General features: G+C 57.1%; 46 protein-coding genes and 3 pseudogenes (1 of these 49 running past the window's edge). 20 read left to right on the top strand and 29 right to left on the bottom strand.

Features of this window, described 5'->3' with window-relative positions:
• The 4 genes from panE to FBZ97_RS32915 all read left to right on the top strand — a co-directional run.
• Positions 1 to 739, top strand: partial view of a 2-dehydropantoate 2-reductase gene (panE, locus tag FBZ97_RS32930; RefSeq protein WP_145324254.1) — the 3' portion only. 188 nt of this gene lie to the left of the window's left edge; only the last 739 of its 927 coding nucleotides appear in the window; its start codon lies beyond the left edge, outside the window; its stop codon occupies positions 737 to 739.
• 14 nt (positions 740 to 753) lie between these two features.
• Positions 754 to 1,605 carry an AraC family transcriptional regulator gene (locus FBZ97_RS32925; RefSeq protein WP_145324256.1) on the top strand — a complete coding sequence of 284 codons (852 nt, stop codon included), beginning with the start codon at positions 754 to 756 and terminating at the stop codon, positions 1,603 to 1,605.
• Positions 1,606 to 1,695: 90 nt separating this feature from the next.
• Positions 1,696 to 2,757: a GntG family PLP-dependent aldolase gene (locus FBZ97_RS32920; protein WP_145324258.1), complete on the top strand. Its 1,062-nt coding sequence runs from the start codon at positions 1,696 to 1,698 to the stop codon at positions 2,755 to 2,757.
• Positions 2,758 to 3,516: 759 nt separating this feature from the next.
• Complete coding sequence (locus FBZ97_RS32915) at positions 3,517 to 3,726, top strand: hypothetical protein (RefSeq protein ID WP_145324260.1); 210 nt, start codon at positions 3,517 to 3,519, stop codon at positions 3,724 to 3,726.
• A gap of 188 nt (positions 3,727 to 3,914) precedes the next feature.
• Here FBZ97_RS32915 and FBZ97_RS32910 read toward each other — a convergent pair whose 3' ends face one another.
• Complete coding sequence (locus FBZ97_RS32910; protein ID WP_246661932.1) at positions 3,915 to 5,363, bottom strand: transposase; 1,449 nt, start codon at positions 5,361 to 5,363, stop codon at positions 3,915 to 3,917.
• 383 nt (positions 5,364 to 5,746) lie between these two features.
• A complete protein-coding gene (locus FBZ97_RS32905; RefSeq protein WP_145324262.1) occupies positions 5,747 to 6,052 on the bottom strand; it encodes a BA14K family protein in 306 nt (101 codons plus the stop codon).
• Positions 6,053 to 6,179: 127 nt separating this feature from the next.
• Between FBZ97_RS32905 and FBZ97_RS32900 the strand changes: the two are divergent.
• Positions 6,180 to 6,927, top strand: a pseudogene (locus FBZ97_RS32900) (RHE_PE00001 family protein); the annotation flags it as partial.
• 57 nt (positions 6,928 to 6,984) lie between these two features.
• Here FBZ97_RS32900 and FBZ97_RS32895 read toward each other — a convergent pair.
• From FBZ97_RS32895 to FBZ97_RS32880, 4 genes and pseudogenes are all read right to left on the bottom strand, one after another.
• A complete protein-coding gene (locus FBZ97_RS32895; RefSeq protein ID WP_145324264.1) occupies positions 6,985 to 7,710 on the bottom strand; it encodes a protein phosphatase 2C domain-containing protein in 726 nt (241 codons plus the stop codon).
• Positions 7,700 to 9,166 (bottom strand): hypothetical protein, encoded by a 1,467-nt coding sequence (locus FBZ97_RS32890; RefSeq protein WP_145324266.1) that lies wholly within the window; start codon positions 9,164 to 9,166, stop codon positions 7,700 to 7,702. The genes FBZ97_RS32895 and FBZ97_RS32890 overlap by 11 nt, the downstream gene beginning before the upstream one ends.
• The gene (locus FBZ97_RS32885; protein ID WP_145324268.1) at positions 9,163 to 12,600 is read right to left on the bottom strand and encodes a serine/threonine-protein kinase; all 3,438 of its coding nucleotides are present in this window, start codon (positions 12,598 to 12,600) and stop codon (positions 9,163 to 9,165) included. Before FBZ97_RS32885 ends, FBZ97_RS32890 begins: the two co-directional genes overlap by 4 nt.
• A gap of 309 nt (positions 12,601 to 12,909) precedes the next feature.
• Positions 12,910 to 13,561, bottom strand: a pseudogene (locus tag FBZ97_RS32880) (IS6 family transposase).
• A 280-nt stretch (positions 13,562 to 13,841) separates the two neighbouring features.
• On the opposite strand from FBZ97_RS32880, the gene FBZ97_RS32875 reads away from it, so the two are divergent.
• Positions 13,842 to 14,327: a DUF4946 domain-containing protein gene (locus FBZ97_RS32875; protein ID WP_186449587.1), complete on the top strand. Its 486-nt coding sequence runs from the start codon at positions 13,842 to 13,844 to the stop codon at positions 14,325 to 14,327.
• Between the two features lie 72 nt (positions 14,328 to 14,399).
• Here FBZ97_RS32875 and FBZ97_RS32870 read toward each other — a convergent pair whose 3' ends face one another.
• From FBZ97_RS32870 to FBZ97_RS32850, 5 genes are all read right to left on the bottom strand, one after another.
• On the bottom strand, positions 14,400 to 14,765 hold the full coding sequence (locus FBZ97_RS32870; protein ID WP_145324272.1) for a hypothetical protein: 366 nt from the start codon (positions 14,763 to 14,765) through the stop codon (positions 14,400 to 14,402).
• 384 nt (positions 14,766 to 15,149) lie between these two features.
• Positions 15,150 to 17,219 carry an AIPR family protein gene (locus FBZ97_RS32865; protein ID WP_145324274.1) on the bottom strand — a complete coding sequence of 690 codons (2,070 nt, stop codon included), beginning with the start codon at positions 17,217 to 17,219 and terminating at the stop codon, positions 15,150 to 15,152.
• Positions 17,212 to 18,207, bottom strand: a complete 996-nt coding sequence (locus tag FBZ97_RS32860) for a PD-(D/E)XK motif protein (protein WP_145324276.1) — start codon at positions 18,205 to 18,207, stop codon at positions 17,212 to 17,214. Before FBZ97_RS32860 ends, FBZ97_RS32865 begins: the two co-directional genes overlap by 8 nt.
• Complete coding sequence (locus FBZ97_RS32855) at positions 18,204 to 20,948, bottom strand: Z1 domain-containing protein (RefSeq protein WP_145324278.1); 2,745 nt, start codon at positions 20,946 to 20,948, stop codon at positions 18,204 to 18,206. The genes FBZ97_RS32860 and FBZ97_RS32855 overlap by 4 nt, the downstream gene beginning before the upstream one ends.
• Positions 20,949 to 20,951: 3 nt before the next feature.
• Complete coding sequence (locus tag FBZ97_RS32850; protein ID WP_145324280.1) at positions 20,952 to 22,442, bottom strand: ATP-binding protein; 1,491 nt, start codon at positions 22,440 to 22,442, stop codon at positions 20,952 to 20,954.
• Between the two features lie 391 nt (positions 22,443 to 22,833).
• On the opposite strand from FBZ97_RS32850, the gene FBZ97_RS32840 reads away from it, so the two are divergent.
• Genes FBZ97_RS32840 through FBZ97_RS32825 form a run of 4 tightly spaced genes read left to right on the top strand, consistent with a single transcriptional unit; the run spans position 22,834 to position 25,907 of the window.
• A complete protein-coding gene (locus FBZ97_RS32840) occupies positions 22,834 to 24,348 on the top strand; it encodes a DNA cytosine methyltransferase (protein WP_145324282.1) in 1,515 nt (504 codons plus the stop codon).
• Entirely contained in the window at positions 24,348 to 24,929 is a 582-nt protein-coding gene (locus tag FBZ97_RS32835) for a hypothetical protein (protein ID WP_145324284.1), read from the top strand. Before FBZ97_RS32840 ends, FBZ97_RS32835 begins: the two co-directional genes overlap by 1 nt.
• Positions 24,919 to 25,401, top strand: a complete 483-nt coding sequence (locus FBZ97_RS32830) for a very short patch repair endonuclease (protein ID WP_145324286.1) — start codon at positions 24,919 to 24,921, stop codon at positions 25,399 to 25,401. The genes FBZ97_RS32835 and FBZ97_RS32830 overlap by 11 nt, the downstream gene beginning before the upstream one ends.
• Positions 25,398 to 25,907, top strand: coding sequence for a hypothetical protein (locus FBZ97_RS32825; RefSeq protein WP_145324288.1), 510 nt, complete (start codon positions 25,398 to 25,400; stop codon positions 25,905 to 25,907). The genes FBZ97_RS32830 and FBZ97_RS32825 overlap by 4 nt, the downstream gene beginning before the upstream one ends.
• Before the next feature lie 72 nt (positions 25,908 to 25,979).
• Here the strand turns inward: FBZ97_RS32825 and FBZ97_RS32820 are convergent, their stop codons facing one another.
• The 4 genes from FBZ97_RS32820 to FBZ97_RS34935 all read right to left on the bottom strand — a co-directional run bounded on the left by FBZ97_RS32820 (position 25,980) and on the right by FBZ97_RS34935 (position 28,807).
• Entirely contained in the window at positions 25,980 to 26,810 is an 831-nt protein-coding gene (locus FBZ97_RS32820) for a hypothetical protein (RefSeq protein WP_145324290.1), read from the bottom strand.
• A 51-nt stretch (positions 26,811 to 26,861) separates the two neighbouring features.
• Complete coding sequence (locus tag FBZ97_RS32815; protein WP_145324292.1) at positions 26,862 to 27,629, bottom strand: hypothetical protein; 768 nt, start codon at positions 27,627 to 27,629, stop codon at positions 26,862 to 26,864.
• Positions 27,630 to 27,685: 56 nt separating this feature from the next.
• Positions 27,686 to 28,237, bottom strand: coding sequence for a hypothetical protein (locus FBZ97_RS32810; RefSeq protein WP_145324294.1), 552 nt, complete (start codon positions 28,235 to 28,237; stop codon positions 27,686 to 27,688).
• A gap of 174 nt (positions 28,238 to 28,411) precedes the next feature.
• Positions 28,412 to 28,807, bottom strand: coding sequence for a hypothetical protein (locus FBZ97_RS34935; RefSeq protein WP_246661931.1), 396 nt, complete (start codon positions 28,805 to 28,807; stop codon positions 28,412 to 28,414).
• A gap of 262 nt (positions 28,808 to 29,069) precedes the next feature.
• Here FBZ97_RS34935 and FBZ97_RS32800 point away from each other — a divergent pair, with 262 nt between their 5' ends.
• Positions 29,070 to 30,971 (top strand): prolipoprotein diacylglyceryl transferase family protein, encoded by a 1,902-nt coding sequence (locus FBZ97_RS32800; RefSeq protein WP_145324298.1) that lies wholly within the window; start codon positions 29,070 to 29,072, stop codon positions 30,969 to 30,971.
• Positions 30,968 to 32,368 carry a LysM peptidoglycan-binding domain-containing protein gene (locus FBZ97_RS32795; protein WP_145324300.1) on the top strand — a complete coding sequence of 467 codons (1,401 nt, stop codon included), beginning with the start codon at positions 30,968 to 30,970 and terminating at the stop codon, positions 32,366 to 32,368. Before FBZ97_RS32800 ends, FBZ97_RS32795 begins: the two co-directional genes overlap by 4 nt.
• A gap of 537 nt (positions 32,369 to 32,905) precedes the next feature.
• Here the strand turns inward: FBZ97_RS32795 and FBZ97_RS32785 are convergent.
• Together FBZ97_RS32785 and traA are read right to left on the bottom strand one after the other, a co-directional pair.
• Positions 32,906 to 33,106, bottom strand: a complete 201-nt coding sequence (locus FBZ97_RS32785; protein WP_145324302.1) for a hypothetical protein — start codon at positions 33,104 to 33,106, stop codon at positions 32,906 to 32,908.
• 171 nt (positions 33,107 to 33,277) lie between these two features.
• Positions 33,278 to 36,532, bottom strand: coding sequence for a Ti-type conjugative transfer relaxase TraA (gene traA, locus FBZ97_RS32780; protein WP_145324304.1), 3,255 nt, complete (start codon positions 36,530 to 36,532; stop codon positions 33,278 to 33,280).
• Positions 36,533 to 36,793: 261 nt separating this feature from the next.
• On the opposite strand from traA, the gene FBZ97_RS32775 reads away from it, so the two are divergent.
• Positions 36,794 to 37,087, top strand: a complete 294-nt coding sequence (locus FBZ97_RS32775) for a mobilization protein (protein WP_145324306.1) — start codon at positions 36,794 to 36,796, stop codon at positions 37,085 to 37,087.
• Positions 37,088 to 37,128: 41 nt separating this feature from the next.
• Positions 37,129 to 38,658: a type IV secretory system conjugative DNA transfer family protein gene (locus FBZ97_RS32770; protein ID WP_246661934.1), complete on the top strand. Its 1,530-nt coding sequence runs from the start codon at positions 37,129 to 37,131 to the stop codon at positions 38,656 to 38,658.
• A gap of 86 nt (positions 38,659 to 38,744) precedes the next feature.
• On the opposite strand, the gene FBZ97_RS34930 is transcribed toward FBZ97_RS32770, so the two are convergent.
• Together FBZ97_RS34930 and FBZ97_RS32760 are read right to left on the bottom strand one after the other, a co-directional pair.
• The gene (locus FBZ97_RS34930; RefSeq protein WP_145324310.1) at positions 38,745 to 39,017 is read right to left on the bottom strand and encodes a hypothetical protein; all 273 of its coding nucleotides are present in this window, start codon (positions 39,015 to 39,017) and stop codon (positions 38,745 to 38,747) included.
• A 180-nt stretch (positions 39,018 to 39,197) separates the two neighbouring features.
• The gene (locus FBZ97_RS32760) at positions 39,198 to 39,437 is read right to left on the bottom strand and encodes a helix-turn-helix transcriptional regulator (RefSeq protein ID WP_069613639.1); all 240 of its coding nucleotides are present in this window, start codon (positions 39,435 to 39,437) and stop codon (positions 39,198 to 39,200) included.
• A 148-nt stretch (positions 39,438 to 39,585) separates the two neighbouring features.
• On the opposite strand from FBZ97_RS32760, the gene FBZ97_RS32755 reads away from it, so the two are divergent.
• Complete coding sequence (locus tag FBZ97_RS32755) at positions 39,586 to 40,743, top strand: hypothetical protein (RefSeq protein ID WP_246661930.1); 1,158 nt, start codon at positions 39,586 to 39,588, stop codon at positions 40,741 to 40,743.
• A 291-nt stretch (positions 40,744 to 41,034) separates the two neighbouring features.
• On the opposite strand, the gene FBZ97_RS32750 is transcribed toward FBZ97_RS32755, so the two are convergent.
• The 3 genes from FBZ97_RS32750 to FBZ97_RS32740 are packed head-to-tail and all read right to left on the bottom strand — an operon-like array spanning position 41,035 to position 43,860.
• Entirely contained in the window at positions 41,035 to 42,033 is a 999-nt protein-coding gene (locus tag FBZ97_RS32750) for a hypothetical protein (protein WP_145324312.1), read from the bottom strand.
• Between the two features lie 25 nt (positions 42,034 to 42,058).
• On the bottom strand, positions 42,059 to 43,069 hold the full coding sequence (locus FBZ97_RS32745; protein WP_246661929.1) for a hypothetical protein: 1,011 nt from the start codon (positions 43,067 to 43,069) through the stop codon (positions 42,059 to 42,061).
• Positions 43,070 to 43,095: 26 nt separating this feature from the next.
• Positions 43,096 to 43,860, bottom strand: coding sequence for a hypothetical protein (locus FBZ97_RS32740; RefSeq protein WP_246661928.1), 765 nt, complete (start codon positions 43,858 to 43,860; stop codon positions 43,096 to 43,098).
• 651 nt (positions 43,861 to 44,511) lie between these two features.
• On the opposite strand from FBZ97_RS32740, the gene FBZ97_RS32735 reads away from it, so the two are divergent.
• Genes FBZ97_RS32735 through FBZ97_RS32725 form a run of 3 tightly spaced genes read left to right on the top strand, consistent with a single transcriptional unit; the run spans position 44,512 to position 50,107 of the window.
• The gene (locus tag FBZ97_RS32735) at positions 44,512 to 44,835 is read left to right on the top strand and encodes an RHS repeat domain-containing protein (RefSeq protein WP_145324314.1); all 324 of its coding nucleotides are present in this window, start codon (positions 44,512 to 44,514) and stop codon (positions 44,833 to 44,835) included.
• A 56-nt stretch (positions 44,836 to 44,891) separates the two neighbouring features.
• Complete coding sequence (locus FBZ97_RS32730; RefSeq protein ID WP_246661927.1) at positions 44,892 to 49,664, top strand: RHS repeat-associated core domain-containing protein; 4,773 nt, start codon at positions 44,892 to 44,894, stop codon at positions 49,662 to 49,664.
• Positions 49,665 to 49,681: 17 nt separating this feature from the next.
• Positions 49,682 to 50,107: a hypothetical protein gene (locus FBZ97_RS32725; protein WP_145324316.1), complete on the top strand. Its 426-nt coding sequence runs from the start codon at positions 49,682 to 49,684 to the stop codon at positions 50,105 to 50,107.
• A 175-nt stretch (positions 50,108 to 50,282) separates the two neighbouring features.
• On the opposite strand, the pseudogene FBZ97_RS32720 reads toward FBZ97_RS32725, so the two are convergent.
• The 6 genes and pseudogenes from FBZ97_RS32720 to repA all read right to left on the bottom strand — a co-directional run.
• Positions 50,283 to 50,450: pseudogene (locus tag FBZ97_RS32720) on the bottom strand (integrase core domain-containing protein); the annotation flags it as partial.
• A gap of 393 nt (positions 50,451 to 50,843) precedes the next feature.
• Entirely contained in the window at positions 50,844 to 51,239 is a 396-nt protein-coding gene (locus FBZ97_RS32715) for a hypothetical protein (RefSeq protein WP_145324319.1), read from the bottom strand.
• Positions 51,232 to 51,477 carry a type II toxin-antitoxin system Phd/YefM family antitoxin gene (locus FBZ97_RS32710; protein ID WP_145324321.1) on the bottom strand — a complete coding sequence of 82 codons (246 nt, stop codon included), beginning with the start codon at positions 51,475 to 51,477 and terminating at the stop codon, positions 51,232 to 51,234. The genes FBZ97_RS32715 and FBZ97_RS32710 overlap by 8 nt, the downstream gene beginning before the upstream one ends.
• Before the next feature lie 149 nt (positions 51,478 to 51,626).
• A complete protein-coding gene (gene repC / locus FBZ97_RS32705; protein ID WP_145324323.1) occupies positions 51,627 to 52,907 on the bottom strand; it encodes a plasmid replication protein RepC in 1,281 nt (426 codons plus the stop codon).
• A 195-nt stretch (positions 52,908 to 53,102) separates the two neighbouring features.
• A complete protein-coding gene (gene repB / locus FBZ97_RS32700) occupies positions 53,103 to 54,119 on the bottom strand; it encodes a plasmid partitioning protein RepB (RefSeq protein WP_145324325.1) in 1,017 nt (338 codons plus the stop codon).
• Positions 54,116 to 55,279: a plasmid partitioning protein RepA gene (gene repA, locus FBZ97_RS32695; RefSeq protein ID WP_246661926.1), complete on the bottom strand. Its 1,164-nt coding sequence runs from the start codon at positions 55,277 to 55,279 to the stop codon at positions 54,116 to 54,118. The genes repB and repA overlap by 4 nt, the downstream gene beginning before the upstream one ends.
• Positions 55,280 to 56,088: 809 nt before the next feature.
• Here repA and FBZ97_RS32690 point away from each other — a divergent pair.
• Together FBZ97_RS32690 and FBZ97_RS32685 are read left to right on the top strand one after the other, a co-directional pair.
• On the top strand, positions 56,089 to 56,694 hold the full coding sequence (locus FBZ97_RS32690; RefSeq protein ID WP_145324329.1) for a zeta toxin family protein: 606 nt from the start codon (positions 56,089 to 56,091) through the stop codon (positions 56,692 to 56,694).
• Positions 56,695 to 56,999: 305 nt separating this feature from the next.
• Complete coding sequence (locus FBZ97_RS32685; protein WP_145324331.1) at positions 57,000 to 57,242, top strand: WGR domain-containing protein; 243 nt, start codon at positions 57,000 to 57,002, stop codon at positions 57,240 to 57,242.
• A gap of 210 nt (positions 57,243 to 57,452) precedes the next feature.
• Here the strand turns inward: FBZ97_RS32685 and FBZ97_RS32680 are convergent.
• On the bottom strand, positions 57,453 to 57,671 hold a 219-nt coding region (locus FBZ97_RS32680; protein ID WP_145651054.1), incomplete at its 5' end, for an addiction module antidote protein.

Below are 57,671 nucleotides of genomic sequence, written 5' to 3'. Positions count from 1 at the left end.
GGAGATCAGCACTCCCTTCGATCTCATCATCCTCAGTTGTAAGGCCTATGATCTTGATGAGGCTGCCCGATCCTTCTCGCCGGCGGTTGGTCCCCGGACATTGATCCTGCCCCTGCTCAACGGCATGAGGCATCTCGACCTGCTGGACGAGCGCTTTGGCCGGGATCACGTTCTGGGCGGCCAATGCATGATCTCTACGACACTCGATGCTGATGGGACCATCCGTCATCTGGCCCCGATGCAAACTCTGGTGTTCGGGGCTCGTTTAGGGACACAGGCCAAGGCTGCAGCCGAAGTATCCGACGTTCTATCAAGTGCGGCTTTCGATGTGCGACTTTCGGCCGACATCAGTCAGGACATGTGGGACAAATGGGTGTTCATCGCCTCAAGTGCCGGGATCACGACATTGCTGCGTGCCTCCATCGGTGACATCGTGGCAGCTGGCGGTAGCGCTCTGTCTATGGCGCTGCTCGAAGAATGTCTGGGCATCGCAGCACGATCCGGGCATCCGTCCGCGCCGCAAGCGCGCGAGCGGGCACAGGGTCTGTTGACAGCCGCCGGTTCGCCAATGACGGCATCAATGATGCGCGACATGGAAAATGGAGCTCGGATTGAAGCAGACCACATCATTGGAGACCTGATTGCGAGATCAGGCGACGCGGCAACGCCCTTGTTGAATATGGTGCTGGTTAATCTCAAAGCCTACCAGAACCGTCGAAGTCGCGAGGCACAACATTAGGGAAGGAGCCACCGATGGCTGATGTTGAAGGCACAACTGGCCGTCAGAAGGATGTGGCCCGGGCCTGGGTTGAGCCATCGCTAGGAAAAACGCTCTTTCTGGACGCTCGCTACAGGACACTGGCCTTCGAGCGGCATTATCACGAGGAATTTGCGATCGGCATCATAGAGAGTGGCTGCCAGGCCTTTTCCTATGATGGCGGGCGCCGCCGAATGGATATGGCGGCCGGTTCCGTCGCGCTCATTTCTCCAGGTATTGTGCACGAGGGCCGGCCGGCCGGTGAAGCGGGGTGGCACTATCGGATGTTGTATCCTTCGGCCGATATTGTCAAAGAGGCGGTTTCCGAAACCGGACTGGCTGACCGGCCTGGCAGCTTCCACATTCCGTCGGTTCACGATCGCCAGATCTTTGAAAGAATTGAGCTCCTCCATCACCTCAGCCGCTCGCGACATGCCGAAGCCATGCAGATCGAGACTTTGTTCATCGAGTTGATGACGCAGGCGCTCCATCGGCACGCCGGAACTGCAGTGGCATCGTCCCCTTCACACCACCGCGTCGGCCTTGGTGTTGCGCGCCAACTGATAGAAGACGGTTTCGAAGTGGCACCGTCACTTGACGCTCTGGCACAGGCCGCTGGTCTTAGCAAATTCGAGTTCGTCAGGCAGTTTCGCAGAGAATTCGGCCTGCCACCGCATGCCTATCTCCGCCTTGTGAGGGTCCGGCGCGCACGAGACCACATTTCGGCCGGCGAGGCCTTGGCAGACTCCGCAATGGCTTGCGGCTTTGCCGACCAGGCCCACATGACCCGTGCGTTTCGTCGTGTCCTCGGCATCACGCCTGGCCAGTTCGTGCGGTTGCGCGACTGACGCTCCATTACGCCGTCTTTTGCGCAACAGCGTTCAAAACCTCTTCCCGGCGGCCGTGTAGAATCCCGCCAGATGAAGGGAGTTACGGACATGATTGATCTCAGAAGCGATACCTGCAGCCGACCGAGCACGGCGATGCGTCAGGCCATGGCAAATGCGGTCGTCGGCGACGACGTCTATGGGGATGACCCGACTGTCAAAGCGCTGGAAGCCGAAGTTGCCGATCTGCTCGGCATGGAGGATGCCGTCTACATGCCAACCGGTACGATGACCAATCAGGTCGGCATACGCGCCCATACCGAGCCGGGGGATGCAGTGCTGTTCGATCAGAATGCCCATGTCTACATCCTCGAAGGCGGCGCACCTGCGGCGTTTTCGGGTGTATTACCGCGTCTGCTGCCGGGCGTCAGGGGTATTTTCACGGTGGCGGATCTCCATCAGGCCGTCGGCAAGCCGCATCCGTTTTTCCCCGCCACCGTTCCGGCGCCTTTGCGGCTCCTATGCCTTGAGAACACCCACAATATCGGCGGCGGTTCAGTCTGGCCGTTAGATGCCTTGCAGGATGTGACCGCGGCAGGCCGTAGGCATGGCCTGAAATTGCACCTCGACGGCGCCCGCCTATGGCATGCAAGTGTTGCAACGGGTATCAGCGAGAGGACCTATGCCGAGAATTTCGATAGCGTCAGCGTCTGCTTCTCGAAGGCGCTCGGTGCACCTGTCGGCTCCTGCCTTGCGGGTTCAGCTGACTTCGTGGCGCGCGCGAGGCGGTTCAAGCAGCAAATCGGAGGTGGTTTCCGGCAGGCCGGTATCGTGGCCGCTGGTGCGCTGTACGCACTCCGCCACAATCGTCAGGAATTGGGGCAGACCCACGCCAGCGCCTGTCGGTTTGCCGAGAGACTGGCGTCGCTTTCAAGCGTAGAGATTGATCCGGCGACGGTCGAGACGAATATCGTGCGATTCAGGCTCAAGACAGCGGACGCTGCAGCTTTCGTCGAGGCAGCTCACCGTGAAGGGCTTTTTCTCCTACCCTCGGGCACCGACAGTGTGCGCGCCGTTTTCTATCTCGATATCTCAGTTTCCGACGCCGAAAACGCGGTGGATATCATTGCGAAGGTATTGAAGAGCCTGCCGCCCAGAACGGCATCGACTTGAACGTGGAAGTTGGAAGCATGTTGCACTGGCTGACAAAGCCTCGCTAGACCTTCGCAGGATGTTGAACGAACTGCGGGCGCAACCGATGTGCGTCCGCAGTTCCGGCGAGCCCAGCTGAAATCTTCCTGAAAGACCGAAAAAGTGGTGTTCCGCTGATCCAGGGGCGGCTGACATGCTGTCGGTCTTCCAAATTCACCGGACTGCATGTCGTTGATATCCAACAGTTGCAGCTCATCCTAATTGAGTGGATTCATACAGGATCGGTGGAATTTCATCGTCGCGCAGAGGTGTCTCATTTTATCTCCTGCGCCAGTTCGGGAGAGGGAAAAGGCCAGTTACAGCAACGGTTTACAGGTTTCCGGGCCGAATATCAGTCCACTGAACCAGTCAGGGAATTCCACCGATCCAAAACGAAAAATATGGAAAAAACTGCATCTCCGGCGAATCCATCGATCCTCGATGACTGACACATGCTGAATTGCGCCTCGAAATCAATAACCATCGATAAGGAGTACCTATCGCTACTAAGGCGCACAGAAAACCACCGTCCGGGCAACGGAAGCAATCGCCAACTTTGATTCACTATGGCAGAAGAACTGCGTTAATTCATATGGTTAATGAATGGGAAAAGCTGCCAAAGATCGGTAAAAGGGGCTGATTTTCTGGCGCTGCTGGTTTGGTGGGCAGTTGTGCCGTTGATGCTCTTCTACCATACTTAGCTGTGGAGCATAAGACGCGATCAGCGACGGGAGGGGTACTGTGGAAGTGGATGAGATCGATATCGACAGCCTGGATGAAGCGGCGCTGATCTCGCTGCACGACCGCATCGTCGCGCGGCTGCAGCTGTTGGATCTGGAGAAGGCGGCGCGAGCGCTGCGGCAAATCAAGATCGGCGGTCGCGTGATATTCGAAGGCCGGACAATACGCTGGTCAGCGGCATTGTCGTCCGTCGCAATCGCAAGACATTGAGCATTCAAGTCGACGATCACACGCAATGGAATATTTCGCCGCATCTGATCAGGATCACGCAGGAGGACGTGCGTAAACAAGTCGAGCGGGAGACGCCATTTTTGTCGTTGAACGACGAGGATTATGCTGCATAGATCCGGGCCAATCGCCGGGCGCCGGCAAGCTGACCACATCGGGCTGATCTGGGTTCAGCCACGCGCGAGGATGGCGCCGGGCAGGGGCGGGATGGACTGTCTGCCGTCGCCAACTCCCAGCCGGTCGCCGAGGTAATGGTAGAAGGAAAGCTCGAGCTTCTTGCAGGTCTTCATCAGGCCGAGCATGGTGTCGCGCGCAACACGACCGTCGCGGCTCATCGTGCCGCCGGAGATCTTTCGCTTGGTGACGAAGGTCCGCAGGTCGTTCTCCGACGCATTGGTATGAAGCGGGATTTCCGGCCGCTCGAGCACCTTCAGCAATTCGTCTTTGCGGCGGTGCAGACGCACCAGCAATGCATCGAGCGCGTCATAGCCGGTGCGCATGGTAAAGATCCGGTCGAATCGTCGTCGAAAAGCCGGGATTGCATGTTGTGAGGGCTTCTGCTTCCAGGCCTTTGGCGCCCTGTAAAAGCGCCAGACAAGGTCACGAATGAGGGTGACAGCGCGCGCCTCCTTTGGTTTTGCCGGCATCAGTTTCTGTAACAGCCGTTCCCCGTGCACCCAGCACAGGGCATGATTGCCGACCCGGAATTGACCGGCATCGTCGGAGACGATGACCACGTCGCCCACCAGCCCATGATGGCGGATACACCCCCAGAGACCTGCTTCGGCCAGCAAACCGATCCCCTGGCGGTCAAAAATATCGACACCCCTGCGCGCCAGATATTCCATATACGGCACCTGGTTATTAAAGTGCCGAGGCTCGACACCGCGAAGTCCGGCAGCAAGTGCCGGGTCGGCACGACGTTCTTCCAGGTAGCCGAACGCGACATCGCTGAGGACATAGTCCTGGTAGTCGCCGCGCAGCAACGACAGGAAGTTCAGTCGCGATTTCGATTTCGTTGTGCGGAAGACGGTAAAATGCTCGCCGCCGATCTGGGTCGTATAAAAGTTACCGTGCGCATGGCGGGCGCCGGTGTCGTCGACCGTGACATAAGGGGCCGACGCCAGGCCGGCATGCAACACCGCCGCATCCTCGGCGACAAACCCATCCAGCTCCTTGGTCAGAAGGCGCACGACCTGGCGTTTCGAGATCGCGACGCCGATATCATTTAGCAACGTGGTCAGTCGCCCGGTCGTGACCTGACCTTGCGCGTGCAGCATCAGACAAAGCCGCCTGAGGTTCGGTCCGTAGCCACCCGTGATCCCCGCAGGCAGCGGCGCCAGCACCGTCTTTCCATCCGGCGTCACCCAGCACTCGCGTCGGTAATGAACAAGCTCGGTTGCCAACACGAGCTCCCGCACGAAGCAGCTTTTATAGCCTTTGAACCGCGAGCCGGCCGGAACATTGGCGCGGAAAACCTCTTCCCGGCTGACCCGTTTCACATCCAGCTTCGGACCGCGCGGCTTCTTCTTGCCCGCCTGTTTGTCGCCAGATTTGATATCGGTCGCCTTGTCCATGCCGGACGGGCGAAACGGCGGTCGCGGCGGCAGGTTCTTCAACCGCGCGATCTCGTCACGCAGCCGCTGGTTCTCGACCTTGAGCTGGGTATTTTCCAGCCACAGCTCCGCGTTCTCGGCTTCAAGCTTTTCGAGGCGAGCCTCGGCCTATTCAGCCCGCTCCAATAGGCCAGTCACCAGACTGCGTAGCGCCTTCAGCGAAAGCGTGTCGGCATGTTCAGGTGCGGGGAGCCGTCTCTTTGCCATGTAGAGACTGAATCTGATTTGCCCTTGTGGCGGAATCCTCTGCCCTAGGGACAGATCTCAATCTGAGCTCTTTTGCACAGCTTCCTTGTCATCGTCGTTAGTGGCCGCCAACGATTTTGCTCCACTTACCAAAGATCGGAATGGATTGGGGGGCTGACGATAGCGGCGCTTTCCCGCCGTTATCGCGGCGAGCGGCACGGCAGCGGCGCGCCGCCGGTACAGACATAAGTATCGCTGACGGCGTCGTAGTCCAATGCGTATCGGGCGGCGCACCATGTGATGTGCCTGATCTCGCCGGCGGAAAGAACCGAGGCCGCTGATGCTTCGGCCTGCTCGCCGCGGGCGTAGGCGGATACGGCCTGCTGACCGGTCGCGTACGCGTCGGCGCTCTCTGGCATCCGCAGGCCGCGGGCCGGCGCCAGCGATGCACCGAGAAGCGCGGAGCTCAGCAGAGCGATTGAAGCGGAATGTGCGACCGTAGACATCGACGATACCGATTGTTGTTCTTCAAAGGAACGGCACTTGCGGGATTTTGGTTCCAATTCGGCCGCTTGACCGCAGCCGGCGGAGGTGATGTCGTCTGGCACTGTCGAGATGGCGGCTGCATGCGCCATCCGGCGCGCGGTCGCGGCAACTCTGGAAGGGGAGGGGGATGAGGACGCCAACGTCGAACATCTTCCCGTGTGTCGACTATGCCGTCATCGATGCGCTGCTCGCCCGATCGGAGGCGGCGATCGAACAAGCGAGAAATCCCGGACGGACTTCGGCCGACGCTCGGGAACGAGACGCTCTCGTCTATGATCTCGATTGGGACGAGGATGTCCGGCTCGACGAGTGGTGCGAATTGCTGCGCCAGGGGGAAGACCTGCCGGCGGTGCTGCAGGCGATCATCGCACTCGATGCCTGGAACGAGATTTCCGTGCTTCAGCACGCGCCCTGGCTCGGCCGGCTGTTTGCCGCGGCGATCCTCCGCCAGGCCGGCATCACCTCAGGCCCACATATCGCCGCCATCAACCTCGGCCTCAAAACCACCCCCGTTGATCGGCGCCGGCATCGCGATCGCGAAACCCGGTTGCTGGCCATCGCCCATGGATTTTTGGCGGCGGCCGAAATCGGCATGAAAGAGCATGACCGGCTGACGCTGGCGAAGACCATGATGGACCGAAAGCTGGACGGGCGCCGAACGTCTTCAAAACTACCGGAACTGGTCGAGCTGGTGATGGCGAAACCACTGGTGTCGGCCGGGATGGTGGCCAAGACGCTGGAGGTGACGCCGCAGGCGGCGCGGCGCATCGTGATGGAGCTAGGCCTCAGGGAGATGACCGGGAGGGGGAGGTTTCGGGGGTGGGGTGTTAATTGACACCCAGTGTCACGGCACGGGCGTTAAGTGCCGTTAACACTGCACTGGACGGAAAAGTCATGCGATAAAAATAACGGATACATTGTCGTCACCACCCGCGTCCAAGGCAGCGGCGAGTAGTGCGTCGGCAGGGTTATTCGGATTTCTCACTACTATGTTTGCGATCTCGTCATCAGCCAAGAGATCCGACAGGCCATCGGAACATAACAGTATCGGACGGTCGAAAGTTGTTCCCTTTTGCAATACGTGTGGTCGGATCGGCAGGCGCTTTGTTGAGCCACCAAGTGATTGTGTTAGTGCATGGCTACGTACCCCGCGTATCGATGCTGTGTCATCTTTGCTGACCTGCAGAAGCCCGTTCGGCGCGACAACATATGCCCTGCTATCGCCTATATTGAAGAAGAAGGTGTGGCTGCCGCAAAACTTTATGCCGACGATAGTACTACCCATCCTTGGGCGCCCTCGCGGATCAAGCATAGATCTAAAAATTCTTTCGTTAGTTTGTTGTAGAAGGGCCTCCAATTCTTCCTTCGAGTTCGCGCTATCAATACCGCCAAGCATATTTTCTACGACAATCTCACTGGCATATTCTCCGGCGTCGTGGCCTCCCATTCCGTCAGCTATGAGGGCCCATCCGCGCGACGCCGATATCTTGCCATGCCAACTTCCGCGGTCCGCGCTACTCTTCCACCCTTGAACGGCGATGCGATCTTCATTGTTCGACCGCACGAGACCCACATGGCTAGATGCCCAAACCTCCCTGATGGCCACGCTATCCACCATGACCGCCTCCAAGCACGTGGGTCATGACGCTTCGTATCGCGTCGACATATTCAGGGCGTCGTGTAACTACTCCTTCCACCCGCTTAAAGCCGGATCGACGGACCATTTCCCCAAGAAAAGGCCTGTTCGAAACCACCGCTAGGTCATTGTCCTTGACCAAAAAGAAGAGCTCTTTCGGTTTTGTTTGTATCAACCGAAGGGAGCCCTTTGCCGACCTGCGAGTCAATTCGGATAGAGGGTCATACGCGTTGCCCTGGCGCGGTTCGTTTTGAGGTGCAACCATTGAATAGATTTCGATGTCTACTTGCTGAGATATCAAGCTATCAACATCTCGCAGCATGAAGCCATTGACAATGACGGACTGGACGCCTGCCGTCGATACGACCAACTTGCTTGCCGCTGTCTTCAGAGCCTCCTCAAGCAGCTCACCCTGCTCGTACGGCGCCAACGTGCGAACTGAAAGGGCGTCGATACCGTGCTGGGCAACCTTGTGTCTTTCTCGCGCCGCCAGCAAAGCAGCATATGCAGGATTGGTCCTTTGGGGCCGGGTGTCGGATTGTACAGCTGGAGCTATAGAACGCACCTGTCCCCGGGCAATTGCCTCTTCCAATCTGAGGGCGCGAATATCTTCGGCGTGCGGCAAGGCCGCAACTATACTTTTCCCGACGAGGCGATCGAGGCGCTTTCTCCCTTCCGATTCCTCTATTGCCTTGACAAACCCCATTTTCCTTGGGCCGCCGTGTTCGGCGAATGCTCGCTCGTGCTGCTCCGAGAGCTTCCCGTCGAGTGCAAACCCAATCTGTATTTCTTTTCCCTTCTCCGCCATGTAGACCAAGGCAATGGCCTGCCGAAACACATTGCTCCGGCGGACAATCCGCTTCAGGGCGAGAACGTTGCGCCGAAAATCTTCGCCGCCCTGCCGACGGATCACTTTCGTCACATCAGGAATATTAAGTTCGCGGATTGTTGGAGGATCTGCTGGATAAGGTCTAATCTCGACCGCTCCGCCGCTCTTAAGTTCAGATGCTCTTACTACGCTCTCGCCCGCAAGACGGATAGGCAATCTCTGTATCCCATCATAGTCGATTACGAGCATCTCTTCTTGCGGAACTTCCTCACGCTCCATTATGAGCCTTGCGTTGCCGGCATTTGTCAGTTTGAATGACTGGAAGTCGGTCGAGATCTGCCTTGTCACGAATCCTTCTGCGACGAGTGTATCGATGGCGCTTTTGACGATATCGGGCTTCAGCCCGAGCATACCGGCAATTCTCGTCTCCAGCGTTTCACCTAACGACAAGCATCGCATAACAAATTCGCTGATTGTCGGAAGTGTCCGATGTGAAGTGGTAACAGCTTCGATGGTGAGACGGAAAATGGGAAGGCCTACCTCCCCATAGTCGATCAACCGGAAACCCTCTCGAAATTGGTAGGCCCTTGCGACATCTTCCGGGCTCATGAAAGGGTCTCCATCTCACAGGTTTCGTCGTTCCTGTCTATGTAGTCGATCACTTTGCGGAAAGGGTTGATCCCTTCAACGGACCGACAGAACATCTGATCCCCAACGATGACGAGTGCGCTCTTACCGCGGGAAAGAGCGACATTAAGCCGGGGCTTTTCTCGCAGGAAGCCAAGTTGATTATTTGAGTTCGAGCGAACGACCGAATAGATGCAAACATCTGCTTGCCGGCCTTGGAATGCATCGACGCTGTTGCAGGTGACTTCCAAATCGGACCATTCCGCCAGACCCTGAGAGTTCATTTCGCGCAAAGCAGCGACTTGACCGGTATATCCAGCAATCACGGCAACCGAGATCTTCTTCTTCTGCGCCTTGGCTAGAAACTGAAGACGCTGAAGGATTCCCCGAATGGCTGCGACTTCGGACTGGTTACTGTAAGTCTCGCCTTCTTTCCTTTCGCGCCTATTGGGGAGGTTGTGCGTCGAATACCAGGTAACTGGTTTTGGAAAAGCGCTTGCGAGCTTCAAACCGTGGGACGTCTTCGGGCTATCTAGTCCACGATCGTAGAAACACTCGCTAATCAAATCGCCAATAGGCTTGATCATACGGTACTGATTTCGGAGCTTGGCTCGGTTTGCATGTGGCAATCCAAAATCTTCCTGCAGAAGGCGATCGAGCAGGGTCGATTTCACTTCGGAGCTATCGAAATTCGCAAGCAGTTGCTCTCCGAGATCCTCAAAGAAAGGCGGAAGTTGTTTTGGATCGCCGACGACTATCCATTTCTGGCTCCTCGACATCGGAATGAGGATTTCCGTCGGTGTTGCCTTTGAAGCCTCGTCGACGATGCACAGGTCGTAGGCCACGTCCTCCATCCCCTGAACGCTTGCTATACCTACGCAAGTGCCGGCGATGATTTGTGCCGACGACAACATCGCGGCATTGAAGTCGGAAGATCGTCCAACTCGTAGCTGCCAGTCCTCCAAAAGAGAGAGCCGCTCGCGGCACGCATCGACCAATGGCCCCGGAGCAAGAAAATGGATCGCCCAATCGGCCAGCTCCAACTTATCGGTCGAATGGGCCAACGCCCTAGGGTATTCTCCCATTTGTTCGAGCTCACTGCGCAGCGTCGTTTGCTCGCGGCGAATGCGCTGTAGATCCGCTTGAAGAGCACCGATTTCGCTATCCAGCTGCGTTGTTTCCTCCTCTTGCTCTTGACTGGTCTGTGCCGGAGGGGTTCCTGTTTCGCTGTTTCCATCCCGCTCCTTCTTTCGCCGCTCGATTTCCTCGACCGTGTCTTCTTCCCGCTTCAGAAGTTGGATCAGTCGTTCCACTTTGATGCCGATTGCGACAGCGTGCTTGTCTACACCTGCTTCCGCAGCCCACTTCTCCAGGTCTTCTTCTGCTGCCTTCCGGACTTCAGCGATCCAAGCATCGACCCGCCGCGACAGAAGTAGGGCTTTGCTTTGCTCCGAAATTCTGGGCTCGTCGGCCCTACCGATGCGGATCATGTCCAATTCGGGTGCAATGCCTGACACTTTTTCAAGGACGTTGTCCAAGGCTATGTGTGTCTGAGAGGACAAGAGTATCCGGTCGCTTGGATTGCGTTTCAGCCATTGGAGGACGATCTCGGTAATCAGCGTCGTCTTCCCGGTGCCTGGGGGGCCCTCGATAGCGAGGATGTCTTCTACGCCAAGCGCTTGTTCGAGGATCCGCCGCTTTTCGTCGTCCAGAGATTCAGTATCCCCATTAAGGGATAAGTCATTGACCGTTTCCAGTTGGACAGAGGTGATGGGTGTTGCAGTTGACGGATTGAGTATGAGTTGCTTGAGCCTTGGGCTAACCGCTCTGTCGAATAGAACAGCATCGAGTGCTTGGGTCTGGTGGCTGAGAGCCTTCTGGGCTGCAATCGTATTGATGGCGATATCGCCTCGCCTTGGCAGCAGCGCGGCGTCGCCGAAGGTGACAGTCATGGTTATCTGGTTGAATGCGACGCCGGTGATCTTACCGCAGACGCGCCCGTCGGAAAGTTGAACAAGCCTATCCTGACCGATTAGGTCGTCGCCATGAGCAAGTTCCGTTGTAAACACGACCTTGTCGCCAGACCGTTTCATGTCGACATATTTAATGGCGTTGCTTTTTTTCGCTTCGTGATCGGCACGGTCTCGGAGATAGCTTCTCCAGACCCGGAAAATTCGTTGAGTGGCTTTTGCTCGTCTCTCTTGCTCGTATTCTTCGCAGGCTGCCTTTGCTTCTACCAATAGCACCCGTAGCTGGCGCCCGGCGTCCTCCGGGTCCGTCGGACGGCCAAAGGAAAAGCGTAGAGGGCGGTTGAATGCGGCCTCTCTCATCTCAGAGGCGAGGCTTGCACCGATCTCGCTAGCACGTTCGACAAACAGCGCCTCTCCGCTTTTGCCATCGATCATCACCTGGTAGCGCCATGTCGCGCCAACGAGGGTTATCTGCAACTCGTCGCCATCTTTGTCACCCTTCACCCCTACTGCAGCGCACTCGGAAAGATCCTCAAGCACAAATGCTTCGATTGTGCTTTGGCTGTCGGCCGATAGTCGTTTTTCAAACGCGGACCTAACCCTAGGGGCAAGCAGAAGGTATATGTTAATCTCGGCGGCGTGGTGATGATTAGCCTGCGCCCGCTCGAGAAGTTCTTTTAGGACGGAGGCGAGCGGCGGCCTGGCTGATGGGTCGACGTCCAGGCAACGCTCCATGATCGGTCGGATCTCAGCAGGAAGAGGAGCCTCCTGCAATCCAGCCAAAAGCTCTTCTTCTTTGTCAAAAATTCGGCCTGTTACGCAAGAGATCGCCACAGCTGCAAACGCGTAACAGTCTCTCGTGAACTGATAGGGTGGATATTCGGGGGTTGACGGGGTGTAACCGGGCGTATGGTCGAAACGGAAGGTCAGCCCGGACGAAGGAAGCCAGGCACTGTTATTGTCGGTCAACTTCGAAATGCCATAGTCAGCAAGTTTCGGAGTCCTGCTGGCATCAATGAGAATGTTCTTCGGTTTGATGTCGCGGTGGACGACCTGATGCTTTTGCGCGAAGACGACGCCTTCAAGGAGGTCGTACCCAAAACGCTGCCAGAAGGAGTTCCAACTCATTGGACCTTCCTGCTTTATTACGTCCTCCAGGTTGTCCTCAATCCATTCAAGAACCAGATACCAGTTCCTGTCCTCATCTATGTCTGTGGCAATCCACTCAACGATATTTTTGTGCTTGATGTTTTGCAGGAACGTTGCCTCACGCGTGAAACTGGCCATCGCACGCTCGTCGTGGGGACCGAATTTTACCCGCTTAATTGCCACAAGATTTGTTGATACTTGATCGAAGGCCTTTGTGACGGTTGCTTGAGCTCCATATCTGATATCCGCAGTGAGGAAATAACGGCCTCCCAGAATGGAGGCTCCGCCGTTAGCCATTGCATCCTCCCAGCAGGGTTTGATCGTCAACAGATGGACCGTGGTCGAGCGTACCAGCGGTCAAGACCAATGATATCCATCTAAGGGAGCTTCAAGAGCCTCGCTTTTTTCTAGAACGGAATACTTGAGCGTTTCAATTCTTAGGGTCGAATTCCTCACAACTTTGCATCGATGGATGGCGCGACAGTGCTCGACAGACCTGTCGCTATTTCAATTCGATGCTTCGCAATGAGCAGCCCAAGGAATCGAGCTGGTTCTGTCGCAAACTCTAGCTGAGGTCGCAAAGGCGGGTGGAGCGTCAGACGGCGCTCATGCGGCAAGGATTTCGAACTGCCTGGCAATGGAGGGCGTCGGATCGTAGGCAAACGTCGCCTGTCGTTTGCGCATCATACGAACCATCTCGATGCTCGAGAGGATAATCTCGGCAGTTTTCGTTGATTTGAAGCCGAGCATGGGCCGGACGCGGCGCTTGATGCGCCGATGATCTTGTTCGATGCGGTTGTTGAAATACTGGCTCTTGAGGATTTTGATTGGCTTCAGTGCTCGTCTCGATTAATCTCGCAGGCGGTTTTCAAGATCGCAAGATCGGATGGCCTCGATTGGTCTGGCTGCCGTCGGTGACGATACGTTCCGGCCTGCCATGGCGCTGCAAGGCCTTCCGCAAGAAGCGTTTGGCCGCCGGCAGGTCACGGTTTTCGCTGAAGAAGAATGCGACCGTATCGCCAAGGCTGTCGATGGCGCGATAGAAATACATCCATTGGCCGCGGACCTTGATGTAGGTCTCTTCCATGTGCCACTTTCCAGTGACGCTCCTCTTGCGTCGGTTGAACAGGTCCAGCAGCTCATGCGAGTAGCGCTCGGCCATCACCTCTTCTAGATCACGCAGGCTGAGATTCTAGGCAAGATACCAGCGAACGCACAGCAAGATCACGGATCGATCAAAATGGCGGCCTTTGAACATGTCAAACTCCCACGAAAAAGGAGCAAGCGTCATGCAGCAAATGACCTTTCAAAAAAGTTTGCGACAGAACCGAGACTATCCGTGCGCTTTTAAGATAGATAGCAAGCGAATTGGCGCAGTCCCCCATCCGGATGGAGCGGGATTAATAGACATTGTCTGGCGGCATCGGCTATAGCCTTCATTAGATTTATCTCTAAGGCGCCCCAACAGATTGGGCATTGAATTAAAGACGATGCCTATGCGTGCCTTTTCTGCCACGTTGATCATGGTGCTTTTGCCGATGGCGCCGGCCGCGGCCGCCTCTTCGATCACGTGGCCACAAGGATGGGAATTGCGGCAATCGCCGGTGCCAACGTCAAACTCGGGCGAGAAATTCGATGGGTCGAACCGGTTGGCGGTGAAGGTTGACAAGTCGGGACAGATGCTTGCGGTGCTGAACCTCATCGTGCTTGCGATCAAGCAAGGCGATAAGCCCACGCTGGAAAACCAGATGGCATCGCTGGCCAATACCATGCGCGCTGCATATGCTGGGAAGGGAACGACGTCGTCTTGTCAGGAGCCGGAAGACACGACGCTGGACGGCTTTCCGGCTCGGCAGATGCGATGTATGGTGCTGAAGGATAAGGCGGACGTCCTGGAGCAATTGTTGATCGTCACCATCGGACGACACACGGTGCAAGCGTTGAGCCTTACCGCGTCACCGGCCAATTTCAAAACTTATGAGCCGGATTTCATGGCAACCCGCGACAGTTTGCGGATTGATTGAAACTTCCGGGACGAGGGCCGGCGAATGGCACGCCATCCTGAGCATCTGTGAGCATCCCGGAGGGCCGATGGGCTAAATGCCGGCGATGTTATCCCGGCTAGTCTCGGCGGCTAGCCAGTTCAGCAGAGGAGTGATCGCGGGCCGGGGATATGCGCGCTGCATCACCGCAGCCCGGAAGCCATCGGCTACTCTCGTAAAGTCGATGGGCGCGACCAGGCGTCCCAAGGCGATGGCGGCGCGGACCAATATCTCCTCGGACAGTGCCACGCCCTTGCCGGTGGCAGCCGCATCCAGGGCGAAGAAATGATGCACGTGCTCGACGAGCCTGTCGGACTCCACATGCTTTCCCGGGAAATGCTCCCACGCGTCCAACGTATAGACGGCACTTTTCTGGAAGAGACGCGCGGGAGCGAACCAGTGATGCTCATCGCGTTTCATGAGATAGCCGGGAACGCAGACTGGACCATAGAGCGTGTCGCCCGGGCGCGGATAATCCTTGCAGGCGTTGTGACAGCCACCGAACCGCGAGCGTCGTGCTCAGCTCTTCACGAAGGGCTGCGTTTTCGGTCTCAAGCTTTGCGTGCCGACTTCGGCCTGTTCCGCTCGTTTCAGCAGGAACTCGTCGAGCAAGCACTTATGCACGGTCCTCTCATGAGGTGGCTGAAGACGCCGCCACCCAAAATGCCCCACTTACAGGAAAACAAAAGGAAATCTCCTTCCGGCGGCAGGACAGTTGGAATGCCTCGAAACAAGCTTACCAGGCTACCAATAGACCTCTTGGAAGGATACACGCTCGCCTCGGCGGCCGGGATGACTGCCTCCTTATCCTACTTCGCGCTGTGTCTCCTCGAACAGGCCTGCGGCGCGCACTTTGGCGACGCTCTCCAGCCCGTGCCTCGCTTGTTTGATCGATGGACGACGGCTCCAGCCTCCCGCCGCATAATTGGCGAGAGTCATGCAAATGCTGGCGAGCTTGAAATGAAGTACCCCGCTGCGTTGCCCCGCCTCAGCTGTCGCGACCCAGACCGCCGATGGGATGCGCATACATTCCTCAATCCGGTCATAGTCAGCTACCTGGAGAGTTGGTGCTCGCCTTTCCGCCGAAGTGCCGGTGGTCGAGGTGCCGTTGAGCTCCGGTGGGAGCGGATCCGACAGTGTCGGAAGGTGATTGCGGACTTCAGCCCAGCAGTCTTCCTTCTTGAACCATTCGGTCGGATTGTGGCTACCCACACTGGCGCGCAGTGCCTGATCGATCAGCGGTGCCCAGGCGGAGATGAGGGCCTCCATGTCGGCCGATAGCTTTTGTTGGCGCCAGACAATGTCAAAGTCAATGCGGCCGCCTGTACGCTCTCCAAGCGCGGCGATAACATATGCAACGATATTCACGCCATAGGCCGGGAATTTCATCGTTCGGACGAGGCGCTCAGTGGTACGATAAATGATAATGAGTGCAATCAGCCGCCGGAACCAACCGGCGTCCGGAGGCGGAGCTGCTAGCTCCTTGCGGCGCTGCATGAAAGCCTGAAAGTTCTTCTGACCGCCAAAGGCAACACGCCATGGGAAGCCGTCCCACGCGGACAGATAGCGTGCGAGATCGAGCTTGTCGAAACGTCGGGACTTTGGCGTCTGCTCGCGAAAGGCGCGCTGCTCAGTTGTGCGATAAGAAGCTTTTTGCTCAGCGGCAATCCATGATCCTCGCGCGCGCTCGTAGAACCAGCGGCCGCGTCCGTTTTCGAGCCACGCGTTATTCGCCAGCGTCTCCACCTCGCGGTGGAACGGGTCATTGGCCGAAAAGTCAGCCTGCTGCACAGTGTTCTGTCGATTCGCGGCTCGCGAGATCGAGGAGACGATTTGCTCCAGATTCCCCTCGGTGACCCGAATAATCTTGATTGGTACCTCCACCGCGCTGAGTGCGACACTTTCCTTGCGTCGCGCGCGGTGAAGTGACGCGGTGGTCTGTCCCCCGTTGACGATCTGCAGGCCTCGCAAGCCGGTCAGATATACCGCCCCGCCTTCACGCTCGAGCCGGACCTCGTCCGCTGTTGCGACGATGCCGTTATTGAAAGCAAGGAACATTTCCGGCCGCTCGACGAGCGTGCGCCGCAGCTCGGCATTCACCGACTTGCGCCCGGAAAGTCCCAGAAATGCGCGCACATTCAGCTCAAGGAGATGCGTGCCGTACCGATCATAAATACGCGACAGCGTCTCTCCCGGAAGGGCGGCAAGGAACGCCTCGTAGTGTCCCGCTCCGGAAGCAACTGGCAAACAGGCGATCCGATGGCCGGCCAGAGCGACAAGGTCGACATCGATATCGGCTCGGGTCTGGCCTTCTCCGAGAACTCTGTGCAGCCGGACTATATCATAGAGGTCGACCTCCACTGACTTTCCATGGCTGTCGAGGGTCGTCGGCATAGTGCCGCTGGCAATGCCATCGGTCAGTACGACGATCCGGAAGCGATCGATGCGTTCGCCAAGTGCTGCGACACGGCGCGCCAAGTCTCCGGCTTCTGTGTTGGACGGCTCGATGCGATCCGCCAAACCACGAATGCACGCGGCAACATAAGTGCCGGCCCTCTCTGCAGTTTTGAACAGGTCTGAGGTTGGAACCCGGCGCGGCGGCACATCGCCCGAGTAATGGGTGGCAAAGAGCGTCAACTGGCCGGCGTCCTCGTCGATCGCGTATCCACTTATCCGGAACGAGGACCGTCCGACCTTTCCCTCCTGTGGAAGATCGAAGGCAGCCTCGAAGTGACCAACCTCCTCTAGTTCATCGATAACGATACGCGTGAAGAGCGCTTCGGTCGACGGGATGTCTATTGTCGGATCGTCACGCGCATCATCGACCTCGTCCGCCAGTGCTCGGGCAAATTCCGACGTCGCATTCTCACTCATCGGCCGTCCCCCCGAACATGTCCAACACCGTTGCAATATCGACGGCAAAGCCGACCAGGGCACGTACTTCAACCTGATAGGTCGCCTCGGCGATCCCGAGAGGCACATCGCTTCGTAGAAGCCGGGGGAAGCCGTTGCTCACCGTGTAGGCATCTATCCCCGCGCAGGTGACCCGCGGCCCAACTTCGATATCGCCACAGGGTAAAAGTCCGCGACGTAAAAGAGCATTGCGGAAAGCACTCCGCGCCCTCTCGCCGTTTAGCCGCTGTTCGATCCGTGTAGCGATCTCCCCCAGCGTGCTGCCCGCGACCGAGTCCACCAGACGGACGTGCGCAATGTGCAGCGAGGCAAGACCGGAATTGTCCAGCTGATCGAGCGTCGAAATATGTATCTGCCGCGTCGGGCCAAGCGCGGTTTTGATCTCAAGGCCATGACCTGAAAGCACGAAGTCATGCAACCCATCATCGGGGGACTTCCATGCAGCGACTGCTTTAGCATTCACGTCCAGCAGCCGATCGAGAACGAAGAGCTCACCAATCAGCCCAACCATCTCGTTTCTCGAAAGGCCACTCACCTGGTCGCGCAGAAATGCTCGCCATGCAGCGAGCCGGGCAGCGAAAACCGTGACCAATTCGGTTTCGCCTTCATCCTCCCAGCGCAAGACAGAGCGAACGCAGTCGCTGCACATCTCGGCAAAAAGATCACGTCGGGAGGGCTCCTCGAGCGAAAGGACCAGCAGGGGTCCGGCGGGATCCGCAGCCCGGGATAGCCGCAGACCTGCAGTCTCGAAAGAGGCGATGGAATTGCCTGTGCTACCCGGCAACGCGATGAGACAAGGGGCACCATCAGCTTCCCGCAGACCCGCGCGAAGATCGAGCTGCACCGGGCGGGAAAGGCGTCGGCTGCGATACAGTCGGTCACCCGGGGCTACAGCAGCCAGATCGTTCCATTCCCTCAGTAAGGCCGTCGCATCAGGAGTGACGCTCATGGTGCCGCCCGCTGCTGGACGGTATTTTCCAGACGCCATTCGGCCGAGGCTGTCGGCGAGGTTGGGAAACTTACCACTACACCCCAGAGCGGGGTGCCGTCTTCAAGACCAGCGCCTGCGGGGTCGATTGGATAGAGAATGAGCAGACCGCGACGCGGATCCTCACCTCGAACCCTCCTGATCCACGGACCGGCCGGACGGTCAGCGGGCGGCTCGCCCTCCGCAGCCAGCACCTGATTGGTATTTTCCTGGGCGCGGCGATACTGGTCGTCGCTAAGATCGATCGCCTCGTCGAGTGGGCTGAGGATCGACTTGGTGATGAAGCGGGCAGATGTCGAGCGGGCGATCGGTGAGCGACGGACGCTGCGTAGGTCGCGCCCGGCCACCTGAACAGTGGCCCCAACACCAGCGGGTACGAACACGGCCCAGTCGCTCAGTTCGCCCCGGTCAAGTTGCGTGGCGATGTAGGCGGCCATGCGTTTCCCATCGACGTCGCTGCTCTCAGGCGGAAATGCGAGGGCCTCAAGCAGCGCGGCGACGCGGTTGCCACGTACCTTCCGCCAGATGAACCCCGCGGCTGGCGGGCGTCCGCCCGGCCGGGTCGGATCGATCTCCGGCTCTCCCAATTCTTCGAGCATGCCGTTGACTGCTGCTGCGTTCGCAATCGTAGTATCGGTGTCCCGGTATAGCACGGTCTGAATCTTGCCTTCGCCAGCATAAGTAACGGGGCGGAGAACAGCATGTCGCCGTTTGTTCGCCGCCGTCACGTTCATGATACTGTGGTCGGCGATGCTGAGACCGTAGAGTTTGGGTGTGCCCGCGGTTACGCGCATATGTGCGAGCTGCGCCCGCAAGTCTTCGTTGACAGTGGCCAAGTGCCGGAACCATGTCTCCATATCGACGGTAGTGTACAGTCGGCAGAGGTCGGCATAGCCGCGTCGATAACCGAACCAGCGTCCCATCTGCAGTAGACTGTCATACTGACGGGAGACGCGCAGGAAGTAACTTGTCGAAAGGCCTTCAAGGGTCAGCCCACGTGACAGCTTGTCACCACCAATGACAATGACCGAGAGGCTCTGGCCGGCCGCATCCGCGGCATCATAATCGATGCCCGTGCGGCTGCGGCCGTTGGATACCACGACCTGAATGCGATCAGCCTCATCTCCAAGCTGTAGCGCGACCTCGTCCCAGCCGACCCTTCGAAAAGAACGCGCGAAGACAGACGATGCCATCGCCTCAGTGGTCGGTTCAAAGTCTTCGCGCCACAGGCGTTCCAGTTCCGCCATTTCCATCGGATCGGCTGCAGCGATAGAATTGCGGATCGAACGAAGCGCTCCTTCGACCTGAGCATGAACCGGGTCATGAACATCCTGAAAACGTGAAACGTGCACCAGCATAGTTTTGTGAGCATTGGCCTGGCCGCGCGCCGCGCGTGCCGCGCAGCAGATGACGAAGCTGCGAATTGCTTCCGCCAGACTCGGCGGGACGCGCGCCTCGCCCCGGTATATCGGCCGCCACGTCTTATCGTGTGGGTCAGGAATCCAGTTCTCAGCGACTTGGTCGAGGTGACGAATGACCGGCAGTCCCACCGCGTCAGCGTCGTCATCGCGACCGAACACTGCGAGGGGTCCGAAATAATCGTCCGGAGCGGATAGCGACACTATGAAGGAGGAAGGAAACAGGTCGGCGCCATATTCCTCAGCCGCACGCTCGTCATGAATCATGATGTTCGCGAAGGGAGTCGCAGTGTAGCCTACATAGACGCTGCGCCTGAATCCACCCAGCAGTCTGCGGATCTCGCCGTTGATGCGCTTGGGATCATAATCCTCATCGAAGCTGCCGTCAGGTAGAAAACCCTGATCACCCGTGTCAGGTGATGCCTGATCAGCCTCATCATCGATCACCAGCAGTGGCGCGTTGCGCGATTCCTCGGGCAGTCGCGCGATCCATCGATTGAGGTTTTTCAGCACCGCGCCGTTCTTCTTGACGACGAAAACAAACGGTCGATTGGCCGGGGCAAAGTTAGAATTTTGTGCAACAGTTCGGCTGAAGTCGCCATTCAATTGGGAGGTAGTCAGACTATCGACCAACTGTACCGGGCCCGGCAACAATCCGACACCGACCGGCCGACGGCCTCCACTTCCGGCAACGCCGGCGGTATCGAACCCGAGGAAGTCCTGATCGAGACGCAGCTGGGTCTGGCGACGCAGGATATTGTGCATTCCCGCCAGGACGATGATTACGCGATAGCCGGCATCAGCGGCCCGGTTGATCACGCCCGCATAGTGAGCGGTCTTGCCCGACTGAACATTGCCGACTACGAGGCCGCGCCAATTCCACGGCCCCTCCCGAGTTGGATCATCTATCAGTTCAAGCACATCAGCCGTGCTTTCCTCAAGGGACTCGAGCGCGCGGGGTGCCCATCCGCTCTCATTCAGCTTCTGCAGATAACGCGAGAAAAAAGCGCCTGGTCGACGACGCTCGCCGAGATACCATGGTGGCGGCTGCGTTTCACCAAGCAATCGGATCGACGGTCCCTGCGCCACCACGAAAAGGGCCTCAAGGTCTCGCGTTGCTGCCCGAATCTCGTCCTCTGTGAAACTGTGCCCGGTGGTCAGCCCGACGAGCGGGGCCGAAGCGCGCACCACGGCCATGATCTCATCCGTATCCAAAGTGCGGTCGCCGGCTCGTGGACCAAGTGCAACGCGGGCAGTATTCGCAAGCTGTGCGACCGGATCCATCGCTCAATTCTCCCCCAATTTTCGGATGACCGCGGCGCGTAGCGCGGGCTGCGTGATCCCAAGGGAGCGCAGCACCGAGTCGAGTCGGTCTCCGGTATCCGCCATGTTATCCATGCTGCGTACCAGGGTTGCAAGAGGTGCCGCGATTTCAGCAATGTCGGTGACTGTCGGTTGCGCAATCTCTGCGCCACCCTGCTCGGCCACGTCCAGCCAAATACGTTCGACCGGAACGGTAAGCTCAAGGGCAGAGAGTAGTCCTTCGAGCAGCCTCGATTCAGAGCCGAGCGCCTGTACAACAGCAGAAACCGCAGGATGGTCTCGTCGTACTCGATACCGTGGCACAGCTTTGGCACTGCGCGCTTCCCATGGCCATGCTTCCCCGTCAGCGCTGCTCCGGCGGCCTTTGCCACCAGCCCCGGCACCGCGCCAAGCGAAGACCTCGCGAGCGCGACGCCGGCAGTCTGTACCAAGACCCGCTAAGCGCCCCCGAGCCCACGCCGGTGGTCGAGCAACAGATTTTCGGATATCGATGCGCCAAGCCTCATCCATTGAGGGGGGCAGATCTAGTGCGATGCGGGCGAGGCGGCTCGATTCCTCCCGAGTCCAGGCCCGAGCGCCCCCGAGCCCAAGCCAGCCGCCGGCGGAGACGAGACGATCGCCACGGTAAACGTAAAATCCTTGTCGTTCGACCCAGCCGCCCGGCCCCCCGGCGTCTTCCCATTCACGCTCGCTGGTGAATCGGTCTCGGTGAGGGAGAATATAGGGCCGTGCTGTAATAGTGCCGTCAGGACCGCGAATGATATCACGCGGCAATGCCATGGTTGCATCATGCCATCTGCAAAAAGGATCCCAGGCGGCGAGTGGGCGGCCGTTGACACTGATAGCCAGCCGCCGCGCCTCGGCGCTCAAAAAACGGTGAAATGTCATCGCGAGATGCGCGCATATGTTAGAGATCCGCTCATTAAAGGTATCGCGATCAAGGCCCCAGAGGCCACCGAGTCGGTCCATTCGGCTCCAGCTCACCAACGTGCCACTGCCTGATGACCGGAACTCAGTCGCCAACTCACCCGACGGCGATGCATCGGGTGCCGTGGCGGACCATCCTTGGCTAACACGATCGACATCCCAGGTCAGCCGCGCGACCAGGCCTTCGCAGCGCGACGCCACGGTCAGTTCGCGACACTGCGAAAGTGAGGCGGTCTTCAATCCGAGTCCGAATCGGCCGAGGTCACTATTTTTCCGTTCAATGTCCGGTCCGGCACCACCAAAGCGCATTGCCTCAATGAGCTGGTCGAAACTCATTCCGGCACCATCGTCGAGAATTTCAACGAGCGGATTACCATCGCGCCAATCAAGGTGAATGCGGACCTGTCGCGCACCAGCGGCGAGCGAATTGTCGACCAGATCAGCGAGCGCTGTCTCGGGCGAATAGCCAAGACCTCGCAGGGATCTGAGCAGTGCGTGGGGTGATGGCGTGATCTCGACAGTGCGCAACAGACAGCCTCCGGTGGCAGACAGTGGAACGCATTTGCGCCGACTCGCAACAGGTCGGAAATGCGGAGATTACGCAATAAGAACGCGATTTTCGCCCTTCTTCCAGCCAGCTTGGTGAGTTATCAGATCCTGTACAACCGCGTCCTTCGTGATGAAAAGTGGTGCATAGTGGTGCGCTCTGGTGTAGCATGGAGTCGGGGAGTATCACAATGTTGGCAACAGGTAAGACCGTCCGCACTACAGTATTATTGCCAGAAGGCGTGTATCGCCAAGTGCAGGCGTTGGCCGTTACTAATGATGTATCAGCTGCCTGGGTGATTCGGCAGGCAGTTCTACATTATCTTGCCACGAAAGCCGGCCAAGCCGAGCTGCCGTTGGGAAGTGATCGGTCATGAGCATTGATCCGAAAGTTATCCGCCAGAAAATCCAGCGGCTAATCGCTGGCGCGCGCCCTCGTGTGCTGGATCTCTTCTCAGGCTGTGGTGGACTCTCGCTTGGCTTTCAGTCGGCGGGTTTCGAGATCGTTGCAGCGGTCGAGAATGATCCCGACGCGGCCCGCTCGCACGGCCTCAACTTCCATCATGGCGAAGATCGCCATAGTATCCCGCGCGACATCACTGCAACGTCGCCAGCTGCACTTGCCACGGCGCTCGATCTCGGTCCCCCAGCAAGCGCGTTCGATGTGATCGTGGGCGGCCCTCCCTGCCAGGCCTTTGCGCGTGTCGGGCGCTCAAAACTGCGCGAGATCGCCGAACATCCAGAGGCCTTTCGACATGATTCTCGCGCCCGGCTTTATATTGAGTATCTGGCCTACGTAGAAGCTTGCGCACCACTCGCCGTGGTGATCGAAAACGTGCCAGACATGCTTAATCATGGTGGACACAACCTCGCTGCAGAGATCAGTGAGGTCCTAGCGAGCAAGGATTATGTCGTTCGTTATACGCTGCTCAACGCGGCTTTCTACGGCGTGCCACAGATGCGTGAGCGGATGATCCTCATCGCAATCCGCAAGGAACTTGCGGACGATATCGAATTTCCCGCACCGACACACTGGATCGACTTGCCTTCCGGCTATCAGGGTTCGCGCGCTGTGGCGCTCAAACTGGCGACTGGAAGAGATCTGCTCACGGAAGCGAACGGCGGCAGCGCATACAAGGCCGCTCCGGAAGCTGCTGAAACCCTGGCCCCCGCGGTCACCACCCAACAGGCCATAGGGGATCTTCCGGAGATAATGGCGCGAGAACTACTTGCCGAAGGGACGCTACGGCGTGGCACGCGTCGTCTCGACGCCATGCTCCCTTATGATGGGAACAATCAGCAGAACGACTATGTCAAGGAGATGCGAACCTGGTCCGGGTTCGAGGGTAGCTCGCATGTGCGTGACCATGTGATCCGATATCTCCCGCGTGACTATCGTATTTTCGCCGGCCTGAAGCCGGGCGATCAGTATCCGGAGGCCCATCGTTATGCGCTGAGCCTGTTCGAAGCGGAGCTCGAACGACTTCATGCCCAGGGCAACCGTCCGGAATATGGCAGTTCCGAATGGGACGCGTTAAAGGCAGCTTTCGTGCCTCCGTACGATGCCGGGAAGTTTCCGAACAAGTGGCGCAAAATGGAAGCAATCACGCCTGCCCGCACCCTCCTCGCGCATCTCGGCAAGGATGGCTACAGTCATATTCACTACGATAGCCGGCAGGCGCGGCCGATCTCGGTCCGTGAGGCAGCGCGCCTGCAGTCGTTTCCGGATGGCTTCCGCTTTGCCGGAACGATGAATCCGGCATTCCGTCAGATTGGCAACGCGGTTCCTCCGCTGCTCGCGCGCGCGATCGCTCAGACACTGCGCAGTCAGCTTGCCAGAGGAGTTGCAACAGAGGAGCTGCCGTGCGCGGCGGGTGCAGGTCGCTGATGAGCCGACGCGATGAGATTATCGTTGTCAGGTCACTTGCAGAATCGGACCTGGGTCTTTTCTCGGCGCACCGCCTGAGCGCCACCAGCAAGCAGCGCGCGATCGCACTGACGACACCTGTTGCGCGAATGCTCCTGAGCGCGCAGCTATTCGAAAAAGGCGGCGCGGACATAGATTTGATCTGTGTCTATGGCGGTTACGGCAACCGGGAACTGAGGAACATAGGTAAAGTCGGCAAGAATTGGCGGCTGGGCGGCCGCAAGATCACAGCCAACGCCTGCGCCTTTCTCGACAGCAAGGACTTCGTGCTGCTGCGGTCTGTCGCGGGAAATGACGGCGCTCAGCCAATCCTGATGACATTCATAGGCCGTCAACGGGAGCGTCTTCTCCACGCAGGGATCGTTGCGAGCCTTGCCAACGAATTCCGGGACAGCGTGGCTATGGTGTCAGCAGGGTCGGATGCCTTCAACGCGCTCTCAGCTGTCTTCCCTGCCGTGCCTGCCGATCTTGCGATCGGTGCGCCTCTGGTTGAGGACAATGCCGTGGGCCTCGAGCAGGCGGCCGTGAGCGATGGCGGATAGACTTACCCCGGAGCAGCGCCGGCTCAATATGAGCCGCATCCGCGCTAAGAATACAGCGCCAGAATGGACAGTACGCCGGCTTCTGCACAATCGAGGCTTCCGATACCAGCTTCATCGAAGGGATCTGCCGGGCAAGCCGGATTTAGTTTTCCCACGGTTTCGCACGGCGGTCTTCGTGCATGGCTGTTTCTGGCACGGTCATGCCTGCTCGCTGTTTCGTATGCCGGCAACTCGCACGGAGTTTTGGTCAGCTAAGATCGCGGTCAACCGTGAGCGCGATGCCGCTGCGATGGCCTCTCTCCAAGATCTCGGCTGGCGCAGCCTGTGGATTTGGGAATGCGCGCTCAAGGGCCGCGGTCGCCTGCCGGAAAGCCAGCTCGTGGAGCAGGTTACCGACTTCTTGAACAGTGGCGCCATATTCGACGAGATTGGGGAGACCCGTATGTCACCCAAAGCGGAGGAGATTTTATGAACGAACGCCTGCCAGCTCTGTCGGCAGATTCATCTGATGATCTTGCTAGCCTGGCCGACATTGCGCTGCTTCGATTGCGCGGTAGGGTCGCCGCCGAACTTAAGCGGCGTGGGCTTGCGTCGAATGTCGGTCAGGTAGCGGAAAGCCTTGCTATCGCTCTGTACAATGGCACTCCCGGTCGTCCTAATCTGCAGCCTGCGCCGACAGGAACGCAGAATGTCGACGCACTCTCGCGGCGCGGGGATCGGTATTCGATTAAGGGTGTACTTGATGCGCGCAAGACCGGGACCGTCTATCCGGATCGCGATGACCGGGAGAAGCAGCTGTTCGAATATTTGCTTGTTGTGCGCATTGATCCCGATTGGCAACTGCTGGCAGTCTACGAGTTCGATTGGAAAACGTTCTGCGAGGTTCGCAGCTGGGACAGACGGATGAATGCCTGGTATGTGGGGCTTGCAGCAAAGACCCTTGCCCGAGCGACGCTGTTCACGCCCCAGCCGGGCTAGGGCCCTGCCATCAGCCTCCGATATCGACCGTCGACGGTCGTGTGGCCTTTGAGAAGCATGTGCGGCAGGAGTTCAATCCGTGCTGTGAATGTCGCGAAAGCTTGTGATTGCTGCGACGAGATTGGCATGAACCCAGGCGGCCTTCTCGTCACGAGTGAAAAGTCCGTCGAAGTACGTGGCATACACAGCGAAACCGAGATCGATGAGGTCATTGCTCATTCGATCCATGCGCATCACCGCTTGACTGCCTCCCCGGATCCACCAGAGCAGATTGATCACTATGCCCAGCGCATACCGAAAGAGATAGGCACGGCATACGACGGTTTCGTCGAGACCCTCCCATCTGATTTCGTAATGGTCTGCCAAAGTTTCCCAAATCTGCAGCGCCGCGCCGAAGATGGTGAAGAGCATCTTTTCCGTGTACTTGCCCGCCGTCCTGATAATCCGAATCTCCTGGCGATTGAACATCTGCTCCTGCATCTCAGGAAAAGACAGGGCGACGTCCGTCGCGCCTTCTATCAACGAAGGCTGCAGGGTTCGTGCCCAGTCCCATAACCAGTTCAGGTGAGCCGCCGCCAGATCGTTCATTGGTTCGTCAGATCTAACGAGGCGAACAAGTTCGCCGATCTCGCCTTCTGGTCCGTCGAAGACCAGTCTGTTCAGATCCTCAGCGACCGCCGGATCCACGCGCGATATATGGCCCCCCGATCGAAGGAGGATCACCTGCTCAGGATGATCACCGACGACGGAAAGCCCCAGTCTCAACCCTTCCAAGGATTGCTGCTTGTAGAGTTCGTACCATGCGAAATCCGGAAGTATCGCCAGATTGCGGCTGTCTTGTTTCAAGTAACGGCGGAGTTCGTCCGACTGCAGCATATTGCTGTCGATCACGTACGCTTTCATATCCATCCTCGTTGAGTTGGGGCAAATGTGCCGGGTCACGAGTGCTGGAATCTAGCGCTCCCAGCGTGTCTCGGTCGCGAGATACTCCCATATGACAGTCTTCACCGTCACAGCGTCGGACCAGTCTATCGAATAGCGGTAGCGACCGGGCTCGACTGTAATCCAGCCGCCGATCATCGCTTCGTCGTCGAGCAGCTGGACGGTCATGCGACTTCCGACTTCTGGCCAGACAGAAAGCTCCGCGCCCGTACCGGCAGTCTCGAAGGCGTCGCGCTGCTCTCGACTCAACTGCTCCAGCGGTATGAATGCAACGTGATCAGGCGCTTCGAGAAGCGGCTCGCCGATCTCGTGATACGCATGGCCCCGAGCGTTCTTCACAATGACACGCCGTACCTTGTCGGTGTCGGGAAAGAGAGTGAACGGCTGCAGGCTTTCGAACAAAAGAAGCTGTCCATCCGGCCGTCTCTTAAGAGATCGGACTACGTGCCGGTTACTCCGCAGAATGGTCGCCGCTTCGGGATGCTTCATCGGATCAGGATAAAGGCTTCCAGCCATAACCGCGTGAAGCACGCAGAGAAGGTAATTCTCGTCTGGCGAGAAGCTGGAATTGCAGCGCCGACAGACGATAACCTGAGGGAGGTAGTCCATTTCATCCCCCGCGCCGCTGTCATAGTCGGCTCCACGTTCTCGAAGTATCTTCGTCAGCAGCGATTTCGTCGGAACATGGTCGCGATTGCTTTCGATATCGGCAATCGTCGCGCCACAGTGGATGCACCAGGCCTTCAGTCGATCGTCAGTGAAATCTTCAATTTCTCGCACCGGCCGAATCCTTCGCTCTGACGTGTGGTGGATGAGGGCAGGGCGGTGCCCATACCCTATATCTGCGCGAGGCCAAGCCAGTTGCTCCAGGTAGTGCTGACTTTATGCAGAACGGCGCGCAACGATCGGCTGCCGGCCGCGGTCGCCACAATAATCTGCGGCGCGCCGTTAGCGCTGCCTTCGGCAAACAGTGATGCTGCCTCGTGGGTCCACTCGATGACGCGTCCATTCCTTGCGACATGGCGGATATGATTGGCGTTGAGTTCACCATGTTTGATTGCGTCGGCCACCTCTCCGAGAATTTTAACGTCGTCGGGGCGGGGAGATTGATCAGGTGCGAGCGTTCTGGCCGCCAATTCCTTATAAATGGCAAGCTTGCCCAAGCCGTGTAGCGCCGGATGTTGGCGATTAGCCGCAACCTCGGCAAAGTGGTGCAGGAAAATGGTTGCGACCATGCTCCGCCGCAGCGCCTCATAGGCCGCGTTCCGCGCCGCGCCAGCATCATGTCCTGTTTCAAGGGCGGCGGCGAGATCCTCTGCGCCCAAGAATTCCCGGACGGAAGCCAGAATGATGCGTTCCCAATGGTTTACCAATATCAAGCTGCCCACGCCCACCCCCTTCATTGCAATCTTTACACATACCATCTAGCGCATGACTACAGCGAACGGGTCAGCCGCGGGCCGACTCCTTTCGCTTTCACGCGTGCGGTTTCCAACCGGAGGGCTCCTCTCATTTGGGTTCGGGACAACGTCGAATATTGGCCGAGTATGACAGGGCGTATGTCACCGTCTCGATTGATGATGGAACCAGTTCAGTCTGAAAGTTAGTGCACGCCAAAGCAGCGCAGCCGGTTGCTCTTTGGAGCCTCCTAGTTCGGCGTATGTCGGGTCATCAATATCAACGTCCAACTCTACAGCGAAGGGCTGAAAAACTCGTGTCAGAAAAATCGAGCATGTGACCGCCCTCGAGCAAATTCCACGTTCATGGATACCGGTGGTGCCACCGATCACGTTTTTGCGCAGTTTGTCGTGATGGGCAAGCACTTTGAAACTCGCCTTCGCAACGTCGAGGAATGGAAATTCCACACCTTCGAGAAGGCCGATACCGAACAACAGATGCCAGAGGGATTCAGGTCTTGAGGCTTCCCGCCAAACTTCCCCAAGCGGCATGATGTTCATCGTCCGTTCGGCCTTAGCGCGTCAACGGGAGCAAATCGTGTTCCGACCCCGTTGTACTAAGATCACGTCGGCGGCATCGCTTCCTAGGCCGGCTGGCAATTTCCATCAATGACAAAGTATAGATATAAGCACCTTGGCGTGAGCTCTCGGATCCGCGATACGCCGCAATTTCAAAAAGCTAAAATTAGTAATCTAGAGAGAGATTTTGCGCTTAAGTTCCAATTGGTGCGATATGGAATAGTTGCAGTACTAGGATTGACAAATGTTAATATTCGAGTACGTTAAAAAACGGAGACAACTTTCTTATGCAATTTGGGGTAATTCCATGGTTGATGAATTCTTCATCTCGCCAGTTGCATTCCGTGTGTCAAATTTTGGCATCTATTGGTATGGAGTCTCATATTTAGTTTCATTTGTAATAATATTTACTTTACAATATTATTCCTTCGACCGCTTTATGCTTAGAAATATCTCGAATATATCGCGTATATACAAAAGCTTTACAACTTCAACCATAGTTATAATTTCGACCTTTATCGGCGGCAGGTTCTTTGCATTTGCTCATGAGGGCGTATGGTCCGCTGCAACCTCGTTCCTCGAGCGCACAGGGGGGATATCGTCGATAGGCTCGGTAATTGCAGTTGGTACGGCAATGCTGCTTTACTGCCGTCTGAACAAGTTAAATTACTTTACTGAACTTGATAAGATAGCAATAGCCGCACCATTTTGCATCTTCTTCATTCGCGTTGCCAATTTTGTAAACAGCGATTTTCCGGGTACAACGACGGCGTTTTGGTTGGGCGTCCAGGATGCTCATGGCATTCTGAGACATCCAGTCTCTCTATACGAAGCTATCGCCGAAGGCCTACTCCTTGGGTTATTACTGGTCGGTATATCGCGCCGTACCGCACCTACAGCGTCGCCTGGTTTCGTTGCCAAGCTTTTTTTGGCCGGCTACTCTTCAAGCCATTTTTCGTTAAATTTTCTCAGGGAGAGCGGGCCGCCTGGGCACCTAAATACCGTATGGCTGGTTATGGCAGTTTTGGCCGTCGCATCCATTCCATGGCGCCCCTCTCAGCGAGTCGGAAGAAATGCGTTTCAAAATCATCGTGCTGCTCCCAGCGCAAAGCTATGCTCATTTGCCGCTCAGACTTTATTGATCGGTTGGGTAACAGCATTCGCCGTTGGCTGCGGGGACGCTCCCGCTCCTCATCAAGGCGAAATTAACCCCATTTCGATCACAAAAACTAATCCAAGTGCTGAACCTCGGTGCCCATGCGAAAACTCGATAGGTGCCTATTTATCAAATGGATCGGACAGTCAATACAGCGTTACCTTTTCGGTAAATACGAGGGATACGCTTAGCGGGAAAATCCTCGATCCGCAGACGGGAACGATCCCAGTTCCTGCTAAAAGCGGTACGACGCCCGGAACCGCATTCATGGGATGCACGGTATTTGCACCCGCAACAAGTTGCCGGTTCCAATCCGAATATCAAATTGCTGGCTATAGCAAAATTCGGGTAAATACCACCAGTTCGGCTTCAATCTATGGGGCAGTTACATCGCCGTCCTTGGCTTCTTGTGTAAGTTGGTGCACCGACTCGAACAATCCAAATAGCAATTCCTGCCTGCCATTGGGCGTACGCTATTATGTAGGAGTGGCGCCGCTCAAAAAGCTACTCGACGGTTCGACAACTCAAGGCGGCGTAGTAAAGAAGGCGGATATCCTACACACTTATGGAATCGGCGAAGAAAAAGATAACTGCGGTCGCGGAGATGTCTATTCGAAGGGCGACCTTATAACGAACGAAGGCAAAACGGCCGATTGCTCAATCAAAAGCGCCGAGCTTCCGCAGAACATCTACGACAAGTTCGGTATCGCCAGGAACGAGGATGATCCGCTGCAGATGGTAACCGGCCTCCCGAAAACGGTGGAGGCACGGAGGAAGCCAGATATTAGTTTCTTAGGCACCTCGGAAGCCGTTGTCTTCGAGAATATGGAGAAAGCGCCCCAGATCAGCTTCAATAGTGCTGGTGGAGAGAAGCTCACCAAAGAGTATGGGGGTACCGTGTCGTCAAGCGCAAGCGTAGTTGTTCCGGGAATAGGAAAGCAGACCATTATTGCCACTAGCAATGGCTGTATCGCGGTCGATCAACCATGACTACAAAGCTTCTTTCCATCTTCCCGCTTTTGACGATTCCATTTTGGCCGAACCACGTCCTCGCGAATGAGGATAAAGTTAACTGCCATTCGCAGCCTTCTATTTACGCGGATATGCCTTTCGTCAATCCTGCTGCAATCGTTTCGTTCCAGAATTACATTGCCCGTCTCTCGCTCCAATACGGACAGCCTATGGAGATCCCTCCCGATTTCCTCAATGTGGCTCCGACGATAAAAAAATGGGGGTACAGATTGCGGGAGGATAAATCGGGCATCTGCATCGTCGATTTCGTGCAAGTTTTTGATGTTACGGCCGTTATGATCAGACTGCGCGACGAAATAAACCGATTTAAGCAGGACGGTTGCTCTTATTTTTCGGCAAGCGGGGCTTCTTTAGCCTGGCATGGCAAGTTGATTACCTTTTCCGCAGCGCTCGATGGAAAACAACGAGCATGCGGCGATTGGCCGTGGGGCGGCGGATGGACAACTGATATTGGCGATATATCAGGTAACGTTTCAGGTACATTCAGCTTCCGAACTGAGCGAACAGCCGAGCCGGGACGATATAACGGGAGACTTCTCGCGAACGATCCAACTGTACAATGGAATGTGGATCTCCAGAGCATTTTTGGAATCGATACAGGAACATTGGTGGGCAAGTTATTGGTCGGTGTTGCGCGATTAATCAACTCGCCGATCATGATTGCTGTCAATCCGACCGCTGCACCATTTTGGGCGTCCCTCAACCAATTCGACGATAGATACCGTTTTTCCGGCAATAGCATCATTGCAGCGAATTACCTCTTGCAAGACGATGGCAAGGTTTCATCAAAAAAATACACCGACTTTATGCAAGTGGTTCGGAAGTTTGCTTGGTCGATTCAACCATCCTTTTTTCTGAACGATGACCTGACGAATTTCGATGATGATGGTAGCTCTAGCTTGGATGTCGTTTTCTCAGCTCAGCTCAAGCCGAGCTGGTCGCCCGATACAATATGGGCAGATGCCAACACCGAAATAAAGCTCATCAATTCGTTCTCTGAGCAGCGCCAAATGCACACCGTTGCCAAAGGCGAAACGCTTTGGAAAATTGCGACGGCTGCATATGGGAACGGATTCTATTACAATCTGTTGGACGTGGATCAAAAGAACAAAATCGAACCTGGACAGACAATATCGCTGCCACCATTGAATCAAATGGCCCCCGTCCCAGACAAGTATATCGTTTCACCGGGCGACACAGCTACACAACTGTGCAGCGCCTGGCTTCCCGGCCAAGCTTTAAAATGCATTGAAGAGTTTAAACAAGCTAATCCCGGAATCGAGTTAAATCGTCTCTACGTCCTCCAGCGTCTCAATTATCCCCCGTCAGCAGCCGCGCGCTTTACACTTCAATAGGAAGGGTCAGAACTATATCCAATAAGGAGCGCGATGCAGCTCATCAGACCACGTTGCAGACCACAGGGTGGGATTTACTGGTGATATGGGACTGCGAGAGAAAAAACCAAACCGAGTTTAAAGAGCGGCTTGCCACGTTCCTCGCATAGTCTTCACTGATCCCAGGTCCCATAAAGGGGCCACTGTAGGCTAGTAGTTTCGAAGATCCCCAGTTTCTATAAACTTAATACTTTTCTCTGAAGATCAACCTAAGGCAGATGCTTATTACGCTTGCCGATAAGCATCAAGCCGTCGAAGAATACGTTCATGTGCAGCCTCGCTGAGTAAATCCCGCTCCTTCAGCCAATCATCATTGTAGATCGTATCAAGGTATTTCTCATCTGCATCGCAGACGATGAAGACGATGGTACTTCCTTGCTTTACAAGCGGCAAACGCTGCAAAGCAATATGGATTGCCTTGCGAGAGACGCCTGGCGATCCATTTCACCACCCAGACACGGTGAGACGATTCCCGTTACCCCTAATGAACAGGTGCAATCACGGGAGGGGCCGCTTGCGTCGCGCCAGTGCGATCACCACGACGCCGACAATGACGACCACAGCTCCCCGATAAATCCAGGGCGACTGGTCGATCATGAAGCTCTCGGCCGGATATGGAAAATACCCGCTGCCCTGCCCCATCCAGACGAGACCGATCACAACAAGCAGTCCTCCTAAAACATATGCAAGCTTCACCATAACGATCTCCTTGTTCCGGGTTGGCGATCAGAAAAAGTAGCGACAATTTCAATGAATGCGACGCTTGGAGATTCCACCTGCAGCAGCAGACCCCCTCCTCGCCTAAAAGGGTCGGGACAGTCGAAGCCAAATGGCCTGGTGCCTTACCCGGGACACGAACCTGCTAGTAAACTACATCCCCAATCCCAGTCCTTTGTTCAGGGTCCGCTTCAACTCGTATTGACGCGATAGCTCTGCCCTGTGCGCTCGATCGGTTATACGAGCGATGGTCTCGATACGATCGAGCTTATCGGCAACCTCTGGCCCAAGCCGCAAGTTCTCCTTCTTCAACCTGCGTGGATCGGAACTGCCGAACCGCCGCTCAAGCGCCTGGACGATCGTCTTCGCCTCATCGAGGGCCTGTCGTCCTTCCGGCGTAGCCGACAACTGTTCGAGGAATTTCGGCTTTTCTGACTGAGGCAAGTCATCGAGCTGCTTCAGGAGGGCTTCGCTGCGTGAGGTTAGCCCTTGCACCACGATGACATCGCGTTTTTCGCGGTTCCATGTTTCCGATTGGCGCTCCGCCTCTAGGCGGCGTTCCCAAACCTGACCTGCCGATGCGACATGGTGGCTGAGCCCCTTCGCAAAATGGCGTGCGGCTTTGCGCTCCTTGTTGTCACCGAGAAGCCCGGACTTGCCGCGCAGTTCCCCGAACTGCTCGGGCCGCTCGGCAACCGCTTTCGCCAGCACGTGCCCATCTACGCCTTTATCGACGATGGCCAGGCTAAGCCGCGCGGCAACACCATCCGGATCAATATAGACATTCCCACCAACCGAGCGCACCGCGTCCATGGCACGCTCGAAGTCAGGCCGCGCTTTCTCACGGGCCACGTCCTCGATACCGCGGGAATGGGTCGTCAGTGCCGGCACAAGCGGTTCGACCTTCTCGACTGGCTTGCCGACCCGCTCATGATCCCGACCGGATGAGGGGCTGACGACTATCTCGCTGCGGACGCCAAGCTCTTCGGCCAGACCGCGCCTTTCGGCGAAAGCACCAAAATAATCCAGCGTCGTTTCCTTCGCGCCAGATCGGCTCAGGCTGGCGCTGAGCACCTTCATATCCTTGAGCTCGTCGCGCCCGGCATAAAGCTTCACGCTGTCGCGATGGCGTGTCATCGCCACATAGGTCAGATGCCGATCCATGGAGGCGGATGCCATGACAAAAGCCCGGTCGATGGTCGCGCCCTGTGACTTATGAATCGTCGTCGCATAGCCATGGTCAAAGGCTTGGTAACGATTGACTGGTATCGAGATGACACGGGCACCGTTCCGCCCGTCGCCTGAGCCGTCGAGACGTATGTGTAGTGCGTCCGCCTCGACGGCTTGCACCGTTCCCAGCATACCATTCTTGGCACCAAGATCGCGATTGTTCTCCAACAGAACGATACGATCGCCGGATGCAAAGGCGCGCTTGCCGTCATTGGTCCGATAGACCACTTCGCGGCCTAGCGTATCGGCGTCCCGGTCATTCTTGGCAGCCCCCTCACCTGCATTAGACGCCAACAGCCCGCGCTCCTGTAGCGCGGCACGAATATCGGCGTTAACAGCCCGAACGTCGGCGCGGCGATGCGCCAGCGCGATGCGAGAGCCGGACGGACGCTGTTCCAGATCGGTCAGGTAGTCGCGCACCAACGCGGTCCGTGTTTCGTCCCTGTCAGTACCGAACTGAACCCCGCCCCGATCGCCATAGGCCGCCAGTCCCTCGCTGGTGCGATGGGTGGCGAAGGCAATAGACGCATGGCGCTGCCAATCCTCCTTCTGCCGGCGGATTTCCGAGAGTTCGACCGCACCGACCCGCTCGGCGATCGCCCGGAACGGTGAACCGGCGCCGATCGCCTGCAGCTGTTCGTGATCGCCGACCAGCACCAGCTTTGCTCCCCTCGCCTCCGCTTCCGCGACGAAGCGTGACAGCTGTCGACTGCCAACCATGCCGGCTTCATCGATGACCAGGATGTCGCCCTTTCCGAGCTCCCCGTTCCCCGCCTGCCAGCCATATTCCCACGAGGCCAATGTGCGCGAGGCAATGCCGGAGGACTCTTCCAATCCCTCCGCCGCCTTGCCGGCGAGTGCGGCCCCATGAACGCGGTAGCCCTGGCGATCCCAGGCATCGCGCGCGGCCGCCAGCATCGTCGATTTCCCCGCTCCCGCAAACCCGATCACAACAGCGATCTGCTGCGCTCCGGTGACATGCTGAACGGCCAGGCGCTGCTCCTCGCTCAAGCCCGAGCGCTCGATCGCACGCTCGCGATCGACAAGCAGCATCGCGCCGCGTTCAACTTTTCCGGAGAGGGAGGACGCGGTCCTTGCCCGGATGGCGCTGTCCTGTATGTCTATTGCCTGATCGACATGATGTCGATCAACGCCATGGCCGAGAGCGGCCCCCATCTTCGATACCCTCTCGGCCATGGCACCTTCGATTTCGATCATCTCCCGCGTCGAGTAGCGCGCCAGCTCCCCGTCCCGCTCGGGCTGCAGTTCGACCAATGCCGGCGACGCCATCACCGCCGCGAACGCATTGCGGAATGCCTGCGCATCGTCATCGATATAGCGATGCAAAGCGCGGGCGACGTCGTGGCGATCGAACACGCTCTTCTCGCCGGTGATGATCGTGAGCACCTGCTCTGGCTTCTCTCGGATCAGTGCGGCGTTTCGCTGTGCTGCGCGCTCTTCCAAACGCCTGCGCGACACGTCCATGCCGCGCTGATCCATCTGCGAGGCATGCACACCCATATGCTCGGTCGGCTCGATCTCCAGCCCACGCTCCAGATGCGAGCGATGGTCGATACGCACCTCAAGACCGGCGCGCACCAGATGGCGATTGGCGTGATGCTCCCACGCCTGGCGAATATCGCGAAGCTGCATGTGCGAGGTCGGCTGGTCGTTGTTCAACAGCCACTTGTTCTCGCGCTCGATCAGGGTCTTCTCGCCAAGCCCCGTCTCCCCCACTACCCGCGTCGTCATCAGCAGATGGGCATGGACGTTGCGAACGTCCCCCTGCCCCTGCGGCTGGTGAATGGCGAAGTCGACCGCGGCGCCATAGCGGTTCGCCAAGTCGCACGCGAAGTCCCGCGTCAGTGAAAGCCGCTGCTCCGGAGTGAGCTCATGCGGAAGCGCGATCTCGAACTCACGCGCGACCCGCGCATCCTTGCGCACCTCGGCACGCTCGACCGCATTCCAAAGGCTGGATCGATCGCGCGCCCAATCCGCCTCGACACCTTCCGGTAGCACGATCTCCGCATGGTCGACACCCTGCTTGCGGGTGAAGTCATGCACCAGGCCATCGCGCTCATTGGTGAGTTTGACGGCGGCACGATAGGCAGCGGATGCGACCGCGCTGCGGCCGCCGCTACGGGCTATGGTCTTCATGCTGCAATGATAAATCGCCAAGCACAATTTCCCGGTTCGAATTGCAGCATAGCAAACGCTGAGTTGTTCCACAACTCGTAAGTGCGCCCTTGGAATTCTGTTCGCTTCGCTCACGCCACTCCGGGATCAGGCAAGAGGCAGCTCCCCCCATATATTCAGGGTTGTTGCGGACGCAACGCCGTGTAGTCTCGTGAGCATGCCGGAAAGCAACACATCGCTGCAACGGCAATCTTCGTTCTTCCTCAGAACAGTGTGACAGACACCGGACATGAAGGAATAACAATGGCCCGCAAAACCCTGGAACAACGCATCGCCGAATTGGAGGTTCGCAAGAAGACGCTGCAGGCGCGTCTTGGCAAACGGGCGCGCGCGGAAGACACGCGGCGCAAGGTGCTGCTCGGCGCACTCGTGCTCCATCGGCTGGAGAACTCCAACGATGCCGACTTCACGCGACGACTGGGCGATTGGTTGCGCAGGGAGCTACCCGGTTTCCTCACCCGCGATGGTGACAAAGCTCTGTTCGACGACATCCTCAAACCGGCCTCCCCGCCGGAAACAATTGGCAACGAGAAATGACCTTTACCCGCCTGCTGAAACTGACCGTCAAGGCGCCGGTCATGGCCGTCGCAGGTGCGATCATCGGCATTCTGTTTGCGGGACTGCTCGTGCTTACCAACGGTCTCATCCATCTGGTTGCCGGAATTGAGCATGGGCCAGTCAGCCACCTCCTCGTCGCCGTCGCCAAATATCTGCCGCTTCTATTTGGCGTCGGCGGTTTCCTCTCGGCCTTCATGACGGATGCTCCGATCCCCGCCGTCTTCGGCTCTGCCCGCTGGGCAACGACGAAAGAGTTGCGGACGCTCTCAGCCAGCGATCATGGCCTGCTGATCGGCCGGGATCCGGTGACGAACAAGCTGCTGCGTTATGACGGACCTGCGCATCTGCTGACGATGGCGCCGACACGAACCGGCAAGGGCGTCGGCACCATCATTCCCAATCTGCTGACCGCCGAACGATCGGTGATCTGCATCGATCCGAAGGGTGAGAATACCAAGGTCACCGGTCGCGCTCGCGCGCAGTTCGGGCCGGTCCATATCCTCGATCCATTCGGCGTGACGGGACAACGATCCGCCGCCTTCAATCCCCTTGATACGCTCGATCCGAATGGCCTCGACGTCGCCGAGGACGCAAGCATGCTTGCCGACGCCCTCGTCTTCGATGAACCCGGCATGGCGGGGGAAGCGCATTGGAACGAGGAGGCCAAGGCGCTCATTGCCGGGCTGATCCTCGCGATCGCCGTTGCGGAATCTCCGGAGCGCCGACATCTCGGAACGCTACGCGACTATCTGACGTTTCCGCCAGAACGGTTCGCCACTCTGCTCGCCGTCATGCAGGAGATGGAAGAGGCGAGCGGTCTGATTGCCCGCGCCGCCAATCGGCATCTCGGCAAGTCCGATCGGGAGGCGGCCGGCGTGCTCTCGGCTGCCCAGCGTCATACCCATTTCCTCGACAGTCCGCGCATGATGGTCGCGCTCGGGCGATCGGATTTCCGCTTCGCTGATCTCAAGCGCGACAATGCGACGGTGTTCCTGGTCCTGCCGCCGGATCGGCTTTCCACCTATTCGCGATGGCTGCGGCTGCTGGTCACGCAAAGCCTCACCGACATGGCGCGTGATCCGGCCTCCCCTACCCGGCCCGTGCTCTACCTACTCGACGAATTCGCGGCTCTCGGCCATCTGGCTCCTGTTGAACGCGCCATGGGCCTAATGGCCGGCTATGGAGTTCAGCTCTGGCCGATCCTCCAGGACATCCATCAGCTGCGCGCCACCTATGGCAAGCGTGCCGGCACTTTCCTGTCGAACGCCGCTATCCTCCAGGTGTTCGGGGTCAACGATATCGAAACCGCCGAGCTTATCACCCGGTCGATTGGCAAAACGGACGCGCAGTACCTCACCCGGTCGTGGAGTGAGGGAAAGAAGTCCACATCGGAACACATCTCGGCGCGTGATCTCATCAACGCAGATGAGATCATGCGCCTACCCGACGACAGGATGATCGTGCTGAGACAGGGGCAGCGGCCGGCGTGGGTCAAGAAGTTGCGGTACTATGCCGATGCGGAATTTGAGGGGAGTTTTGATCCGGTTTGAAACGGCTCCGGCGCAAGTGGGCAGCCCATCACGCGCAGGTTCGTAGGACCTCCTACAAGCCATCCTTATGATGCAAGTCGCTGCTCCTAACCTTCGCGTTGAGCTGCAAACGACCTTATGGGGAACATATCTTCCCCATAACGGTGAAGGCGCGTGTGATGGCGTCGGCAGAGCCAACGAACCTGCAATGGGCGTTCGTACTGATCATGGTGGGCGTCGACTGCTTCAATGCCGCAGACTTCGCAGACACCCTTTTCTAGTTGCCCGGTCTTCAACGCTTTCTGGACCGCCAGATGCGCGTCGTATTTTGCAGGGTTTGCTCGGCGCCAATCCGCCTGTCGCGTCTCGCTTTCGATCATGATGTTGGCCCAGTCATGTTGTTTCGAGCATGTATTGCCGAAGGCGATGTCCGCGGCGGTTTATGCAGGACCCGAAGCACCTGCGGTCGGCAAACTCCAATCGAAAGGGTGTTCGCCTCCGGGCCGGAGGGACCGCGTCGCGATTAGTAGTGAAAACGCCGAGATTTCGGAACCGGCGCTTCAGGAGGTCGGCTTCCCGCTGCGTCTCACGCGCACGCCAAACCAATCATCACCTTCAGCAATAAATTCAATACCGGCCTCTTCCAATACCGTACGCAGATGATCAAGAGTTGATTGCTTCAGCTCTTCGCCCCGTTCGAGGCGAACAAGCGTGTTGGTGGAAACCCCTGCCCGCTCGGCAAACTCCACAATACCCCAATCAAGAGCCGCTCGCGCCATACGGAATTGAACCGCTAACATTTAAAATCGCCATTTTTTGGCGAAACTTATTGCTCCGCCAAGTTTTCCGGTTACAATCAAGAATCTGCTCAACTGGCAGACGGCCAAGCAGGGCGTTCGTACCGCCCTGCCTGACCTAACCACAATCTAGCTTGCTGGAGCTTAGATCATGGCTGATTCTGAGAATAGCAGAACTTTGCCTGCAATTTCGCGTGGAAAAGAAAAACGTGAGCACGGCCCGTGCGAAGACCTTCCTCCCATCATCGATCGCCGAAACCTGCTTCCCGTCGCTGCGCGCCTGCTGAGCGCACTGATTGCAGAAAGCCCGCAACGAAGGGAAAGTGGTCCGACGCCCGTCAGAGAAATGTGGCCTCGATGGTACGAGTACCACCAGCAGCACATGAGGGTCATCCGTCTTAAGGAAAAGCTGCAGGCGGAATTGCTCGAAAAGGCCGGCGGTCTTCCGGTCGTTATGCTTCCGAATGTCGGAAAGGATGGCACCGTCGAGGTTCGCTCTTTTGCCGACATCAATCGGATGGCCTCTCAGCTCGATGCCAACCTTCTATCTCAGGCGCGAGCCGAGCTTCGTCGGCGTCGGAAGCGATGGAAAGAAGCAGATCGACGCTTGGGATACAGCGCGATCGTCGCCCGAGAACAAGAACTCGCGGAACGGGCTGGGATATCCGGACGTGTCATGTGGATTACACGGCCCTCCTCGTTGATCGAAGTCACAGCAAAGCTCCACTGCCTGATCGTCATGCATGATGCCAGACTGAAGCTCAAAGATGCACCGTGGCCCGCGCTGTGGACGATGCTGAAGGATCTCCTTCTCCTTACGGAAAAGGGCCGGCCGAAACCAGGCAATGGACCTGCATATCCCGGCAAGGCGGACGTACGAGGGATTCTAAATTTGGCAGCCCAATACCGGGACGCCGCCAACGCGCTTGGCGAGGGTGTGTCGAATCTCAACCACCTCCCGCGACGTCTTCTGGCTCTCCACTCGATTGAGCTTTATCTGGATGCCCTTCTGCTGGCTAACGGCCTTGATCGCGAGACAGTCTGCGGCTTTGAGCGCGACCTTAACGCGCGGACCCGCATCGCAATGGATATTGGCCTGGTTCTGCGCAAGCGTACAGCGGCGCATTTGGCAACTCTCCCATCAAGCAGAGAGTATCTCGCCGTCAGTTATGGATCAGAGACGACGGCTACGCTCTCACAGATCAATCGAGTTATGGCAACACTGGATGAAGTCTCGCTAAAGGTACGAAGGATGTTGAGAGGCTCCACGGTAACTAAACATCGCGCTGCTAATGCGCGAACTCTTTAGAACCTGCTCTTTCCCGATCCGGCACGCGCCGCTTCGCTATAGGCATATCCGGCCAACCGCGATTACCCAGCGACCTTAGCTGCGGCAGGACAGAACAACATCTGCTCCCGCAGACACGCTAAGGTCGAACAAAAACATAAACGTGTGTCGATTTCCCCTTAGGGTGAACACTCGAAGACGATTCTCCGACGACGGTAACCGCGCGCCATCAGCGGAGAAGAATCCGTGACCGTTCTTACGGACGAGGAATCTCGAAGTAAGTTCGACGGTGGATGGTCCCGCTCTTTTGCGTTATAGACTGACGACACTCCAAGATAGAACGTGAAACGCCGCCGCCCAGGTTTGTCTGATGTTTGGGGGAAATATGACCGCAGGACCAACTGTGCTCAAGTTGCTGAGGACAGCGGTTGCCGGAACGGAATAGGCAGGGATGAAGAACTCGCCGTCGCGGGAAAACGACCAGATCAAATTGCTGCCATCATAGGTCAGTCGTTGCCAGATCGGCTGAGCTGGCTGCGGGAAGCCGCCATCCTGGCTCATGATATCATTGACGCGCCCATCAAGGCCGATGCCTCCTGAGGTAATGAAATAGTCAAAGCGATAGTCGGCAAGCCCATAGGCCGTGATACCGAATTCAACTGCCTTGTTGTTGACGGCATCCCGTACGGCAATGGACGGCATGGAGTAATCGGACAGTCCGCCGGTGTAGACACCGAGCATCGTTGCCTGCCAGTGCCCGGATGGGGCGGTCATTTCCGCCATCATCGCCGCTCCGTTCACGGCGGCAGTGGTTGATAGCACCATCCCGCGGCCGGTACCGGCAATTGCTGCTCCCGTTGGCGGAGTGGTTGATGTCTGCAGGGTAAAGTTGGAGGCAACGGGTTTGACGACCGCCGTGCCATTCAGCCAGTCTGCACCGCCGCCGCCAAGTACACCGGTCGTGGCGATTGAAATGCCTCCCGGGGAGTTCGTGATGGCAATGCCCGTCCCAGCCGACAAAGTCGCTGCACTCGGCGGCGACCCACTGGTTCCGATCAGCAGTTGCCCATCGGTCAAAGGCCCGACAGCGGCAAACCCGCCGCTGTCGTTGTCGAGCTGAACGCTATTTTGCGCGCCTGCCGGCGCCGTGTTGCCGATACAGGAAACGACGGCGTTGAAATTGCCCATGACTGGCGCGCTGTCAACCACCCCTCCATTGACGATTTGATTGGGCACAGTGCAGGCTGCGAATGCATCGCCAACCAGACCTAGCAGGAAAGCGGCTGATATCAGGTAAATAGTCTTGCCCATGGCAAAGCTCCGACGTTCTCAGGGATTAAAGCGAAGCGAGATTCCAGGACAGGATGTGATACCCACTGTTCCAGTTGGAATGGTCCGGCTGGTAGAAGAGAATTGCCGGGCCGATCGCGCTCAGTTGGCTGAGCCAGTCCGTCGCAGATATCGAGTACGCCTCGGTAAAATTCTCGCCATCTCGCGAAAACGACCAGACGAATGTCGTTCCGTTGTAAGTTAATCTCGACCAGATGGGCTCGCTTGGGGTCGAAAATCCAACGTCGCGAGATGACGTGTCACCCGAATTGGAGTCTAAGCCAATACCGCCGGATGTCTTGACATAGTCAAACCTATACGAACTACCGCCTCCATTAGCGCCCTGTGAGAAGGAAACGGCCCTGTTTGTCGTGCTATCGCGAACGGTCAGCGATGGCTGGATGTATCCGTTTAGCGGGCCGGTATAGACGGCAAGCATCGTCGCCTGCCAGTTCCCTGAAGGCAGCGGCACATCCGCCATGACGGCCTGATTGTTGACGCTCGCGGCCACGGATAACAATATCCCACGGGTCGTCGCCGCTAGTGCTGCGCCAGCCGGTGGGGTCGTGGTCGTCCGCATGGTAAATGAGCCAACATTTGGCTTGACTACTGCAGCCTTGTTCAACCAATCGACGGCAGCTCCTGTACCGCTGCCGGTCGCCGAAATCGTGACGGATGCGGGACCGGTGGTAATTGCAATGCCTGACCCAGCCGTGAGCGTTCCAGGCTGAGGCGGATTGCCGGATGATCCGATAAGAAGTTGACCGTCGGTGAGTGGCGGGACACCCGCGAGCGCGCCGCTTCCGCCATTATAGATCACCGCGTTCGCGCTGGCACTTGGCACCTGGGCATCGACACAGTTGGCGAGGGCGGTGAAGTTTGCCGCTACTTTCGTCGCGTCGGCCAAGTCTCCACTTTGAAGCTGGTTCGGGAGCGCACATTGTGCGAGGGCGGTGCCGGCGGCGGTTGTCAAGAAAATCACGGAAAGGATCGGAGCGAGGAACGGGACTCTGGGCATGAGAAACCTCGATGCTGGGGAACGGTTTACATGCTGGCAAGGCGCCAGGACAGAATGTGGTAGGCGGATGGCCAGCTTGGGTTTATGGGCTGCTGGAACAATGCGGCGGGGCCGACTCGATCCACGTTGGACAGATTGTCGGCCGCAAGGACGGTAAAGACGGTAGAGAAGACCTCGCCGTCGCGGGAAAACGCCCACGATAGATTTGTGCCGTCATAGGTCACACGTGACCAGAGAGGCTGCGAAGGTGGTGGCAGGCCCACGTCGACCGTCGTTGTCTGGCCGAGCACCGTATCGAGCCCCAGGCCTCCAACCGTCCTAGTGTAGGACGCCTGATAAGAGGTCGTTCCCGATCCACCGATACCAAATTCGACAGCGCGGTGGCTGATGGAGTCCCGTACAGCGATTGCTGGAAAGCTGGCGTTGGCCAGTGGTCCAGAGTAGACCGCCAACATGGTCGCCTGCCAGTGGCCCGATGGAGAAGCGGTCTCGGCCATGAAGCTTGTGCCGTCCGCGACGGCTGTCGTCGTCAATGCCATGCCGCGGACCGTCGGCACCAGGGAAGCGCCTGCCGGCGCTGTCGTCGATGTCACGACGGAAAAGTTGGCGGCCACAGGCCTGATGACCGCGGCTTCGTTCAACCAGTCGACCGCATTCGCCGAGCCGCTGCCTGTTGCGGAGATCGAAATGCCGCCAGGTGTATTCATGATGGCGATGCCGGGACCAGCCGTGAGCGTTTTGGCCTGCGGCGCGCCTCCGGTGGTTCCAAGGATAACTTGACCATCGGTCAAGGCGACGCCGCCCAGATTCCCGCTCGATGTTTCGAACTGAACCGTGTTCTGGCCCCCTGATGGGGCGGTCGCGTTCGCGCAACCCGCTACGGCCGAAAAATTCTGCATCACCTGTGTCGCGTCGGCTGTTTGGCCATTGGACAAGACATTAGGCACTGTGCACGCCGCTATCGCTGGCGAGGAGACCATTACCAGGAGTGCAGATGCCACAAAATTCAGTGCAAGGTTGCTTTCTAATCGCATTAGGCGTCCTCTTGGAAACTGATGAAAGCAATGCGCAAGCCAATTGAGACGCGTCTTAATCGCACAAATTAAACAATTACGTCAATTGAAAATTGCATAATTAAATAAAGATGTGACATAGGTAAATATACATGTGAATAAGTAATGGAATTTACCTCCGAAAAGATGCCTCTTTTCAGATTTAAAACTGAAGACAATGCTTCGATTCCCGCTTATTACGGGATTGTATTTCTGATTATTGTATGAGAATGCTATTTCAAACGCTGAGGGCTTCGCTGAATGTCATCGCAGCCGGGATCGGATGAGTCCGAGGAGTGCTGCAATTCCTGCGAAAGTTATCGATCAAAACATAAACTCACAAGATGCAAATCGTGCGACAATAAACAAATTTCTCACAAGGAAAGAGCGATGTTTTCGAAGCTCGGCTTCCACATAGTTGTTTCGATTGCGCTTTTGGCGAGTGCTATCCCCGTGTTTGCCGATTCGAAATCAAGCGACTTTGGTTACGACGCCAACGGGCGGCTGACCACCGGCTTCTACGACAGCTCGAAATGCATCGTTTACGGCTACGATCCGAACGGCAATCGCACGTCTCAGCAAACCGCGATCAAGGATGCCTCTCCACCGATCTGGGGGCAGGTCAATTGGGGCGGCGTCAATTGGACCAATGGCGTTGCCGACGCGATCTGGGGCTCGGGATCCTGGGGCTGCATCCTTTGGACCCAACCGTGAGCGGCACTGACCGACGACCTTCCAGGCCTTTCCAAAAAATTTGACGAGAGATCTCGATGATGTCTGCATTCAAATCCGGAACAGCAGCAATATTTCTTCTCGCATTGATCTCCGCCGGCACTGTGATGGCTGCACCACCGACGGTAGCGTCGCTTCCGGCTCCAAACACGGTGGGCTTTGCCGAGCCTTTGGTGAAAACAAAGGTCACCTTGCCGAACGAGGACGCGGATCTTTCAGCTGCTCTCAGTGCGTTTCAGCGTCGGCGGGATCCCTCCGATCTCTCCAGTTTGATGGGGTTTCTACAGAGGTATCCCCATGGCGGCTGGTCAACAGCGTTGTGGACCAATATCGGCCTCTCCTATCTGCATGACGGCTATTTCTCGCGCGCCATTGATGCCTGGCAAAGGGCCTGGATCGAAGGGAAGGACGCATCTGTTCCGGAAGCACGTGCACTCACCGACCGTGCTGTCGGTGAGCTGGCCAGCCTGAACGCCAGCATGGGACGGAGCGACGATCTGGCGCTGCTGTTTAGCCAACTGGACGGGCGTAAGGTTTCCGGGCCGGCAACTGAGACAATCCAATCCGCCCGCGACATGCTGACACTGGTCAAGACGGATCCGCGGCACCTGTTCAACTGCGGTCCGCTTGCGCTACGAGCTCTTTTGTTGACCCAGGGGATGAGCGCAGACAAGCTCAATTTCCTGCAGTTTTACAATGCCGGACCGGAAGGCACGACGCTTGCCGAACTCGGTGGACTGGCAAGCAAGGTAAAGCTCGATTATCGCCTGATTCGCCGTTCTCCGGACGAAGCTGTCCCCGTGCCATCGGTCGTCCACTGGAAGGTGGGGCATTTTGCGGCGATCGTCGGCAAGGCGAACGGCCGCTATCACGTTCAGGACGCAGTCTTTCCGAATGCCGATATGTGGGTCACGCCCGATGCACTGAATGCGGAGGCCAGCGGATATTTCCTTGTGCCCGCAAGCGAGATCACCAGTGAAGCGTGGGAGGCCGTCTCAATGTCACAAGCGGTCTCCGTTCGTGGCAAGGGATCGACGAACAGTACTCGCCAGGGCGATGCCGGCGATCCAAATGCCAACGGGCCGGGGCCGACACCTCCTGATCCCACCAATCCATCTCTCGGCGGCTCGGGAGGACTAGGTGGCAATGGAAATCAGTCGCCATGGCCACAAGGCGCAAACAACAACCAAAACAACGGTGACAACAATAACCAATGCCCTCTCTGCGTCGTCAACATCAAGGAATCCAGCGTCAGCGTGGCACTTTCGGACGTGCCCGTCGGCTACGTTCCACCGATCGGCCCGTCGATGAAGATCGGCATCAGCTACAATCAGCGCGAAGATAGTCAGCCCGCCAATTTCGACTACTTCAATATCGGCCAGAAATGGTCGCTAAGCTGGTCAAGTTACATCATCGACGATCCGACCAATCCCGGCGCCAACGTGTCGCGTATCATGGGTGAGGGCGGCGCCTTCTATTATCTCGGCTATGACACCGTCCGCAGAACCTTCGCCGCGCAGGACACTGACGGTTCGATCCTGTCCCTCGTTTCCCAATCGCCGGTCAGCTATCGTCGTCAGTTGCGCAATGGCGGAATGGAAATCTATGAGCAGTCCGATGGAAGCGCTGCCTATCCGCGCAAAATCTTCCTAAGCAAGGTGGTTGATCCCCAAGGCAACGCCGCAACGTTGCATTACGACAGCCAGAAACGACTGACCTCGATCACCGATGCCGTCGGCCGCGATACGACTTTCAGCTATGGCGTTCCCGGCCGTCCGTTGCTCGTCAGCCAGATCACCGATCCGTTCGGACGCAGCGCCGTGCTAGCTTACGATGGTCAAGGGCGGCTGATGTCGATCACCGATATCATCGGTCTGACATCGAGTTTCACCTATGACGCCAATTCGCTCATCAACGCGCTGACGACGCCTTATGGTACAACCCGGTTCAGCTATACGGCGCCTGGAACCTCGAGTCCGCCGCGCTTTGTGCAGGTCACGGATCCGCTCGGCAATAAGGAACGCGAGGAATGGCTCGAGCCGGCTCCGATCCCATTCAGCGATCCGACAGCTACTGTACCTGTTGGCATGCCACTTCCGCTCTCCAACACCTATCTGCCCTACCGCAATAGTTTTCATTGGGACAAGAGCGCTTACGTCACCGCCGGCTGCACAGATACCGGTGGGTGCGATTACACTAAAGCCAGGATCCGGCATTTCGTTCACATGCCAGCCTCTTCTATCAAGGGCACGGCAATCGAAAGCGAGAAAAAGCCGCTGGAGAACCGCGTCTGGTACACCTATCCCGGGCAGACCGGATCGACGGGTACCCTTTACGGCGGAACTTATAACAAGCCGACGGCGATTGGCCGCGTCCTTGATGACGGTACATCGCAGATCAGCCTGTATTCCTATGACAGCAGCGGAAATCTGACGCAGGCAACGGATCCGGCTGGGCGGATCACCTATTATTCTTATTCGAATGGCATTGATCTTGTTGCCGTTAGTCAGGCCGATCAATTCGGCGCGCAGTCCACGCTCGCTCAATATATTTACAACAAACAGCATCGGCCGATCTTCTATTCGGACGCGGCTGGGCAGACGAGCACGATCGGTTACAATGCCGTCGGTCAGTTGACCTCATTCACCAATGCTCTGGGTGAGAAGACGACCTATCAATACGACGCCAATGCAAATCTGGTGTCGGTCACGAATGCCAACAACGCCACTGCGGCTACCTATACCTATGACGGTTTTGCCCGCGTGCGTACCTACACCGATTCCGAAGGCTGGACGGTCACTTACGACTACGACGCCGCCGATCGTGTCACGAAAATCACCTATCCCGACGGTACATCGCAGCGCTACACCTATCAGCGGCTCGATCTTGTTTCCTACCAGGATCGAGAGGGGCGGCTCTGGCGATATCAATATGACGCCAATCGCCGGCTGACTGCGGTTGTCGATCCCATGCGGCAGACGACGAAGCTCGGCTACGATCCTGCCGGAAATCTCGTTTCTCTGACGGATCCGAAGGGCAATGTGACGGTCTGGGCCTACGATGTCCAGGACCGGCAAACCTTGAAGACTTACGCCGACAATACCCAAATCGCGTACACCTACGAGACCACGACCAGCCGTCTGAAGAGCGTTCTCGACGCCCTCGGACAGACCAAGCAATATAGCTATGCAATCGATAGCGATCTGATTGGGTTGACGTATCTCAACGCGGTCAATCCGACGCCGAATGTTTCCCTCGCATATGATCCATATTTCGATCGTGTCACTTCAATGACCGATGGCGTGGGAACGACGAGTTATTCCTACAATCCGTCCTACGTCAACGGCGCCCAGCAACTGGCTCAGGAATGTTTTACTGCGACCGGCGCGTCAAGCTGCTCGCACACAATCGCCTACGGCTATGATGCACTCGGTCGGACGGCGAGCCGGCAGGTTTCGAGCAGTGGAGCCGAGACCTTCCAGTACGATGCCATCGGTCGTGTGACCAATCACTCCAGCGACCTTGGCGCCTTCCAGATAAGCTATCTCGGGCAGACACCGCAGATCGCAGTTCGGCAGTTACTGCCAGCAACGTCAACTCTCAAGACCACCTGGAGCTACCTCGATAATGCCCATGACCGGCGTTTGTCTGGTATCGCGAATACCGGCCTCACCTCCGGTCAATATACCAATTTCACCTTTCAAAGCTCGCCGGAGAACTTCATCAGCGGGATCACGCAAGATAGCGACACAAGCGTCGCGGATCCGAGTCCGGCGATGCAGGCAGTCTCGTTCAATAATCTCAACGAGATCACGCAGGCTTCTGGTCAGGGCTACAGCTACGACGCCAACGGAAATTTGCTGTCCGACGGCGAACGGGCATATTCCTGGGACGCGGAAAATCGTTTGATTGGGATTACATATCCCTTGCAATCGGGAAAGCTCACCAAATTCGCCTATGATGGACGCGGGCGTCGTATTGAGATTGACGACACGCCAGCGGGTGGAGGCAGCGCCGTTACCTCAAAGTATATTTGGTGTGGCAGTAAGCTTTGCCAAGCACGCGATGCCGCCTACTCTCCGAAACAAAGTTACTTCACCGAAGGTGAATTTAAGGTCGGGGCAGCAAATCCAGCGCTCTTCTACGGCATCGATCAAGTCGGTTCTGTGCGGCGAGTGTTCCAAAGTGCAACCGCCGCTCCTGCCTACGACTATGATCCTTGGGGCGTAGCGCTGCAGACAGCGCCGACGCTCACGGATTTCGGATTCGCCGGGACATTCTCTCACTTCGAGAGCCGCCTCACCTTAACACGCGTACGAGCCTACAATCCCAAAGTCGGCCGATGGGTTTCCAGAGATCCCCTAGGAGAGGGGGCCAGCCAGTCGCTCAATCTATATTCTTATGTGGAAAATTCTCCGCTGGCGAACACAGATCCTAGCGGGCAAATATCGATCTTGCCACCATGGCTACTACTGCCTTCGCCTGGTCCCAATCTCGGCGCATGTCCTGTGCCCAACAATTTTCCAGACCTGTCAGGTCCGTTATTTAACCAGGATTATGACGATTATCCTGGAAATACGCCCCCATATAGGGGTAAACCAAATTCAACCGTTAGGGGAGGAACTCAGAGCCGAACCTATGGACCAGATGGCTATCCTGCAAGAGATCGAGATACCCCTCATCCAGACGAGAAGGGTATCGGAAGCGAAGACCATGTGCATGATTGGACCGGCCGTAGCCATGAGGACCGTGGTCCTGGGAGAGCACCACAAGATGGCGACCCACCCGTTCCGCGTGGCGCCAATAAGTGATAAGCAGGAGTACGGCAATGCGAGAAATTGCGTGGCAAAATGACGACAAAGGGATGCTTCTTGGGGCTAGAGCCCACGATGCAAAATTGATTTCCTTAGATTTTGTGAACCTTCATAAACTCCTTTTGACTCTAAGAAGAGTTGATGCAACGCAAGTAAAACTCTCGTATGAGGGGGTTCAAGAGGTATCCCTGGGCCAAATCTGGGATAATTCGATAGTCAGCGCTATCTTCATCTGGAGCGTTGAAAACGTGCCATCTTCGAAGCTGGTGGATGTGGGATGGAATGCTTTGTTTCAGGGGCGAACCGCTCCTCAAGATCTCAAAGATGATATAGAGAAGATAATTAATCGAGATAGATCGCAGTATTTGTCTGTGGTGAGCTTCGCCCACGGTGCGTCGATGGCAGTAATTTGCAAGACTTTGGTCGTAACCGAAGTGTGAGCGATCGGCAGCGTGATCTGATGTGGCGGGACCGAGAATCGACCTTTCCCAAATTTTTCCGAGGAGTTCCACCACTCGGCTGGAAGCTGCGGAGCGCCTTCCCATCTAGATGGGAGAGGTGGCTCGGTTTGTCTGAACAGGCTTTGGTCTGTTTGTAAGTGGTTTCTGGCGGTGGTTATGCCGCGAGCGGAATGGGCTGCGGCTGGTTGAAGTAGACCTGATCCGGGATTTTCCGGTCAAGCGATGAGTGTGGGCGTCGGCCGTTGTAGAAGGCCAGATAGCGGCCGATCCCGGCGCGGGCCTCTGGAACGGACTTGTAGGCGTGGAGATAAACCTCCTCATATACGAAAGATGTTGAGAGGGCTGCACGGCGACTGGAGTGCGCTGCTAATGGGCGAAAATTTTGAACCTGCTCTTCCTCATTCTGGGATGTGCCAATTAAATGCCAATACTGCGACACCGCAGGCAATGACCTGCGGTGGAAAACGATAGTTCTTGTAGCTGACGATCGATGGTCTCATCGAGACGGCAGTGGGCGAACCGTTGCTGGATGAAGGATCAGACGATAGCTTCTTCGGGGCGTGGATCCGAATGGCGTTCGTCGGCGGTATGCTAGAACCCCACGATCGAAAGAACAGAGGCGCCGGTTACCGCGGTTTCAGTCCGATGTGCCATGGAATTCAGGATCCGGCCGACGAATCGTACCGGTAGCCCGAAGATCCGAAGTCGCCGCCCTCTACGAACGGCTCACCGCCGCCAGCCTGCGGCTCGCCGCCGCTTCCTTGACGATACCGGCGATCTTTTTCAGGAAGGCTGGGCTGAAGCTGCCAAGCGGCTTGCTCGATTCGAAGTCGAACGCCTTGTCGAGTTCGACACGGTTATACTCGTCGAGAATGATCCAGCACGGAAAATCGAGGCCGGCGCGGCGGCATTCCATCTGGCTGATTGATAAAAACAGGCGATCCTCAGAGGGGACCTGCGAGGTAATGGCGAAGAGGAATACAGCACCTGGGACACCAGTTGTGCGGACAACCACGCAGACGGGACGAGCCTTGCGGCCGCTCTCCTCGCCGGCATCCGCCTGTCGCTTCCAGAGATAATGGAAGCGGACGATGTCGCCCACGTTAAACATGATCGTCCTCGAGCAACGCGTCCAGCCCGGTCATCAGTTCTGCATGGACGGAGTCTGGAGCATCGTCGAGGCCGTAGGCGACCGTATGCGATCCGCCGACGAGCCTTCGATATTGTTCCGTCGTCAGGATAACAAGCTTTTCCTTGCCGCGCTTGGTGAGCGCGACCGGCTCTATCAAGGCCGCTTCAAGGATTTCCCCGGAGGCCCGGTTCATATCGGAAAACGAAAACTGCTTCATGAGCACCTCCATACACCTACGTAAAATACGTATTCCAGGTATTTCATGCAAGTCGGCCTCGACAGAAATAGCCTTGCAAGACGTCATGCTCGCCGCGCTAGCGAGCCAGGCATGCAACGCATGCAGATAAACGATAGGACTAGCCAACCTTAGGAAGCTTTACGCTCTCCGACGCCATTCTGCCGCATAAGCGCCATGAGCATCGGACCAAGCGCGAACTCTCCGTTCTCTGTGCGGCGCGTCAGATCACGCAGATATCCTCCTGCCGAGTTGATGTGCCCTCCCCGCTCCAGAATGCAGGCCATCACGGTCGCGGCATTCTCGGGACCCATTGCCAGGCACGCATCCTGATATGCCGACGGGCTGACTCCGAGCATGGATCGAACCACGACGGCGGCACTCATCAGGTCTCGCCAGTTTGCGATCCGGCCTCCTGGGCCATAGTCGGCAATCTGCGGGCAAGCCTGCAGCACCATTCCAAGCGGGAACGATTTCAGATTGCCACTCACGCCTATCGGCCGATTTGGCTTCCAGCCCCCCGCCTCTACTCCAGAATTCTTCTCATCCCCATTCGAGGTCGTGGCCTGATTCACCGAATTTGCCCCCTGCTTCATTTCGGAAGCTGGTTCAAAATCAGAAGTGGATTCGGGATTTGAATTCTGTATGTGCCGCTCAGATTGAGACTCATTGGCGTCCATTTTTGATGTTTTCGTCTGTATTTCCAATCGAGTGACGATCTCTTCGCGAAGCAGAGACATCTCGTCGAGTGCTGCCGAGAAGTGGTCGATCCCTGCAGCGCGAGGAATGCGAGCGACGATTTCACGGAACATTGCCGCGATCATCTCCCAATCGCCAGCGGCCCCCTCCTCTGCGGCCATGTTGATCAGCTTGGCAACATCGCGGCGGCAAATGGTCAATCGTTCTCTCGTGGCCCTCAGAAGCTCCCGATCGGCAATCGCTTGAGCTGCCAGTGTCTCGATCTCGTTGGCCCGAGCAAGCAAGGGTGCCAACGAGAAGCCGAAAGCCTCTGAAACCTCCCCTGCCCCGTCACGACGGGCGAAGCGCTTGCCGTTGGCGCTATCCTTCCGAATAATCAATCCAGCTTCCACCAGACCCGCCAGGTGCCGCCGGAGCGTCGCTGCGGTCATGCCCCGGGCGCGAATAGAAAGCTGAGCATTAGAGGGGAACACGATCAGACCGCGTTCCTCTGAAATCTCGTCGGCCGGATAGAACGTCAGGAGCGCATCAAGAACGGTCAAAGCCCGGTCGGTAACTCCGAGCGCCGGTCGTGCTTCGCAAATTGCTCGAAAGAGCTTCCATTTGTTCCGTATGACCCCCGGTTCAATCGTCTCTACGATCTGTTGGGTTGCCAACATGGCAAAGGACATCGGTCGCCGCCCAAACGGCGTCGATACACTTCCACTCTCCATTTCCCTTCACCTTTCAAAAGGCAAAAGAAATCCGTTCACCAAAACGGTGCCAAAGACTCTTGACTGTGATTCGTGGAAATGCGATTCTCGATCTTGCTAGAAATCTGAAGAGGGCTTCCACGGGCGACCGTTTGGGGGCCTTTTTCTTTTGCGGTTTCGATCCTTTCCTTGTCAATTACAGCGGCATGGCCGCAGCTATGATTTCCTGGTTGCTAGATAGCTCGCATGAAGTTCACGCAGTTGCTCCACAACGTATTCTGCGAATTCCGGCGTAGCCTTGTCATCGAACCGCAAGGAGACTTTCGTCCCTTTGCGTTCGACTGAAGCGAGCTTCACGCCTTGCTCTGTCTTGATAGATTCAGCGGGGCTGCGGGTTGGTTTGGCCGACAGTGCAGAAAGCACTCTTTCGAAACGGGCATCCGAATCCAGCCCTTTGAACTTCGGATCGGCTATGATCTTGTCGACCGCATTCGCGTTCGCTCGCGCCAACATCTCAGCCAAACCAACCCAACGCGGGCGGCCTGCCTTCGGTGCTGGCCCGATGGCCTCAACAAGCTCTCGCGGAAGGGAATGGCCCAACGCCATCAGGCGAGATAGTTGGGTTTTCTCCATGCTGAGTGCAGTCATGATTACGCGGCGGTCGTAGCCCTTCGCTTCAAGAGCCAGCGCGAACATCGCTCGCTCGATATAGCTGAGATCAGCACGAGCGCTGTTCTCCTGCCCCTGAACAACGACAAGCTCCTCGTCCGTCAGATGCTGAACAACTGCCTTAACCTGTCTGCCGAGTTGAGCAAGCACCCGGACGCGACGATGGCCGTAGGCAATCTGGTATCGGTCAGTTTTAGTCGGGTGGGGCCGAACAAGGATCGGGCTCTTCTGTCCAGTATCACGAATAGCCTCATAAAGCCGCTCGTAGTCTTCGCCGTCGTGCGCGAGACGATCCGCGACGAACGAACCTTCAATTTTCGCCGGATCAAGTTCAACGACTGCAGAACCTGCGGCAATCATTGCGCGGGCTTGATCTGCTGCCGTCGCAATATGGCCGAGCGATCGCCCCATTGCTCCAACAGCGCCAGACCGAATGTGCTGCAGTTTCTTTTCTTCTATTCCGGATTCAGTCTCGACAAGCGGCACGGATTCGTCAGAGTTGCCATGTCGCAACTCCTGCTCGCGCCTGGAAAGCATAGCTCTGAGAGTGTCCTTGCGGCTCATGCGGCTCTACCCCATGCTTCGCGGATCAGGGATTCAATTTCACCGTTCACGGCGTCGAGTGACTCCATGGCCCTATCGTACGTAGACTTCGAAAAGTTCTCACGGCCAACTTCGTATAAGGTCTGTTTGGAGAGTCCCGCATCGGAAATCGCCGTCGATTTCAACATTGCATTCGTCAACACGCGCTCGCGAAACAAGGACCGCATGAAGCCCACCATCTGCGTTTGCGGCCCGTCCGAGGGCTCATAGCGCGTGACGACGTATCGGATGAAATCGTAATCGAGGTCTCCCCCCGATTCCTGAACGACACTGAGAAGGTCGGAAGCCATAAGAAGGAACTGGCACATCGACATGACATCGAGCATCTGCGGATGGGCGGTGATAAGGAGGCCAGTGGACGCGCACAAAGCGCCGAGGGTCAAAAAGCCAAGTTGCGGCGGGCAATCCAGCACCATCACATCGTAGTTGTCGGCCACTGATCCGAGAGCTGACGCAACGCGACCAAAGAAAGGCTCGCCTGAATGTTCAGCAAGCGCACGCGGTGTGTCGTGCTCAAACTCCATCAGCTCAAGGTTTCCAGGAACGAGATCGAGGCCAGAAATATATGACTTGCGAATAACCTCGCTGAGGGGGCGCCGCATGTCGTCATACCGAACAGCAGCGTACATTGTCTCGTTGGTGCCGATGTCATATTCGGGCTGGTAGCCGTGAAGGGCCGTCAGCGATGCCTGCGGATCGAGATCGACAGCAAGGACGCGGTAGCCCTGGAACGCGAGATATTGGGCGAGGTGAGCGGCTGTAGTTGTCTTTCCTGAGCCGCCTTTGAAGTTGACAACCGCCATGACCTGGCAATGTTCGTCGCCTTTGCGATGAGGGACGTATTTCCTGCCCTTCGAGTTCTCGTCAAGTACACTGCGAAGTTCGTTGATTTGATCGAGGGTGTAGGAACGGCGGCCACCTTGGCTGATCGCTGGCTGGGGGCCCTTGCCATTGAGGGAGAGCTGCCGGAGATACGCGTCTGCGATCCCGATAAGCCTCGCGGCTTCGACAGAGGAGAACGACCGCAACGTTTTCTGGGCAACTGGCGGAAAGAGGGCGGCTCGCATGGCCTGCAATTCTTGTGATAGCGCAGCACCATCACCTGCGATAACGTCAGTCATCGGGCGCTTTGGGCTCAACATTGCTGTGTGCTGACTACGAGCCTTTGCCATAACTACGAAAATTCTCCGGGATGATTGCAAACTTCGTAGGGAAGATGCCCCGAGTCGGAGAGATTGGCAAGAAAATAAGGGTTAAAGAAAAGTAAATGGAAAAACCAGCGGGATGGCGGTCGATCCGCTTAAAAGTTGCCAGGTGGCAACTCGTCGTTTCAATTAGCCGTCAGTGAACTGAATGTATCGATTGCGAAGCGAACAGCTCGGCCTTCGGGCACAGGACCCAGATCAGCAACGGAAAGATTTGCTCGCGCGTCACTGAACAAGTTGATCTTCGTTGCAACATACAAGCAGCGTTTATGGACATACCGGCATGACAGACCCGAACGTAGTTGTTGCTTCCACTTGTTGCTGCGGCCCAAGCAGCGCCTACCGCAACCCCGCAAACCGTCGGGTAAATAGATAAGTTCGGTGCGGACGTAGCAAAGACTGTTCCGGAATTTTCCTTGAGCAATAAGCTCGGATTCGTTCCGGCAACCAAATCTTCGGTCCAGAAATTCCGCCGTGTATATCTCGGAAAATCTGCTAAGATAGTTTAACAAGTAGCGATGGACTCCTACATGCTTTTGGAATTGCTTGATAAACACTGGGTGAGGGTACACCGCATTGGTCTCGACGCAGAGAGGCGTGGCGAGAAAATCGGTATGAAACCGTCATGGGATGATAGCGACCAGGTCAAGCGTCCTAGTATCAGAGCCAAAACAATCACAAAGGCTCGTCAGCAGCGTAAGAAAAAGGCTGCGGGCTGACATTGGATGTTGAAGCCGTTTTGCACGATCCTAGCGGGACCAAATGGCTCCGGCAAATCTTCCATATACGAAAAGCTTGAGCCTCCAGGTGAGTTCGTCAACGCTGATGAAATCGCCAGGGCGTTGCCTGCTGACTTGGAAGGTAGTGCTCGTCAAGTCAAGGCCGGTCGACTCGCAATCGATCGGATCAACAAACTTATTGACGCGCAGGAGGACTTCACGTTCGAAACGACTCTGAGCAGCCAGCATTCATTGGGCGTCATGGAGCGAGCGAAGGCTGCGGGCTTCCACGTCAGTATTCTTTTTGTAGCGCTCGATATGCCTGAACGAAACGTCGAGCGGGTCCAGTTTCGAGTTGCTGACGGCGGACACGACATCCCAAGCGACACAATTATCCGACGGTATGAAGCTTCGTTTCGAAATCTCAGTAAAGCGCTTCAGATTGTCGACGAAGGCGTGCTGATCGACAATTCCAAAAAATTCCCCCGATGGGTGATTAAAACCAAAGCCGGGCAAATTATTGAAATGCAACGTGTGGCGGGATCGAAACTCCACCGAAGGTTCGCCGAAATTGCAGAAGAGGTGTTGCCACTATCTCTCGAAGACGAGTGACCCAGCGCACCCGTATACGGGCTCGCCCCCCGAGAGCCTGTCCAAATCAATCGCCCCTGGCGCTCAATTAAACTTGGGCTCCGAGATTGGCGTTTCTCCTCGCGTTCGATCAAGGGAAAATCCCGTCAAATGACGAGCCTTGCCGCCCATCTCGGCCCTCTTATCCTCTTCTCTCGGTTTCTACCTGAACTGACGCAGCCTGGTTCTGCATTGAGACCCACACATCAGCGACATGAATCTCAGCTATCCGTCTGATTCAAAACTCTGATTGGACATAACCCTGCTGCGGGGCGACAATCGCTGTTATGACGATATCGCCCTCACCATTCTACGCCGAACGCCTCGATCCGGCCCGTAACATGGCCCGGTTTTATGCGCTTGAGCTGTCGGAAGATCTGTTCGGACAAATCTGGCTTGAGCGGCGCTGGGGCCGGATCGGCACGCTCGGTCAGATGAAGCTGGAACTGATCGTGAAGGATCTCGATCCCTCGAAGCGCATCAATGCGCTGGCACGTCAGAAAACCAGACGCGGTTATCAGCCGAGATAATCTCCGCCGGCAGGGTGGGCTCCTTTGACGTTCGACGGCAGAACTTGCAGCCTGGGACATCGCTCTGCCGTTGAACGCGAACACTCCAAACTTGCGGGCGGGCAGGGGTGCGCGAGGGGAAGGGCCGAATGGGGTTCCCTCTCGCCCGATTGTACTCAATGTCTCATGCGATGCGGCAGGAGTGACGCTTTTCGGCCCGTCGAGAAACGTTTATCGAGCGGCGTGAGCCTTGGCAGTCATATCAACTCCGAGAGCGCGCATCACCGCCAACGTTGTTTTGAGCGTTGGGTTTCCGCGTTCGCTGAACGAGCGATACAGTTGTTCTCGGGATAGTCCCGTCTTTCGAGCAATCTCGGCCATGCCCTTGGCGCGGGCCACAACGCCGAGGGCTTTGGCAACATAGGCAGCATCGCCTGTCTCGAAAGCATC

The organism is Rhizobium sp. ERR 942 (assembly GCF_007828395.1).
GTDB lineage: Bacteria > Pseudomonadota > Alphaproteobacteria > Rhizobiales > Rhizobiaceae > Rhizobium > Rhizobium dioscoreae.
This window is presented reverse-complemented; position numbering and strand designations above follow the sequence as displayed.

What these genes read in the sequence shown, in the direction of transcription:
- FBZ97_RS32835 (WP_145324284.1), top strand. Translation starts at nt 24,348, where the DNA reads ATGAGCCGACGCGATGAGATTATCGTTGTCAGGTCACTTGCAGAATCG.
- FBZ97_RS32800 (WP_145324298.1), top strand. Translation starts at nt 29,070, where the DNA reads ATGTTAATATTCGAGTACGTTAAAAAACGGAGACAACTTTCTTATGCA.
- repB (WP_145324325.1), bottom strand. Translation starts at nt 54,119, where the DNA reads ATGAGCCGCAAGGACACTCTCAGAGCTATGCTTTCCAGGCGCGAGCAG.
- FBZ97_RS32685 (WP_145324331.1), top strand. Translation starts at nt 57,000, where the DNA reads ATGACGATATCGCCCTCACCATTCTACGCCGAACGCCTCGATCCGGCC.
- FBZ97_RS32890 (WP_145324266.1), bottom strand. Translation starts at nt 9,166, where the DNA reads ATGAGCCCGGAAGATGTCGCAAGGGCCTACCAATTTCGAGAGGGTTTC.
- FBZ97_RS32795 (WP_145324300.1), top strand. Translation starts at nt 30,968, where the DNA reads ATGACTACAAAGCTTCTTTCCATCTTCCCGCTTTTGACGATTCCATTT.
- FBZ97_RS32895 (WP_145324264.1), bottom strand. Translation starts at nt 7,710, where the DNA reads ATGGTGGATAGCGTGGCCATCAGGGAGGTTTGGGCATCTAGCCATGTG.
- FBZ97_RS32750 (WP_145324312.1), bottom strand. Translation starts at nt 42,033, where the DNA reads ATGGGCAAGACTATTTACCTGATATCAGCCGCTTTCCTGCTAGGTCTG.
- FBZ97_RS32755 (WP_246661930.1), top strand. Translation starts at nt 39,586, where the DNA reads ATGGCTGATTCTGAGAATAGCAGAACTTTGCCTGCAATTTCGCGTGGA.
- FBZ97_RS32770 (WP_246661934.1), top strand. Translation starts at nt 37,129, where the DNA reads ATGGCCGTCGCAGGTGCGATCATCGGCATTCTGTTTGCGGGACTGCTC.
- FBZ97_RS32775 (WP_145324306.1), top strand. Translation starts at nt 36,794, where the DNA reads ATGGCCCGCAAAACCCTGGAACAACGCATCGCCGAATTGGAGGTTCGC.
- FBZ97_RS32920 (WP_145324258.1), top strand. Translation starts at nt 1,696, where the DNA reads ATGATTGATCTCAGAAGCGATACCTGCAGCCGACCGAGCACGGCGATG.
- FBZ97_RS32745 (WP_246661929.1), bottom strand. Translation starts at nt 43,069, where the DNA reads ATGCCCAGAGTCCCGTTCCTCGCTCCGATCCTTTCCGTGATTTTCTTG.
- FBZ97_RS32870 (WP_145324272.1), bottom strand. Translation starts at nt 14,765, where the DNA reads ATGAAACGCGATGAGCATCACTGGTTCGCTCCCGCGCGTCTCTTCCAG.
- FBZ97_RS32925 (WP_145324256.1), top strand. Translation starts at nt 754, where the DNA reads ATGGCTGATGTTGAAGGCACAACTGGCCGTCAGAAGGATGTGGCCCGG.
- FBZ97_RS32840 (WP_145324282.1), top strand. Translation starts at nt 22,834, where the DNA reads ATGAGCATTGATCCGAAAGTTATCCGCCAGAAAATCCAGCGGCTAATC.
- FBZ97_RS32820 (WP_145324290.1), bottom strand. Translation starts at nt 26,810, where the DNA reads ATGAAAGCGTACGTGATCGACAGCAATATGCTGCAGTCGGACGAACTC.
- FBZ97_RS32760 (WP_069613639.1), bottom strand. Translation starts at nt 39,437, where the DNA reads ATGTTAGCGGTTCAATTCCGTATGGCGCGAGCGGCTCTTGATTGGGGT.
- FBZ97_RS32865 (WP_145324274.1), bottom strand. Translation starts at nt 17,219, where the DNA reads ATGAGTGAGAATGCGACGTCGGAATTTGCCCGAGCACTGGCGGACGAG.
- FBZ97_RS32875 (WP_186449587.1), top strand. Translation starts at nt 13,842, where the DNA reads ATGGCGCCGGCCGCGGCCGCCTCTTCGATCACGTGGCCACAAGGATGG.
- FBZ97_RS32825 (WP_145324288.1), top strand. Translation starts at nt 25,398, where the DNA reads ATGAACGAACGCCTGCCAGCTCTGTCGGCAGATTCATCTGATGATCTT.
- FBZ97_RS32905 (WP_145324262.1), bottom strand. Translation starts at nt 6,052, where the DNA reads ATGTCTACGGTCGCACATTCCGCTTCAATCGCTCTGCTGAGCTCCGCG.
- FBZ97_RS32715 (WP_145324319.1), bottom strand. Translation starts at nt 51,239, where the DNA reads ATGTTTAACGTGGGCGACATCGTCCGCTTCCATTATCTCTGGAAGCGA.
- FBZ97_RS32860 (WP_145324276.1), bottom strand. Translation starts at nt 18,207, where the DNA reads ATGAGCGTCACTCCTGATGCGACGGCCTTACTGAGGGAATGGAACGAT.
- FBZ97_RS32855 (WP_145324278.1), bottom strand. Translation starts at nt 20,948, where the DNA reads ATGGATCCGGTCGCACAGCTTGCGAATACTGCCCGCGTTGCACTTGGT.
- FBZ97_RS32830 (WP_145324286.1), top strand. Translation starts at nt 24,919, where the DNA reads ATGGCGGATAGACTTACCCCGGAGCAGCGCCGGCTCAATATGAGCCGC.
- FBZ97_RS32885 (WP_145324268.1), bottom strand. Translation starts at nt 12,600, where the DNA reads ATGGCTAACGGCGGAGCCTCCATTCTGGGAGGCCGTTATTTCCTCACT.
- FBZ97_RS32735 (WP_145324314.1), top strand. Translation starts at nt 44,512, where the DNA reads ATGTTTTCGAAGCTCGGCTTCCACATAGTTGTTTCGATTGCGCTTTTG.
- FBZ97_RS34935 (WP_246661931.1), bottom strand. Translation starts at nt 28,807, where the DNA reads ATGAACATCATGCCGCTTGGGGAAGTTTGGCGGGAAGCCTCAAGACCT.
- repA (WP_246661926.1), bottom strand. Translation starts at nt 55,279, where the DNA reads ATGACTGACGTTATCGCAGGTGATGGTGCTGCGCTATCACAAGAATTG.
- FBZ97_RS32785 (WP_145324302.1), bottom strand. Translation starts at nt 33,106, where the DNA reads ATGGTGAAGCTTGCATATGTTTTAGGAGGACTGCTTGTTGTGATCGGT.
- repC (WP_145324323.1), bottom strand. Translation starts at nt 52,907, where the DNA reads ATGGAGAGTGGAAGTGTATCGACGCCGTTTGGGCGGCGACCGATGTCC.
- FBZ97_RS32730 (WP_246661927.1), top strand. Translation starts at nt 44,892, where the DNA reads ATGATGTCTGCATTCAAATCCGGAACAGCAGCAATATTTCTTCTCGCA.
- FBZ97_RS34930 (WP_145324310.1), bottom strand. Translation starts at nt 39,017, where the DNA reads ATGATCGAAAGCGAGACGCGACAGGCGGATTGGCGCCGAGCAAACCCT.
- FBZ97_RS32725 (WP_145324316.1), top strand. Translation starts at nt 49,682, where the DNA reads ATGCGAGAAATTGCGTGGCAAAATGACGACAAAGGGATGCTTCTTGGG.
- FBZ97_RS32710 (WP_145324321.1), bottom strand. Translation starts at nt 51,477, where the DNA reads ATGAAGCAGTTTTCGTTTTCCGATATGAACCGGGCCTCCGGGGAAATC.
- FBZ97_RS32690 (WP_145324329.1), top strand. Translation starts at nt 56,089, where the DNA reads ATGTTGAAGCCGTTTTGCACGATCCTAGCGGGACCAAATGGCTCCGGC.